Source organism: Candidatus Yanofskybacteria bacterium (assembly GCA_016181175.1).
In the GTDB taxonomy this organism is placed as follows: domain Bacteria; phylum Patescibacteriota; class Minisyncoccia; order 2-02-FULL-40-12; family IGHO2-01-FULL-4-A; genus 2-01-FULL-44-17.
In genome coordinates this window covers 1-57671 of the sequence record JACOZV010000004.1, presented here as the reverse complement: position 1 = coordinate 57671, position 57671 = coordinate 1, and the positions used below count along the sequence as shown (strand labels likewise).

The following is a 57671-nucleotide window of genomic DNA, read 5'->3' as shown; positions in this document are numbered from 1 at the left end:
TCCGGTGTGTAATGATAGAAATGTTTTACTTGTCCCTAAAGCAGTTGCGCGTTTTAGTTTGGAGTTTAGCCATCAGGAATACTATCAGCATTTCGTACTAAACTTTTTACAGGAAGAGCATTTAAGCGCGAACTCTGCCCTTGTGAGGGTGCTTAAAGATGGAACGCGTAGACCGCCTACAAAAAAGGCACTCAAAGAACTTCACCCTCATTCGAAGCAATTTCTTTACACTTTTTCGAAAGATCATCCGGAAGTTTTGCGACGATATCGCGACAGTAAACAGTACAATCTCGAAGAAATTAGTAACGAAGACATTGATGCTATAGGTGCACGCCCAGCTTTTGACTTCGATGCTCTAAAAGCAGAACTGGATCGTATAGATACTGGTGATGCTGACGCAGACAATTTCCATAACCATATTCAAGGGGCGCTCACTGCCATTTTTTATCCGTTTCTTATAAATCCGAAAAAGGAGCAGCCGCTACATGAAAGGAGAAAGAAAGTTGATATCGTTTTCGAAAACGCTGCAAAAAAAGGGTTCTTTTGGGAATTACCGCAGAACAAGCGAGTACCATCAAGCTATATTTTTGTTGAGTGTAAGAATTACTCATCTGATCCGGCTAACCCCGAACTCGACCAGTTGTCCGGTAGGTTTTCTACTAATCGTGGCAGATTCGGATTGTTAATATGCAGGAGTTTTACCAACAAGACGCGCTTCATTCAACGATGCAAAGATACAGCGTCCGACGATCGAGGTTTTATCATCGCGCTTGACGACGATGATATAAAAACACTCCTCGATTTAAGGAGAGATAATCAGATCAGAGCAATAGACACTTTTTTAGATGGGGCATATAGGAAGTTGGTAATGTAATTGTCATGACCACCAAGAAAAAAAGAAAACAGAAACCGTTACTTGTTGAGCTGCGCTATCACCAGCTTCCTTTAACTGAAGAAGGTCAGCGTAATCTTGATGACGCCTTCGCCATTCTCTTCGACGAAACACTTCGTCGAATCAAGGAAGAACCGGCGCGCAAACAAGGATCCTAAATGCAAAGTATTGTAAGCAGTAAAGTACCCGATTTTTTGGGCTGGAGTCGTCCGGTTCGAAAATTATTCAAAAAGGCAAAAAAGAGGGCAAAAGTTAGTCCACTAAAGTGAGTAAGTAGCGCATCTGCCTCAAAGAAACCAATGGATATGGGAAGATTTTAGACCAGTCCGTTGTTCGGAAAGCGGTTAGCCAAGCGAGCCAGTGTGAATGAAGGGAAGCGAGAGCTTCCTTTTGTGCTTTGTTTAAGCGGTTTTTATCCAGTTCTAACCTTTTGTAGACAAAGAACCCCGAGGGCCAGATTTTGATAGGCCAGGGAAGTAGTTTTTTAATTCACTATATTGTGGCCAGTAGCTGACATATCTGTTTAATAGCCACTTCTGGATCAGCAAAAGCCTTCTTTCAGTCATAGGCCATAAAGGCGTTTACCCACCTATCAAGTAGTTTCTGGTGTGTTGCGACCTGCCTCCGTCCTCAACTCGATCAAAAGCCCTAATGTTTAAGAAATTATCTCTAATTTTTATAATTAGTTTCTTGTTGAATTTAGTTTGGGAAAATCTGTATTCGTATCTGTATATCCATTATAAGGCAGGAGAGATAACTCAACTCATTTTATTGCGAGCTACGCTTTTTGATGCTTTTTTTATAACACTTTTAGCTGTATTATTTATAAGAATTTCATATTTTAGAGAAAGAAAATGGTATGCGTTAATATTCGGTGTTGTTGTTGCGGTTGTACTAGAACGTTTTGCTATCAGTAGCGGTCGATGGGCATATACTTCATTAATGCCGATCATACCCTTATTAGATACGGGGCTAACTCCAACTTTACAACTTGGCCTACTCTCTTACCTTATTTTTAAATGGCGGATATAATGAATACATGAAACCTAAAACCATATTCAGAATTTTGGAGTTTGTAATTTTCGGTTTAATATCCAACCTAGCCGACAACTTGTTGTCTTTATACTTCTTAACTGATCAAATAATAACCCCCCGTATTATGTTGGGCGCTATTGTTATTGTCATTCCGTTTGCTATATTGGAAGAGCTGATTGTCGATCATCCTAATTTTTGGCATAAGTTCTGCAAGATTTGTGGAATAAAGACAAATATTGAATAAATTATGTTTGAAGAAAAAATAAAAATAGTGGTTTTATTGGGAACTCTTAAGGTTGGCGATGGGCCATCTAATACAGACGAGCTTGTTGATAATCTTTTGAAGCATTTTAATGAATATGGAACAGAAATGGAGAAATTTCGTTTAGCCAATATGAATATCCCGGTTGGCCTGGGGGAAAAGATGTCTGATGACGACGACTGGCCCAAGATTGCCGATGCCTTGCGGAAAGCTGATATTGTTATTTTCGCTACCCCTATTTGGTGGGGCGGGCAATCAAGTTTGATTCAACGGGTTATGGAAAGGATGACTCATTTTGACGAGTCATATATTATGACCGGAAAATCTGATTTCTATCATAAAATTGCCGGTTTGATTATTACCGGTCACGAAGACGGGGTCCAACATATTGTTGGCAATTTATGCAATTTTTTGCAGTGGCTCGGATTTGTCATACCGCCCGAGAGTGTGGCGGAAGCATGGACCAAGATGCTGAAAAAAGGAGAATGAGCAAAGCCACCAAAGCAATGGTTGATGTGATGGCCCGTAATTTGATGAATTACGCTATGTTGGCTAAAAATCATAAAGACGAACTCAATGATTTTGAAAAAAAGCATTTTGCCGGGGTCGGTACCAGAGGCGGAACGGAAGTAACACCAAAATGAAAGAAACGCTCGGCGATAGATAAACGATGATTTTAATTTAAGCTGCCCAGGGGCAGTTTTTTGATGTTCAAGTTGTCCACAGTTGACGGCATATTTTTCAGGTAGTATACTTGAATAGTTGCTCAATTCTTCAAGTTGTGATAAGCTTATAGAATCAACCCATGGTGAGTTAATCGAATCCATGAATGACCAATACAAACAATTAGAACCAGCGGAAGTTTTTAGCCTCTTGTCCGACCCTACCAGGATCAGTATTTTTAAGGTTTTAATAGCAGAGAAAGAGCCTTGCGTAGGCAGGATATCTGAAATGACGAACTCATCTTTATCCGCCATCTCTCACCAGTTGAAAAAGTTAGAGCTTTTGGGTGTTGTTTCTAGGTGCCGTTATGGTCAGGAGATATGCTATTGCCTTAATAGAGATAACAAACTAACTAACCAGCTAATTAAACTTATAAAAACAGTTAAATGATAAAATGGGTTATAATTATTGTGTTATTGCTTGGAGTTGGCGGGTTTTATTTTTATAACCAATCGCGCCAGTTTAAACTGCCCAAAGGAGAGACCAAAGTTTTAGAAACAGCGCCGGCCAATTCTGATTTCAACATGCCAATATCAGACAGAAAAATTTTAATAACCGACGGGGTAAAACATTCCGTACCATTAAATGAAATTCTATCCGGCGGTCCGCCTAAAGACGGCATACCCTCAATTGATGACCCGAAATTTCTATCCACTAAAGAAGCGGATTCCGATTTTATCCTTATCAAATACTAGTTTGGCATGAGATTGTGAATGACACCGTTGGCAATCAACCAGTATTGGTCACGTATTGCCCCCTTTGTCTGACTGGTATTGTTTTTGAAAGAAAATTAGACGGTACGACAGTGGAATTTGGCACTTCCGGGAAGCTCTGGAAGTCCAACCTTGTTATGTATAACCGAACCGGTGACCCCCAAAAGGAATCTCTATGGTCACAGGTGCTCGGCGAAGCGATTGTCGGTGAGTTTACAGGAACGAAATTGAAAGTTATCCCATCCGATGTAGTCAGATACAGCGACTGGAAAAAACTGCATCCCGGCACAACCGTTCTTTCTAAAGACACGGGAACCATCAGAAGTTACGGCTACGATCCTTATGGCGATTATTACACCTCCAACGATGTTTCCTTCGGTGCATCCTTTAGCGATACCCGTCTGCACCCCAAAGAATTTGTTTTGGGAATTCAGATTGATGGAAAGTACAAAGCATATCATTCGGAAGCTCTGAAAGCCGGAGAGACAAAAGATACGTTCAGCGGAAAGCAGATTCTAATCCAGAAAAAAACGGAAGGAGAAGTGAGAATGTTTATCGGCGCAAACAAAAAACCGCTTCCATATATTGGAGGATTCTGGTTCAGTTGGTTAGCAGTTCATCCGGAGACGGAATTATATAAATAATTTGGCCCATCGAGCTGAGTTCAACCCATTAATAATTAAGAATGATGCTTTTTCTGAGTTGAAAATCAAAACAGAGAAACATCAGCTTAGTTTATCTAAACAGAATGGATCCATCAGTTTTTTTGAATGCCAATCTCGGTTTACTGATATTGAGATTGGCGGTAGCAATCATCTTTCTTTACCATGGCCTGCCAAAACTGATGAAAGCCGGCATGATGGGTCAGATGATGGGCATGTCCGGAGGTGAGGTATTCATGCTTGGTATGATTGAAGCCCTTTCTGGTATAGGTCTGCTCTTAGGAATTTATATACAGTTAGCATCCATCTTGCTGTCTATTGTCATGGTCGGGGCAATATATTTCAAGATGACAAAATGGAAAACGAGGTTTTCCGCGATGGATAAAACCGGTTGGGAGTTTGATTTTATATTGTTGGCATCTAACCTGGCGATATTCTTTACTGGCGGCGGATACTATAGGTTAATTCAGTAATTAAAATAACAAAACTATGGTTAAAGTAACAATATATACAACACCCACCTGCGCATATTGCAAGATGACCAAAGCTTTTTTCAAAGAGCATAATGTCGTCTACGAGGAAAAAGATGTGGCGTCAGATCACGCCGCAGCGGAGGAAGCAATGGAAAAATCAGGAGCAATGTCAGTGCCGGTTATTGATATTGACGGCACGATTGTTGTCGGCTTTGATAAGCCGCGGCTTTCGCAATTACTTGGGATAAAATAATAAGGAAGACGGTGCCCCCGCTTGCGGTTGCAAATAATGCACGAAATATGAAAAAAATTATTCCAATTATAGTCATAATTATTGCGGCGGTTTTGGCATTAGTTTTGCGCGATGGCAAAAAAGAAACATCAGTTTCAACGCCCTCAACCACGGAAGAACCGCAAGGCGAGCTAACAACGGGGACAAAGATCGGCAATCTCGCGCCCGATTTTGAATTAACAGATTATAACGGCAAGACCGTAAGGTTGTCTGATTTTCGCGGACAGAAACCGGTGTTCGTAAATTTCTGGGCGTCATGGTGTCCGTTTTGCGTTGAAGAGCTTCCGCTTATGGCCCGTGTTCAAAAACAATCCGGTGGCCAGTATGTTACTTTGGCGATTAACCGAGGCGAAGATCAGAAAACCGGCCAAAAATTCACGGACCAGCTTAGTCTAGCCGATGCCCTTGTTTTTCTTAACGATAAATCCGACTCTATCTATGGACGTTACGGAGGCTTTGCGATGCCCCACAGGCAGAGTTAATCCAAAAAATAAATAAAATAATCAAATAAACGATGATAGAATTTGGTATCGCATTAATACTTTCTTCATTTGTTGCCGGCGTATTTACTTTTTTCGCGCCCTGCACTCTACCGCTTGTGCCGGCGTTTTTGGGTGTGATTGCCGGCGTCGGGCCGGAAGAGCTGAACGATCCCGAGAAGCTAAAACGGTTACGTTGGAAAATATTCAGCAACGCTGTTTTCTATGTGCTTGGATTTTCACTGGTATTTATATTATTCGGCGTGGCTTTCTCATTCCTGGGTAAAATTTTTGTTATCCGGTTATGGCTTCAAAGAATCGGCGGTATCTTGATAATACTGTTCGGACTATTTTTGTCGGGATTATTAAAACTGCCATGGTTGAGCGCAGAGAAACAGATTCGATTGCCCAAGCTTTTTACTTCATCTAATAAGACAAACTCATTCGGTATCGGCGTGCTTTTCGCTCTCGGTTGGTCGCCCTGTGTCGGGCCGCTCTTGGGTTCTATTCTTTTCCTGGCATCCGGATCCGGTACGGTGGCGCAGGGCACATTTCTTTTGATGATGTTTTCTTTAGGGCTAGCCATACCTTTTTTGATTACTGCGCTTCTTATCGGCAAAGCGTTTACGGTTTTTGCCAAGTGGGGCCGAATGCTCAAGGTCATCAATGTTGTCGCTGGTATTTTTCTTATCGCGCTCGGCGCTCTCCTTATCAGTAACCAGTTCACGCCGGTTTTTAACCAATTCCGCGGTTGGTTGCTGCAATACCAGTTTTATGAAGAATATATAAATAGATTTTTATAAATTATGAAAAATAAATCTTTAATAACTTCGATAAGCATGATAGCAGGCGCTATCGGTCTGTCAGTGATACTGATTTTAGTTGGCGGAAAGGCCACCAATCAACCCACGGGAAATCATCTGGGCAACAGCGCGCCACGCCCGCAGCAGGCCGCGCAAATCGTTCCGGGCCCAACATCTCTTGAAGATAATGACGCCGTGCTTGGCAATCCCGATGCCCCTATAACATTGGTAGAGTTCGCCGATTATCAATGTACTTTTTGCACCAAGTTTTTTAACGAGACCGAATCAATTCTAATTGATAAATATGTTAAAACGGGAAAACTAAAGATTGTGTTTCGTGACCTTGTTATCAACGGTCGCGAGTCCCAAAATGCCGCTGAGGCGGCAGAATGCGCCGGAGAACAAGAGAAGTATTGGGATTATCACGATCGGCTTTATTCCGAACGCCGCGGTTACAATGTTGGAGTTTTTAAAAAAAATAATCTTATAAAATTTGCTTCTGATCTGGGGCTTGACACGGAACAATTCAGTTCTTGTTATGAATCAGGCAAATATCAGCAAGAAATAGCCAAAGACAGTCAAGATGCGGCTCGATTCGGCGCTCGCGGCACGCCCAACTTTTTTCTCAATGGCCGTCAACTTGTTGGCGCCCAGCCATATCAAGTTTTCGCCGGTTTAATAGATCAAATATTAACAAACGGCGGTCTGTAGGTTGAGCGTCTTAAAATAATAAAAAACCATGTTTACTAATAAAACCTTTAATAAAACCGGAGAAAAACAGGAGTCTGCCGAGACGGTATTCGCGGTCGGTAGTTTGGTAAAAGAAGCGGGAGAATATATATGCGTGCCTTGCGGAAGGAAACAATATTTTGAAAAAGGCGCGATGTTTACTAGCTGTTTTTCTTGCATGGCAAACAAAAAATACGAAGACGATAGATTTTTCCAAGATCTTGAACTATGGGAGAAGGTTAAGACTGCCTAAAAATGATGAATCTTCGCGTAATTTGTTGCGTGGAGATTCATTGTCACACATACTATGGCTTACGACCTAATTATTATCGGCGGCGGGCCGGCTGGAGTAGCGGCCGGGGTTTATGCGGCCAGGAAAAAACTAAAAACCCTTTTTATTGCCGATTCATTCGGCGGGCAATCAATCGTTTCCGATGATATTCAAAACTGGATTGGCGACCCCCATATTTCAGGATTCGACTTGGCTCAAAAACTGGAAACCCATATACGCTCATACCCAGAAATGGTTGAAATAAAATCTCCAGAGAAAGTAGTTAAAGTAAGCGCGATAGCATGCACCGATCCGGGAAGGACTTGCGATTTTGAAGTTGAGACCGATCAATCAAATAAATATCAAGGCAAGGCGTTGATTCTCGCTGCCGGTGCAAGGCGTCGAAAGCTAGGAATACCAGGAGAAGAACAGTTTAGCAGCAAGGGCGTCGCTTATTGCTCAACCTGCGATGCTCCACTTTTCCCAGGTAAAAAAGTAGCGGTAGTTGGCGGTGGCAATGCCGGACTGGAAGCGGTTCAGGACTTGATACCCTATGCCTCCGAGGTTTACCTCTTCAATAACTCTGACAAAATCAAGGGCGATGCCACCACGCTAGAAGAGATTAAAAAAAGCAATAAATTCAAGGGTTTGATATTAAACGCCGAGACTCTTGAAATAACAGGTGATAAATTTGTCTCTGGTCTAAAATACAGGGACAAACAAACAAAAGAAGAGGGGACAATGTCTCTGGATGGTGTCTTTGTAGAAATAGGTTCGGTACCAAACTCGGAAATAGTAAAGGGTTTGGTAGAACTTGATCAATGGGGGCAAGTAGTCATTAACCCGCGCCATGCTTCTACTTCCCATCCCGGTATATTTGCAGCCGGTGATATAACGAATGACCCCTATAAGCAAAATAACATCTCTGCTGGCGATGCGGTTAAGGCAGCTTTGGCAGCCTACAACTATCTGCTTCAGCGCCAGAAACAAAGCCCCGCAGCGGAGGCATTATAAATATGGTTAAAGTTTCGATACAAGAAGTCAAGCAATTATATCAATGTGAAGAATGCGGTTTTCACTACGTTGAAAAAGAACAAGCTGAAAAATGCGAAGCATGGTGTAAGGAGCATCATAGTTGTAATTTAGAGATTACCGCTCAAGCAGAGGAAAATAAGAATAATGATATAAAATAAGTTCGTGAGGGAATTTTTTAAAAAGATAGTGACGAGACTAGCCCCTATTCTAGGTGCTGGAGCAATAGGTGTCTGTCCGCTCTGCTGGATTGGTTCGGCTTCGCTTTTAACTTATTTAGGATTAGGTGCCTTAATACCAGTTTGGCGATGGATTGCTTTTGGTTTCATTACTCTTGGTGCAGTTGGCTTTATTTTGGACTACCGAGCGCATAAAAATCAAAAACCATTTATACTGCTTGTGATTGGGGCAATTCTTCTTTATGTCGGTCGCTATGTATTTGCCAGTACTTGGGGAATATGGCAGATTTGGGGAACGGGCGTTGGATTAATTATTACTGCTGTCATCTATAACAAATCGCTTTTCAGAAAACCAAAAATGCAAAACTAATTATGGTTGACGGTTTACTTTTCACTTTTCTGAACCTTACCCGAAATGTCGGGAGAGGATTACTTCGACAAGCTCAGTACAAGTCAAATCAAAGACAACAAGTATTTTGAATGCTTAATTGTTACATCCGGACACGGTAGAGCCTTGCGCCAATTATAGTTCCTGAAACTATCCACCCAAGCGAGCATTGTTTGACAATATACCACAAAAGTGGTATATTTTTTTAATGGGAGGTAACGCATGTCAAAAGAAGCGACAATCATGATTGGTAGTACCAAGTTAAATGAGGCTCAATCGATGGCAATTCGAGTAGCTGTGAGCAATATGCTCATGGAACTCCAGGAGCCAGGATATTGCCAAGAACTCGGAGAAATTGCTCCGCTTTACAAAGCCCGTCTATCTGAGGTTCAAGAAGAGATACACAGAGACATCAACAAGTAGGTTGTCCACGATGGGCTCGCTGGCCGAGAACGGTCATTTTTTATTTCGGCTTCTCTAATTTAGGCACATAATACGTCCGATAGTTTGCCCTAATCCATGTTCGAACGCAGTCAACAGTTCGGAGCCAGACAGGACAAAACGACACTTTCGTGTCGTTTTGTTTTTTTGTTCGTATAAATGATTTAAGATATAATTTAATTATGCGTTTAAATAATCTTACTAAGTTATTCATTGCAGTCGGCGTATCCGAACTTGCTGGTATTCTTGGTTCCGTGTTTACGATCTCGGCAATTCCAACCTGGTATGAGACACTCACAAAGCCGGCACTTAACCCACCGGCATGGGTATTTGGGCCGGCGTGGACAACACTTTACGCACTAATGGGTATCGCGCTTTTCCTTGTTTGGAAACAACATTCTAACATTCTGCAGAATGTTAGAATGTTGTGGATGTGGAAAATGGCCATCGCGGTGTTTTTTATCCAGTTATTCTTGAATGCTATCTGGTCAATTATTTTTTTCGGATTGCATGGTTCGACATGGCTCACCATAAATAATCTCGGTTGGGCATTTGTTGATATCGTAGCGCTCTGGTTTGCGATTGTCTGGACAATCGTTGTGTTTTACAAAATTTTCCATTCCGCGGCATATTTGCTAGTGCCATATATTCTCTGGGTGAGTTTTGCGGCCTATCTTAATTTTTCCATTTGGCAAGCCAATAAAACACCCGACACTGTTTTCTGTACGCAGGATGCTAAACTTTGTTCAGATGGATCGTATGTTGGTAGGACTGGACCAAATTGCGAGTTTGCGCTTTGTCCCAAGGAAGACTTAATCAAGGTTGAAAATGTCAAAGCTAATGATACTGTTTCAAGTCCCTTGACCGTGAAGGGCCAGGCTAGGGGTATTTGGTTTTTTGAAGCAAGTTTTCCAATTGTGCTGACGGATTGGGACGGAAGAATTATCTCCGAAGGGTATGCAATGGCGAAAAAAGATTGGATGACCGAGGACTTTGTTCCGTTTGAAGGAGTGATTGAATTTAAAAAGCCGGAATATATCGGTGACTTCAGCAGAAGGGGAGCACTTATTTTAAGAAAAGACAATCCTTCGGGTCTTCCTGAATATGATGATGCCATAGAAATACCGATATTGTTTGAGAATTAAAATGGCTAAAACGAAAGGGGGTGCATCTACATGATGGGTTATTGGGGAAACATGATGGGCTGGGGAGGCGGTTTTGGTTTGTTTGCATCACTTTTTTCAGCTGTTATTCTTATTGACTTAGTGCTTCTTGGTTTTTGGCTTTGGAAAAAGATAAAAGGCAAATAATAAATTGTTGATTAAAGTAAAGGTTTTCGTCGGCTCAAAGAAAACAGGAATCATAAAAAAGTCAGAGGATAGCTTGGAAGTTAGGGTAAAGGAAAAAGCCGAACGAGGTTTAGCCAACAAAGCGGTTGTGCCCGCTCTAATTTCGTATTTTAAAATGTCATCGGCTAAAATCAGGCTAATCAGTGGCGCAAAAAAAAGAAACAAAATTTTTGAAATAAGTTTTTAAACACTAACCAATGTTGGACAGCAAGAAACACCAGTGATACTCTTACATCAACTAATTACTCGTTCATTAAAATAAGGAAGCAAAATGCTGAGAGAGTTAATAGTTGATTTAAGTTCTCCCGTAATCATAAAGGGTTACATAAAAAACAGCCAGGTTAAGGATGGCCAAGAGGAGGAAGATCAGCCCCTAGAAATTCACTATATTCTTTTGCCTCGGGACAAACTAACAAATTCCACATTTCCGATCTGGATAGACGAGTCTGTGTATGTAGCCATTTCTTTGTTACTTGAGGGTGCTGCTACTTTAAGACCGCTAACGCACGATCTTTTTAAAAATACTCTTGTTGATTGGGGTATAAAGATAAACAAAGTCGTTATTACCAGAATTGACGAGGATGCAACATATTTTGCCGAGATTTACTGTCAACAAGGCGAGGAAGAGAAAATTATAGATAGTAGGCCCAGCGATGCGGTTGCCATGGCATTACATTTTAATTCACCGATTTTTATAGAAGATGAATTGCTCATGCAAATTTTAAGCAACGAGAATTCTACAAAAGTAACGGATTTTATAGAACAAAACAGACCAGGATTGTCAGAATAATCTGGAAAAATAGCTAAATTAAAAACCTGCTTTTGCAGGTTTTATTGTCCGGTAAATTTAGGTTTACGTTTTTCAAGAAAAGCTCTGATCCCTTCTTCGGCATCACGGCTTTGGAAAGATTCTAAAATTGCGTTTTTTTCACATAGCAGTCCTTCTTCAAGAGTTTTTCTACTGCCACGAATTATTGTTTGACACGCCGACGCAAAAGATTTAGGTGGTGTCATGCCTTTTACTTTCCAACCCAGCCATATTTTTAGTATTTCTTTGAGAGCCGCCAGTTTGTCGCTAAACATTTCGTTAAGCGGTCCGTTCTTTGATTGTTTGATTGGCTTGTAAGGTTGCGCAAACAGTAATTTTAAAAATCGCGGTTCTATTGTTGATAAAACGAAATCGACAAATGGAGGTTCGGCTTTTTCGAGTCTGCCGGAAAGTATTAGGTTAATAGCACGAACCCTTCCGGCGCGGCGAGGCAACCTTTGCGTGCCTCCTGCACCAGGCATAATACCCAAGGTTACTTCTGGCAAACCGATTTGGCTGTCTTTTGTGGCGACAATCCGGTCGCAAGCCAGAGCCAATTCGTAGCCGCCGCCCAAAGCACGCTGGCGAATGATCGCGACAACTAGAGCCGGAAAATCCTCAATGGTTTTAAGCAAATCGTTGAATTCGTTTACTGCTTTTTGTGCTTGCTCAACACTTTGCAGACACAAGGGAAACTCTTTGATGTTCGCACCGTTTACCGGTCCGTTGGCTCCAATAAAAACGGCTCGAATGTCTTTTTGGCTTCTTAACGATTCAAATGCTTCACGGAGTTGTTTTACGATTGATGACGACAAAAGGTTGCTTCGGCCATCGCCGAAGGTAATTTGCCAGTAGCCATCACCCAGGTTATCAAGCCTGACCCCTGATCTGTATTCGTAAAAACCGTTTCCGGTTTTCATTCCCAGTTTTTTTTCCGCTACCATTTTTGCAAGTAGCGGCGGAATAGACCAGTGTTTTTCCGGTTCTTGTTTTTGGAATGACTTTAATGCGTCTAAGCTGACATCATTGCCAACTAAATCGCTGAACATTACCGGCCCCATCCTGAATTTGAGTTCTTCTTTTTGTTCTTCAAGTTTATCGGTCGATAGCGACAGGAGCCGATCCAATTCCGAAGCTTTGACGGGCCAGTTTAAGCCCAATCGTAAAGCCTTGTCAATGGCATCCATGCTACAGCCGGTTTCTTTTGCGAGCTCTGAAACAGAATTAGCCATAGCCTTCATAATCCTTAATGACTTTTGATCTTTGAACCATTCCCCGCTTGTAAAAGCTCCGTCTATGTCTTGGGGAGTTGTGCTTTCAGACAAAACTTCAAAGGTGGTCATTAGCATGGGCAGTGCAACCCGATTTACGATAAAACCCGGAATATCTGGGGCGATAACGTGGGTTTTACCCAAGGCGGAAGCCAAGAAAATTGCCGAATCCGCTGTTACCTTGTTGGTGTATTTGGAAAAAACCAATTCAACCAAATGCATTTTTGGTACTGGGTTAAAAAAGTGCATCCCCAGAAATCTCTGTGGATTTTTTACGGCTTGAGCCAGAGTCTCAATTTTTATGGTTGAAGTGTTTGAAGCTATTGGAATACTGTCGTCGATTTTTTCGGTCACCGCTTCGTAGAGTTTCATTTTGGTTTCTGAATCTTCGAAAATTGCTTCTATGATAAAATCGGCCAAAGTTAGTGAGTCTAAATTGCTTGAATCAAAAAATTGGATACGGCTCAAAGCCGAGTTTACGGCTTCCTTGGAATAGTATAAGAGCCGGCTATCTGATCCTTTAGCCAAAAAAAGCGCAAGCCAGAGTCTTCTTTTAAAATCTTGAATCGTTTCCTGATACGCAATTTCAAACGGTCCGCTATTATTTTTATTTTTTGCCATTGACGAAAAAACATCATAAAGGTAAACATCAAAGCCGCTTTGCAGGGCGTTTTGGGCAATACCCAAACCCATAGTTCCAGCGCCAAAAACAGCTATTCTTTGAATATCTTTCATGGTTTTCTCCCGCTTATTTTAAAAGAACCCAAATAATTCATCTAAAAAATACGCCGAATTGCGAAACTTGTAAAGGCTAATAAAAAAATCGGGTTTTTATCCCGATTAGGTTTTGCGTTCTAAAAATAAAGCGGAAATGCCGGTCTGTTTTTCACTATAGCCGAAAATTAATCCATGAATTCTGGTGCCGGCACCTATCATGACAAAGGGATAGGTGAGAAATAAAACAAGAGCAAGAAGGTTCCAGGAACCCAGGAAGTTTTTGTAAGTCGGCACAGTCGTGTCAATAAGTGGGTTGAACCCCACAACCTCAATCCCGGAATTCCACATAAAGTGATTTCCACTCCATGCTTCGGCATGGCCGAGTAGTGGCGTCAGAAATGAAAAATTAATGTAATCAACATAAAGAGAACCGGAAATCGTCAAGAAAATCACAAGCGCCGTATAATATAGCGGTGTTTGGCGCATTGTCCACCATAGCCAAGTTTTTCCTCCAAACAATAATCCAGGAACAAATGGGCAATAGAGAATGAAGGCTAAAATCATTAAAAAGTTATTTTGCAAAAAAAATCCAGCAAACAAGAATATGAGTGAAGTTATGGTTGGGAAAATTGCCAGAGCCCTTAGACTATTTATGCGTCTTGCCAGGACTTCGACCAGTAAGCCGACAAGCGGCAGAAGAATTGGTATATCAAGTAGGAAGCTATGGCAAGTGCCGGGAGTATACGCTTGAGCGAGCCCTCGTATTACACCGCGTGTTGTTGCGTGCCGTTCAGCCGTAAGAACAATGCCGATACTGGCAAGAACCATCAATAACATAATAATCATATCAGTCCCTCCTCCCTCATCCATTCAATTGTTTCACGCAGGCCACCATCAAGTAGCGGGTCATTATATTGAAATCTAAATCCAAGGTTACGAATAGACTCAGAACTAACCAAAAAGTTATAACCACGTTCAAAGTAGCCCAAGAAATCGCGTTGAACTAATGGCGGGTGATTATATTTTCGTGCGATTCTTTCTGATTGCCATGCGAAAAACTTCATCAGCCACATCGGATAGCTAACCGGGAAAAGATCGACCCTGATTCCTACCCGTTCAAACTCCTTTTTTAGCCACAGCATCAAATCTTTAATGGTATAGCTGGAGCGGTCGCCAAGATTAAAGCATTTTCCAATTGTATCTTGGCGTTTAGCAAGGAAAAGCGCCGCCCTGCATACATCCGAGACATGTACCAAACTAATTCTATTTTTGCCACCGCACGGAAAACCCGGGAGCTGGTTTTTGGCCATCATGTCAATGATCACCATTGCTCCATAGTTACCACCCGGTCCGTAAATTGCCATCGGAAAAATTTCGGTTATAGGAAGATCTTCATATTCTTGGCAAATCATGTGTTGTAATGCCTTTGATTCTTCGTAGGCGTTTCGAGGACGCATTGGTGAGTTTTCTGAAAGAGGCTGATCAATGATTATATGTCCTTCGTTTACGTTCTTTGACTTGCGGAAACTTTCTCCATAAACGGATGCTGAAATCCAAGCCACAATATGTTGAACATCAGGATTGTATTTTCGCGTTGCTTCTAAGCAATTTCTCATGATAGCGTGATTGGTCTTTAGAATTTTTTCTCGCGGAACATCGTATCTAAAAATAGAAGCAACGAGGAATTCAACGTTTGGTCTATGTTTAGCAATCAACGAGGCCACATCTGAAAAATTTGCCAGATCGCACGGTTGATATTCCACATTATAAGGCAATGGTTTGGGTTTAGCATTTGGATGGTCTGTGGCTATGACCCCAAAGCCATTATCTATCAGCAGTTTTATCATATGCGGCCCCACAAATCCGTAGGCGCCGGTTACCAAAGCAGTTGGTTTTTTTGTTTCTGACATACTTTACCTACCTTTTTAATGTGCTATCAAGTTGTCATCATTCTTTACTATTATTGATATTTTGTAAACCCCGCCCGTCCTTTTCAAGGGCGGGGTCAAATTGTAACTTCCCCCTTGTTTTTTATATATGTTTAAAATAGACTGCGGTTAGAATTTGATCTTTAATAAAAAAGAGACAAAATGACCCATGAATCTATTGTTGTAACTAATCCTGCCACTGGCAAGGTATTTAGAGAAATTGTTTGTCATGATGAAACTATATTGGATTTTTTTGTGCGTGAAGGCAGAAAGGCTCAAATAAAATGGCAAAAAGTTTCCTTTTCCGATCGATTGAAACTTTTCAAGAAACTGAAACGCCATATTCAAAAAAAATATCATGAATTAGTCGAGCCGAATCAATCAGAAACGGGAAAAACTTGGCCGGATGCGATGGTTGACGTGATATCCGCTGTTGCCGAAATTCATGAGCTTGAGCGGAGGGGTGAAGCTTATGCCTGCGAGCATGTTTCTAATCACGTATTTTTATCAAATAAAAATGCGAAGGTCTTCTTTGAACCGCATCAGCTTGTGGGGGTAATTACTCCATGGAATTTGCCTTTGGCTATTCCGGCGGCAGATATTTTTCCGGCATTATTTCTTGGCAGCGCGGTTATCTGGAAGCCGTCTGAATATACGCCCTTGACGGCCTTAAAGCTGGAAGAAATTATGAAAAATGTCGGTTTTCCTGCGGGCTTGATGCAAGTGCTATTGGGTTACGGCGATATTGGAGCGAAACTTTGCCAAGTTGCGGATCACATTAGTTTTACCGGTTCATGTAAAACCGGCAAAAAAGTTGCTGAAATTTGCCAGTCTCGCGGCTTCATACCCAATTTAGAAATGGGCGGCAAGGCGCCGGCAATCGTCCTGCCCGATGCGGATTTACGGCGTACTGCCCAAGCACTGGTGTACGGTGCAATTGCAAATTCAGGTCAATATTGCAAATCGTTTGAAAGGATTTACGTTCACAAAGAAGTTTTACACGCCATTTTGTCTTATGTCATTCAGATTGTGCACTATGATCTTAAACCCGGCAGAGATTATGGTCCCATGATTACAAGAGCTCAATTTGATGTTGTGGAAAAACAAATTGAGGACGTCAAAAAAGCCGGAGCCCATGTTTGTTGGAGGAAAGAATTGCCAGATCGGTTGCGCGATGGTGGCAACTGGCTGACTCCGGCAATTTTATATCCCACGGATCATTCGATGTCTGTGATGAAAGAAGAGACCTTTGGTCCCGTAATGCCATTCATGGAATTTGATGACATCGGAGAAGCCATCTCTTTGGCCAATGATTCTCATTTGGGTTTGAATGCTTCCGTTTTTACCAAAAACAAGAAATTATTTTATGAAATAGCCGGATATATTCAGGCTGGCAATGTTGTCGGCAATGACGCGATGATAAACTGGTTTATAACTGACGCGCCGCAATGCGGTCGGAAGGGGAGTACGTCCCAATACGGCGGTTTGCCGCGGCACGGCCGAACCGGTATTCAGCGATTCGGAAAACCCAAGACTATTGTTTGGCACGACCACCCGTTTTTCCATTTGCCGTTTTTTAAGACAAAGGAACCGTGGTGGCTTCCGTATAACGGTTTGACCAACTTAGCATTGAGAGCATTCCTTCATGGGTTTTAACCTCCGCCCCATAACAGGCGGTTTTTTTTAATAAAAAAACCGCCTGTTATGGCGGCATTCAACTAGCTTATTTCATCAATTGCTTTTCTTAGAATTTTTACTGATGGTAGTGGGTCGTGGTAATAATCTTCTATGACAATCGGGCCAGAAAACCCGACTTCTTTTAGCGGTATCAAGATATTATTTTTAAGGTTAAGAGACCCATCACCAAGCGGCTTGTGGTCTTGATAAACCGGCTCTTTATACCCCGACGGGTAAATGGTGCTGGCAATGACGCGGATATCGTGCAGGTGCAATTGGGCGATCTTGTGTCCGTATTTCAAAATAAATCGCTTGGGATGTTCAAAGCCGTTCCTGATTACGTCATGTCCTACGTCAAAACAAATCCTGGCATCTATTTGTTTGGTAACAATATCGGCCATCATATCAAAGTCGCTGTGTTCCAGGTTTTCCAAACAAATGTTTTGAGCGGGGATTATTTTTTTTAATTCTTTCATTGTTTCCAAAACAGAGGGAACTACGATAGTGTCATTGACGTGATGCTGTGTCCACCAAACTAAGCCCTGTATAAATTTGCGCAGAGCATATTTTTTAAGAGGTGAATGGGGGAATATTTTATCAAGTTCTTGCCTTAAAACAGGATCAATGGCATGGGTATTCAAGTAGCGGAAAAATCTGTCTCCGCCAAGATGCAGGACATAATTAAGCGGTTGTAACGGTTCAAAAAGTTTTACCATTCTACCTATCGCCTGGACTGAAGCTTGTCTGATTTCCGGTATAAATGAATCAACTTGCAATCCGCCGAATTGCGATAAGTGTTCGCTGAAGGTTATGCCTTCATCTTTGAGCTGGCTCAAATAGGGTATTTTATTTTGCCACCACTGTGTAATCTCGGGTCTTAGGAAAACTATGTCGTCATCAAGTTCAAAATGTTCCGCGCCGGCATTCCTCAATTCTTCAATTTGGTTTTCAAGGTTAAACATTGAAAGCAATTTTTCCGGGGGCATTTGCGGACCGTGGTAAATGCCGCTTAAACATCGCCCGCCCAATTTGAGCAAGATATTGCCCATTCGCCGCCGCAGTAGCGGATGATGAAGGTGCGGGTCGGAAAAAAGCGTATCTTGCAAAATTTTGGGTATTAGCTTGAAGGTGTTTAAAAGAGTTCCCACGCGCATTTTATTTGCCATGACTATCTCCACTAAATATTTTAAAAGACCAAGTTATTTAAAGCATAGGCTTCATAGAAAAAAAATCAATCGTATCGTGTTAGTCGGATTAATTTGACGCATATTTTTTAGACTGCTATAATTCCAACTACATTTTTGTTCGTTAACAAAAGGAGTAGAAATGGAAAAAAATAAGGGCCTTTCGTGGCCTCGTTTATTTGGTGAAGGCGATCCATATGATTCTATAAAATGGGAAAAAAGAACGGCAGAAATTACTAATGAAAAAGGCAAGATCTTTTTTAGACAGGACGGTGTTGAAGTTCCAGATTTTTGGAGCCAGACCGCGACCAATATCGTGGCTTCAAAATATTTTCGCGGTAAACTAGAATCATCAGAAAGAGAAAATAGTGCCAGGCAGATGGTTAATCGCGTTGTAGATAGAATCACTGCTTGGGGCATATTGGACAGCTATTTCGCAACCGAACAAGATGCTGAAAATTTCAGGCAGGACCTAAAATTCTTGATGATAAATCAGTGGGCGGCGTTTAACAGCCCAGTCTGGTTCAATGTTGGAGTTTATGACAAACCGCAGTGTAGTGCCTGTTTTATTCTATCCATAGACGACAGTATGGAATCAATTTTTGAATGGTGCAGGCAGGAGGGCTGGATTTTTAAGGGTGGTTCTGGAAGTGGAGTAAATCTTTCACCACTAAGGTCTTCTCTGGAGCCATTATCTAGAGGTGGCAGATCTTCTGGTCCGGTTTCATTTATGAAAGGTGCTGACGGATTTGCCAACATGATACGTTCTGGCGGCACAACTAGACGCGCCGCCAAAATGGTAGTTTTAAATGTTGACCATCCCGATATCAAGCAGTTTATTTGTTGTAAAACAATAGCAGAAGATGAAGTGAGGGCTTTAGAGGCCAGCGGTTTTCAAAATTCAATTGACGGTGATCTTTTTAGTCCATATACCATGATACCTTATCAAAATGCTAATAACTCCGTGCGTGTAAGCAATGAATTTATGCGACGGGTTGATGCCGATGAAGATTGGGAACTCAAAGCGGTTACCACCGGAGAAACACTCAGGGTGGTAAAAGCAAGAGAGGTCATGAGGTGGATTGCGGATGCCGCCTGGCGTTCTGCTGATCCGGGTATGCAATTTGATACCATAATTAACGATTGGCATACTTGTCCGAAAACCGGCAGAATTAACGCTTCAAACCCATGCAGTGAGTATATGCATTTGGATGATAGCGCTTGTAACTTAGCTTCGCTTAACTTGGTTAAATTTCTGAATAATGACGGCAGTTTTGACATTGTTTCATTTAAAAAAGCCGTGGATACCATGATTCTTGCCCAAGAAATCATTGTCGGCAACTCTTCTTATCCAACACCAAAAATAACCGCCAATGCTCTTGCTTTCCGTGAACTTGGATTGGGCTATGCTAACCTCGGTAGTCTTTTAATGAATATGGGCTTGCCCTACGATTCTGATTTTGGCCGTGACGTGGCAGCCGCTATTACCTCTATTATGACCGGAGAGGCATACTGCATGTCTGCAAGAATTGCGGAAGTAACTGGCCCGTTTGCCGGATATGAGTTAAATCGTGAAGACATGTTGAAAGTTATAGAAAAGCACGGCATATTTGCCATAAAACTTCAAAACCAATTTGGTGAGCGGACGCATCTTATGCGCGAATCTGAATGTGTTTGGAAAGAAGCTTTTGGGCTAGGGCAAAAATTTGGCTATCGGAATTCTCAAGCTACAGTATTGGCTCCGACCGGTACTATTGCATTCCTGATGGATTGTGATACGACCGGAGTTGAACCGGAATTGGCTTTGGTTAAGTATAAGAAACTCGTGGGTGGTGGAACACTTAAGTTGATAAATAACCAAGTGCCGGCGGCTCTTAAAAAACTCGGTTACAATGAACAGCAAGTTTCTGACATCAAAAATTACATTTTGGAAAAGGAAACCATAGAAGGCGCGCCGTATCTAAAGGATGAACACCTGCCCGTTTTTGACTGTTCGTTCAAAGCACAAAACGGTGTTAGAAGTATCGGTTATGCGGGTCATATCAAAATGATGGGTGCCGTTCAGCCCTTTATTTCCGGTGCGATTTCTAAAACCGTCAATCTGCCCAGTGGTGCCACGGTGGAGAATATTCGCGATGTATTTATACAGTCGTGGAAACTTGGCCTGAAAGCAGTGGCCGTTTACCGCGATGGTTGTAAGAGCGTTCAGCCGTTGAATGTTTCAGACGAAGAAAAAACAAAAAAGACAGTAAATCCACAAACTGCTGACGGTAATCTCGTCCAGACAATCGGCAATTACACGAGAAGAAAGTTGCCTGACACAAGAGATGCGATAACCCATAAGTTTTCTCTCGGCGGCCATGAAGGATATTTGACCGTTGGTCTTTATCCCGATGGATCTCCTGGTGAAACATTTATTGTCATGGCAAAGGAAGGGAGCACGGTGTCTGGATTGGTTGATACCATTGCAACCCTTATTTCGGTAGCTCTGCAGTCGGGCGTGCCGCTAAAAGTTCTGGTTAAGAAGTTTAAAGACATGAGATTTGAGCCGGCGGGTATAACCGAAAATCAGGAAATACGTTTCGCAAGTTCAATTGTTGATTACATTTTTAAATGGCTTGGCAAGAAGTTTCTTTCAAAGGAAGACCAGGAAGAAATTTTTGGACCGCCACATGATAAAACACCTGTTAGCGTATCAGAAAAAAGCGGTATCAGTGGTGTCGATACCGATGCTCCGGTTTGTGGATGCGGTACTATCATGAAAAGAGCTGGCTCGTGTTACACATGTTCGAATTGTGCCACTTCAACCGGTTCATGTGATTAGGATTATTTAATTTTTTATTTTTTACCCACCAATTGGTGGGTTTTTAATTTGGGTTTGACCCCATTAGAAGTAGCCCTAGCGGGTTTGTATTCAATAACTATCAAATAACTTAAAAAGTTTGCTGAAAACAGTTTTAACTTATGTGTAAAGCTACGCAGTAGTTACTTCTAACGGGGTTTGAAAATAAAGAAGAATGAGTGATAGAATTGGAGTATGTCTTTGGAACAACCAAAATCAGAGATAAAGCCGGAAACGAAAATTGAAAGTGAAAAAAGACTGTCGTTTTTTGAACGGATTGGCAGGCCGGAGTTGAAAGAAAAGTTAACCCCCGAAACGCCATGGGCTTATTTTACAATGGAACTTTACGGAAGCGGTATAAGGGGCGGCGGAGGTTTGGGAATTCTAGCGGCGGACACACTTGAGGTAAAAAAGAAAGAGCAAGTTCCGGCTGTTTTTATTACCCCCTTTTATACCAAAGAAAGAGCGCAGGGATTTAAGAAATTTGAACAGAGAATCAAGCTAACGAACGTAAAACCGGAAAAACGCGGATTTAAGCCTACGGGTTGGTCAGTTACGGTAAGAGAGGTCGCGGGTGGAAGACCTGATTTTACGGAATTGGGCGTATACCAAAAACAAGAGGGTTGCGTTACATTACTCACAATCACGGAGAAAAACTTCGGTGCGCTTTATCAGGGTGAAAACAATAGCGATCACCGTCTTTATCAAGAAATATCATTGGGTTTTGGCGGTTGGCAGGCGATGAGGAAAATGGGAATGGAGCCAACGGTGCGGCAACTCAATGAGTCGGCTACGGTTTTTTCAGCTCTTGCGTGCCTTGATGAGAAGGTTCGTGTAGTTGGCGATTTTGAGCAGGCATTGCGAGCCGTAAAAGATGGCACAATTTATACTAACCATACTTTAGTACAGGCCGCTGAAGCTGAATTTACGCTTGATCAGTTTGATCGTTTTGTAATGCCAAATATACAAAGCGACACTGTTAAAAAGTGGCTTCGCGGATTATTTAGAGATGGTAGGGTCAAGTTAAGTACTCTTGCGATAGAACTTGCCGGCAAAAAGAATGGAGTCAGTTTGATTCACGCACGCGAAGCCGGCAAGACATACAAAGATATCCACGGCAATAATGTGGAATTTGAGGGTATTACTAATGGAATTGCGCTTGATCGCTGGGGAGATCGGGAACTTCTTGCATATTATCGAGAGCATGGCATTATTGACGAATTTGATCTTGTATTGGACGATTTTAAGGAAAAAATACAATCCATGGATGCTCAAAAATTGGAAGAAATAAAAGAACGCGATCGCACCATCGCGAGAGATGTTTTAAAAAAACACAAAAACCAATATGGTGAGCCCGTCGTGGTGCCGCAAGAGGCAAAAATATATGATTGGAAGCGAAGAATTGCGGAATACAAACGGCCAGGTATGGTTTTTGAACGTCCTGATGAACTTGCTGGTATTCTTGAAGAACGAGATGCCTATCTGGTAATGGCTGGAGAAGCGCATTCGGCCGACAAGCCGATGCAGGAGGAATTGAAAAGAATTTTTAAAGTTATTGATGCCAATCCGATTCTTAAAAAACGCGTGCACTTTGTTAAAAATTATAACGAGGTATTGGCAAAAGCTCTGGCGCAGGGAGCTGATGTCGCGCTCAATACGCCGCGTGTAAGAATTGAAGAAGGGGAGAGAAGGGGAGAACGTATTAGCACCGAAGCCTGCGGCACTTCATGGGAGAAGGATATTCTTGGCAATACAATCCTGATCTCTACTCCCGATGGAGGAGCGGCCGATCTGGAGGTGCTTGCCGAACAGGCCAAAACAGAAAAGGAGGAATCATTTTTAGAAATCAGCGGTCAAAATTTTAATGAAGAAGTCGAATCGCTTTATGGGCAAATGCGCCATGCCGCTGATCTACTGGACGATAAAGCTAAAAAAATCGAATACCTTAAACGCCAACTGGCGGCTTATCTGCCGATTATTTCCGGTGCTCGTATGGAAGTTGATTATTTAAATAGCGCCGCATAACGTCTATAAACTTGGTTTAATGTGATATAATAAAAAAATGATACTTTCATTTTTAACATATAAACCTGTATTGGTGGGATTACACCTTGCTTTTGCAATTGCCGGCATAGACGCTTTTTTGTGGTACTTAGGGGAGTTGGTCCAGCTCCAGTTTGGACAGTCCCAAACTGGAGCTGGACAAGCCGGCAAGTCGCAAAATCATGCCAGAATTAAATGGGCTTCCATAATCGGCGTAATCGGTTTTGCTTTAACCTGGCTACTCGGCGGTTATTACTATGTTGTTAATTACGGCAAGATGGTGAAGCCGGTAATTCTAAAGGGAACGGCGCCTTGGGCACATGCTATCGCGATGGAAGCCAAAGAGCATATTTTTTTGTTTATTTTGCCACTAGCAATAACGGCAATGATTTTGGCGTTTGTAGATAAAGAAGAATTTGAAAAATTCAAGCTACGCAAAACGGCTATGTTATTAGCCGGATTTATTGCTTTTCTGGGATTAGCCATCGGCGCGATGGGATTTATTATATCCGCCGCCGTTCGCTGGGGCTAGACACGACTTGCGATGTCCTCATATTGGGTTTTAATATTTGGACATCGCAAGTCGTTATATTATGAACAAGGTTAAACTAACTTATTCATCTTCAATAGCCGCCGCTCTTTCTATTGTTGTTATCACCGCAGTTACAATTTGGGGTGAGTTGTCGCCTTCGTTTAAGACTTGGCTTGCCGGTTTTACAGGCCACCACTGGCTGACCAAAAGTGCGCTGTCGTTAATAGTTTATTTCGGGGGATTGGCTATATTTTATTTATTGCCCAAGGGCGCAAACCCCAATACCATTCGTGGGGGACTGATATTTTTAATTATTACCGCGTTGGCCGGATTCTCGGTTGTGTTTTTATTTTTCATTTGGCATTATTTGTGGAGTTAAAAACAGTCTCAATGATATGGATATAATACAGCTTTTTATTTTAGGGATTCTGGAGGGATTTACGGAGTTTTTGCCGATCTCATCAACGGCCCATCTTATTTTAGCGTCCCGGTTGTTTCAATTGGGCGGATCGGAGTTTATGAAAAGTTTCACAATTGCTATTCAGCTGGGGGCGATATTGGCCGTTGTATTTCTTTACGCGTGGCGGTTGGTAATAAACCCGGGAATAGGCAAAAAAACATTAGTGGCCTTTTTGCCGACGGCCGTGGTAGGTTTTTTGCTGTATAAAACAATCAAAGGAGTTTTATTTGAAAGTTTGTTCGTAATTATTATTTCCTTGTTTGCGGGTGGTATTATTTTAATAATTTTTGAACTGTTGTTTAAAGAAAAAGAAACTTCAGCCGCTAGTATGAAAGACATTACTTATACCCAAGCATTCATGGTGGGTTGCGCGCAATCGTTGGCGGTTATACCCGGCGTATCGCGGGCGGCGGCAACTATAATAGGGGGGATGTTTGCCGGGATAAAACGCGTAGCTATAGTTGAATTTTCTTTTGTTTTGGCTGTTCCGACCATGGCCGCCGCAACTGGCTACGACCTTTTTAAGAATGCCGGCGGATTTTCAGCCAGCCAATTCCATTTGTTGGCGGCAGGGTTTGTTATTTCCTTTTTCGCCGCTTTACTAGGTGTAAAATTCCTGCTTAATTTGATACAGCGCCATTCATTTATCGGGTTCGGCATTTATCGTGTTATAGCGGCCTTAATATTTTTTCTTTTATTGTTTTATGAATAAATTTCAAAAAATTTGTTTATTTTTGCTTCGCATTTCAATGGGTTGGCTTATGTTTTACGCCGGGATCATAAAGGTTGTTGACCCGACATGGTCGGCGGCTGGCTATCTTGGCAATGCCAAAACTTTTACTGGGTTTTATAATTGGTTTTTACGACCCGATATTTTACCGTTTACTAATCTTGTGAACGAGTGGGGTCTTACGCTGTTGGGCCTAGCTCTTATTTTTGGAATCTTTGTTAGGTTGAGTTCGGTTCTGGGGGCAGTGCTTATGCTCCTATATTATTTTCCGATTTTGCAATTCCCGTACCCCAATGCCCATTCGTTCATAGTAGATGAGCATATAATTTATATTTCGGTGTTGCTATTTCTTGCTACAATCCGGGCGGGTCGTGTTTGGGGTCTGGAAAATTGGTGTTCAAGGTTGCCAATTTGTTCCAAATTTCCAAAATTACGTTTCTGGCTTGGCTAACTATTATGCCTAAACAAAAAGCGCGTTTCTCGCGCTTTTATTTTCCTAATTTTCTTTCTCGCTGGCCGTACTCTTCAATTATTTTTTTAAACTCTTCTTCAGAAAAATCTGGCCAGAGGGTGGGTGATATATAAATTTCCGAATCGGTGGTGTGCAACATCATAAAACCCGAACTGTTGTGAAACCAATGTTCTTTTGTTTCGCCGGTCCTGATAACAAGATCTACCGGTGGCAGTTCTCTCGTCCAAAGTGTTGCCTTAATTTTTTGAAAATCTAATTCTCCAGGTTGCCATGCGTTTTGTGGTTGCCAATTTCTCATTTTCGCTTGGATTTGAAAAGCTTCGACTAATTCTTGTTTCCCGTCGTATCCCAACAGGAGAGTAAGGTGGTGTTTGTCAAAATTTGCAGTCCGCATCTCAAGGTTCTTGATTAAATCAGCCAAAACTCTGGTGGCGGTAAGTTCTTTCCATTTGCCAAAAACCTTGAACCTGATTTGTTTTTCAAACAGGTCTTTTGTTAAGCGGCCGTTTAGACCTTTCTTTAGCAAAGAAACCAAATAATCTATTTCAGTGGCACACCTTTTTCTATAGTTGTCTTCGGACATTGCCCAAAACGTGAAATAGGGGATGCCGAGATTAAACGCAATTTTGCTGATTTCGTGAAATCGTTTTTTACCTTCCAGGTGACCCATTACTGATGGCCGTCCTTTAGATTTTGCCCAGCGCCGGTTGCCGTCCGGTATGATAGCAATATGGTTTGGAATGCCGGACTTCATTGTCTCCCCCCTTTACTTAAAATATTTTTTATTATCGAGCGAACTTCATCAACTTTTTCTTCCCAGTTTAGTTTGGATCCTATGTAAAAAAATGCAGGGTGTTTGCTCCACAATCGGAACAGCTCGCGGTGTCTTTGTGCTATTTCTTCGTAATTTTTTTCGTAGCGGGCAGGATTTTTTAAGCGGTCCTTTTCAAATATATGCTTTGGTGGCGGACCTAGATATATGACGGCGTCGTATCGGGCATATTCTTGTTCCACGCTTGTTTTGAAAAAACTCAAAAATTCTTTCAAGCCGCCATTGAGATACGCCGCGTTATCCAGTGTGCCACGATCTACTGCAATTGCTTTTTTGTTTTCTAATTTGGCGAATTGAATTGATAGCGTTTCAAAATTTTTTTGAGTTTGATATACCGTCAGCTGAAATCTGCGGTTAGCGACCCTATCGCCACTTGGTTTTATGCCAAGTTGATGGATTACCATTGAAGCCGTTTCTGGAATAAAATATATTTCAGGTCTCTTTTTTTTAAATATTTCCAAGATGCTACTTTTACCAGAACAAGGGGGACCAATTATGGCCATTCGGCAAATATCTTTTTGCAGTTCTCTCGTGTGATTCAAGGCAATTTGGCCGTTAATGCCACGCAACTCACTTGCTAGTCTGGCAAGATGTAAATTTGATAACTTGTCGGTTACCTCGGTAGCTTCCATAATCCATGGCGGCAGTTCTACTTTTTCGTCTGCGGATGCCAATTCTTTTTCCGCGATAATAATTCCTTTCAAAGGTTCATCATAAAAATCAACTTCCCAGCCGTTAACCTTATGCCTAGTTTTTGTAAGATGATGATGGCATGCCATTAGCAGGTGTTCCGCAAAAAGGCGATCTATTTTAAACTGGCCTTCCTCGCGCACCAACCCCGAGCCGGTTTTGATTGTCGCTGTTGCCAAAATTGACTTTCCTTCACTGGCCAATCTTACCCTAAATGATTTTGTCTGTTCGGGCAGTTCAAGGTATCCCTGCTGTATTTTTTTACAGCCGTCTTCGCAGGAAAGCATTAGCGGCAGGTTAATTTTTTTAACCAAAAAACGCCGTTCGATTTCTTGTTTTATCATCTAAACTCCTTTTAAATGTGCGTTATCTATCACGAAAGAATAAATTATTTTTTATTGTTGGTCAATCCTATTTTGTTTGTGCTATATTTAATATGAAATTAGCACAATTTGTTATTTTATGGATAACTTTTCTTTCCTAAATCCAGAAGAACTAAAAATTTTCAGGAAATTAAATACGCCCCAAAAAATACAAGATTTTCTGGAAGCGATTCCTATAAATTTTGATCACAAAAAAGATACCTGCATGTCGCCCCGGGTTATGCTCCGTAAAAATAAGGCGCACTGTATTGAGGGGGCTATGTTTGCGTCAGCGGTGCTTTGGTTTCATGGCGAGAGGCCGTTGCTTTTAGATTTGAGTGCGGCTGACAGGGATTTTGATCATGTAGTTACGCTTTTCAAGCGCGGTGGTTACTGGGGCGCGATCAGCAAGACCAACCACGCTGTTTTGCGTTATCGTGAGCCGGTTTATAAAAGCATTCGTGAGTTAGCGATGTCCTATTTCCACGAATACTTTGATAATGTCGGCCGGAAGAATTTGAGGGAATATTCCAGGCCGCTTGATTTGAGAAAATTCGGTAGCGACTGGATAACCGCTGAAAAAGACCCTTGGCATATTGCCGAGGCGTTATGCGACTGTCTTCACCAAAAAATTGCCGACAAAAAAACCATTGCCTCATTCCGCAGTGCCGACCCAACAGAGATTAAGGCCGGCAAAGTTGTCCAATATAAAAAATAGCCCAGACGATTTGTCTGGGCTATTTTTTAACAGCCAATAGCCAGCTGCTTTTAGCTTCATCATCCCACCAATTTTTGCGGAAGTGTCCAATAGTATAACTGTGGTTGGCGCCGAACCAGGTGTCGTGGAAATAAATTCTTTTTGAGGAAACTTTTTTTACGATTGAGTAATGATGTTCTTTGTGGTTGGGAATCCAATAAGTAACTAGAACCAAACTTTTTTTTGAGAACCTTTTCAGGGCGTCTAGGCTCGCTCCCTCTCTTACTCTAAATTTTACACCTTTCTTTTTTAGAAATTTAACTAATTGACTATTTGAAGTTCCCGACGGTGTGGTTTTAAGTTCTTTAGCCAAGTTGGTGTCCAGGCAAGTTTTGCCTGAATAATTCAGGATTATTTTGGTTACCGCTGGGCCGCAGGTCCAGCCATTTTTTTGCTTGTAGGCGCGGCCGAGGAGTTTCATCCCGTACGAGACAGGAAATGATTTGTTGTGTAAATCATTTCCGTGCCTATTAAAAATAACTTTATTATTCCCGATTAAATAGCCATTGTAACCCTTCCTTGTTGTTGGCGAAGGCTGTCTCGTTCGGGATTCATGTTGTGTGCATTTAAGCATGCCATTACTGGCTTGCCAACAGTTGACCCGGTTGCACATTTAATGTTTAATTTTTAACAAACGTGGTATACTTTTCATATGAGTAAATTATTTTTAGTTATTATGGTTGTGGCGGCAATATGGAGTTTGCCGTGGAAAGGTTGGGCCCTTTGGCGAGCGGCACAAAACCGCAACAAGCGATGGTTTGTTGTGCTGTTATTAGTTAACACTTTGGGTGTATTGGATATTTTATATCTGTATGTCTGGGGAAAGAAGGGTAACTAGACTCAATCAAAAGCCCGCGTTAGCGGGCTTTTGATTGAGTAAATTCGTCTACGAATTCCGAATATTTACACTCATTTATTTTTTTTCTTATTTTTTGCATGAGATTTAAATAAAATCTCAAGTTGTGTTCAGTGAGTAACCTGATTCCCAGTATTTCGCCGGACTTGAACAGATGATTGAGGTAGGCACGAGTGTGATTGCGGCAGCAATAACAATCACAGGCGGTATCTAGGGGCGTGAATTCGTCGCGGAACTCCGGTTTCAGTATGTTTAGCGTTTTATAGCTGTTGCCATGTGAAATGTAGGCTTTGCCATGCCTTGCTTCGCGTGTAGGAATTACGCAGTCAAAACTGTCACAACCACTTGCAACCGCTTGGACAATATTTTCCGGCGTGCCCACGCCGAGCAGATGGCGGAATTTATTCTCTTCTAAATGGGGGATAGAGGCGTCAACAGCGGCTAACATTTCTTCTTGGGTTTCGCCCCCGACAGCCACACCACCGATACAGTAACCCCCAAAACCAAGCGTTCTGATTTCTTCGGCCGATTTTTTTCTTAAATCAGTAAAGTTGGCGCCTTGTACTATGCCAAGCTGTAGTTGGTGGCTGTTAAGCAGGCGGTTAGTGTTTTTAAGTTCTTCAAATTTTTCTTTTGCCCTTTTGGCCCAGCGAGTCGTCCGTTCAACGGTTTGTTTAACTTTTTCGTAATTGTTCAGGTTACCAGTGAATTCATCAAGCACAACCGAAACATCGCTACCGAGGTTGTTTTGAATTTCAACAGATTTTTCCGGGGTTAATTGCATTCGTCGGCCGTCTGGGCCTGATTGGAAATAGACCCCTTCTTCTTTTACCTGCACATTAAAAGGATTTGGTTCTTCTGCTTTGCGGTTATATCTATGCTTTACCACGTTAGAAGTAAGCCGTCCCGAGGTGGCTGTCGCCACGCCTTCGACGTGGTGGGCTTCTAACGGGGCAAGCGAAAAAATTTGAAAACCTCCGCTATCTGTAAATATCGGTCCGTTCCAGGCCATGAATTTATGCAGGCCGCCGGCGTCAGCTATCAATTCGTCGCTTGGCTGTGTCCAGAGGTGATAAGTATTTGCCAAAATCATCTCTGTGCCCCAGTCACGCAGTTCGTCGTTTCTTGCTGATTTAATCGTTCCCTTGGTGCCGATAGGCAAAAAAACTGGAGTATGGACATCGCCATGAGCCGTCGAAAGTATGCCGGCTCTGGCTTTAGATTTGGGGTCGTTTTTGATAATTTGGAATGACATTATTTTATGATAACAACGCTGGCAATTGTTGCAACTTTATTTTTTCCGTGTTAAGTTAATAATTCTGGGCTTACGCGGTTGGCGAAGTTCAAGGCAAAACCGAGCATCGAAGCGAGTCATAGCAGAACTATGGTGAGCGAGAAGCGGAGGTTTTAACGAAGAAATTGGACAAACCCGTAGGGCTTAACTCAAGCAAAGCCCATAAGATTTCGGGCTTCTTAAGTTAAGCGTGTAAGTCCCGTCACAAATGGAAAGAGTTATACTACAAGCGGAACCGAGAAGTATTATTGGCAGGCAGGTGAAGTCGCTTAGACGACGCGGTTTTGTGCCGGCCGTAGTTTATGGTCACGGTTTTAAGCCACTATCAATTCAGGTGCCAGTTAATGAATTTGAGCGGGTTTATACTGAAGCCGGTGAATCCACTGTAATTTATCTCAATGTTGATGGACAGGATCATCCTACTATTATTCACGATGTTGTTCGTGACCCGTTAAATGATATTTTTTTGCACGCAGATTTTTATAAAGTGCGTTTGGATGAAAAAATACATGCAAAAATTCAGCTTAATTTTATAGGTGAATCCCCAGCGGTTAAGGGCTTGGGCGGAATTTTAGTGAAAAACCTGTCTGAAATAGAAGTTGAGGGTTTTCCGCAAGATTTGCCCCACCAGATCGATGTAGATATCTCTGTACTCGCGGAATTTAAAAGCCAAATTTTGGTAAAAGATTTATCAATCTCAAAAAAACTTGAGGTGAAGGTTGAACCCGAAGTTATAGTGGCTTTGGTACAGGAACCGATTTCCGAAGAAGAACTCAAGGCTCAACTTGAGACACCGGTTACGACCGCGCCGGAGGAGGTTGAGGTTATTAAGAAAGAAAAACCCGAAGAGGAAGTTGCGGAAGAAGCACCGGTGTCGTCAGAGAAAAAAGAGTAATCAAAACCCGCCATAAGGCGGGTTTTGATTTAATAAAACTTCACCTTTTTGGCGTAGTCCTCCCATTTTTGGAGCTGGGAAGGAGTGAGTAAGCGTGACTGCTCTATAAGGGTCTCAACGCTTTTAAAATCAAAATCTATTTGAGCGCCAGGTTTCAATTCGTCAGTTATTGTTTGGCTCAATACTGTTTCAATGAAAACTCTCTGGCCGTTTGTAACGGTCGTGTCGGTGAATTTGTTAAGATAACCCGTAAGGGCGCGGCGGGCCATTTTGATTTTACTGTCGCCGGATTGAGCCGTTTCGGTTATTCTCGTTTCACTTATTAGGGCTTGCTGTTTTTTGCTGTCCAGCAGCGACTTCAATTGTGGTCCGCCAAATACCAGAAGTACCAGACCAAAAAGAAGAACATAACGCGTTGCCCGACAGAGCGTGCAGTGACCGCCGAGAATATATTTTTTAAACCACTTTTTTATTTTGCTTCCCCAACCGGGGCCAAACTCAAAAACCGGCCCAGATGATTTACCGCCCGGCGCATTTAACCCGCTTGTGCCAGATTTTAAAAATAAAGCACGATGGTCTAATTGCATTTTTGTAATTTTTAATTTCCAATTTTTAATTTTTAAATAAATCTTAATGTTTTTAATTTTTAAACATTAGAAATTATTTACAAAATTATAAAATTAAAAATTATAAAATTAACCAGTCTTTTATTTTTAATTTTTAATATTCAGCAACGCATTAACTATTACATCAAGATTGCCGTCCAGTATTTTGCTTATGTTTCCCCAGCTTTTCTTGATGCGATGATCTGTAATGCGGTCTTGGGGGAAATTATAAGTGCGTATTTTTTCGGCGCGTTCAGCAGAGCCAATCTGTTTGCGGCGTTCCTCGGTAACGGCTCCGACTTCTTCGCGTTTTTTGATATCCAACAATTTGGATCGCAGGACTTCCAGCGCGCTTTCCTTGTTGCGCGCTTGGGAGCGTTCCTTTTGCGAGCTGACGACTAAACCGGATGGTTTGTGAAGTAATCTTACTGCGGTTGAAACTTTATTTACATTTTGCCCTCCCGGTCCGCCGGCGCGGTAAAATGATATTTCAAGGTCTTCAGGTTTAATTTCCAAGTCTGTTTCCTTTGCTTTGGGGAGTACGGCCACTGTGGCTGTTGAAGTGTGAACGCGTCCGCTTTTTTCGGTTTCGGGAATTCGTTGAACTCTATGAACGCCTGACTCATACCGCATTTTATTATAAACCTCCTTTCCTGACAGTTCAAAGACCATGTTTTTATAACCGCCAAGCGTTGTTTGACTGTAATCCAGGACGCTTGTTTGCCAACCCTGTGTTTCGGCATATTTTTTGTACATTTCAAAAAGTCTGGAAGAAAACAAGGCCGCTTCCTCGCCACCGGTACCGGCGCGTATTTCAATAATAGTTTCTTGTCGGCCCTGCCCGGAGTTAGTTGACTGGCCGCCGGAAAGCAATCGTTCAATCTCGGCATATCTCTTAGATGCTTCAGCTACTCGCTTGTAATCTAAAACAAACTCGGGATCAGCGAGTTGTTTTTGAATTTGATCAAGTTCTTTTTTGAGTTCTTCAGCTGTTGGCATTGAGGAGAGCCAGGTGGCAAGCTATTTTTTGATGCGAGGTTTTTTAACGGTTTTGCTTTTGATTGCAACATCCGATTTTCCCATTCTTTTTTTGAACCTATCAACTCGTCCTCGCGTATCAAGCATTTTTTCTTTGCCCGTATAGAAAGGATGGCATTGACTGCAAATTTCCACGCTAATCTCCGGCATTGTTGAGCCGGTTTTCCATTTATTTCCGCAGGCGCAGTGGACTGTGGCGTCAAAATATTGTGGGTGAATGTCTGGTTTCATCATTATTAGATTATCACAATTTATTTTATAAAGCAACCGGATTCTTATAAAATGTCTTCGTTCATGTCATAAAATAACTTGTGGATAAAAGTCGAGCAGGAAGCTTGTTTTAATGTTAAAATTATTACTAGAGAAAATATAATTCATTGGAATATATATTTATTCTCTAATAAGTGAAACAAGGAGGGAAAATTTTAATTTTAAAAAGATTTTTCACGCTGTTTTTGATTACTGCGGTTTTTTCGTTTACTTTTTTTGCGTGGCATTCTTCGGCTGCTGTTCCTCAAATTTTAAGTTTTCAAGGACGGCTGGCTGATGCTTCTGGAAATCTTCTTGGCGGAAACGGAACTAACTTTTATTTCAAGTTCGAAATCCATTCTACGGCAACGGGTGATAATGAGTTGTGGTCATCCGGTGGAACTGCGATAACGATAAAAGTTACTCAAGGTGTTTTTAATACTTTACTTGGTGATACGTCTGCCAGTTATAGCGCGTTAAATTTGGATTTTGATTCTCAGACCTATTATTTGGAAGTTCAGGTGTCTGATGACAATGTTGACTTTGAAACATTGTCACCCAGGCAAAGGATCGTTGCTTCCGGATTTGCGGTTAACGCCGAGACGGTTCACGGGGGGAGATTTTTGAACGCGACTGGTGTTGGTCAGTTCGGCGGACTAACTACGGCTTCATACTCAAGATTCGGGACAGCGACAACGACTCATTCCGATGCAATTTATTCCGCTAACGATCTTCTAATCTCCGGTGGTCTTGAGGTGGACGGTTCAGTTTCATTTGACGGATTTGTGAGTTTTGGAAGTAGCGCTTCAATTTCCGGAAGTTTAGAGTTAACATCAACACTTTCAAAACTGGGTATTAATGCGGGTGCTCTTACCAATACCGCTTTTGAAGTTGGCGGTACGGCCTCAATATCCGGCGCCACCACATTCAATGGCGTTACATATACCTGGCCTTCCGCCGAATACCGGCGGCGGTTCAGGCGGCAACGTTTCCGACGGCTTAGACATCGCCGTAACCGCCGGCACATATTTCGCCATCGCTTCCTTACAATTCGATGCTAACATGTTCAATTTCAGCAATACCGCTTCCAACGGCACCATCACATTAGACTGGACTACCGGTCCTGCAAGTCGTGCCGCCAATGAAACTATCACCGGAAGCTGGACATTCAGTAACGCTTCCAATCAATTCAGTAATACTCTTGAGATAAAAACCGCCAGCGTTTCCGCCCTTACAATAGGCGGATCCAACGTCTACACAGTCGGCGGCACAGATGTTTCTTTAGCCGACGGCGGCACTGGAGCCACTCTTACCGACCCCAACGCCGACAGATTCTTCATGTGGGATGATTCAGCCGGCGCCACTGTATTAGCCGGTCTGGGCGGAGCCTTAACTTTCACCGCCTTTCCAACCCTAACCATAGCTTCCCAAGGCATAGACATATCAAATCACACCAATCTTACCGCCGGCACCGATCTCACCTTGACCGGCGATGACCTGACCCTGGATTCAACTTTGACTCAAGCCTTTACATTTTCGACATATCCAAAGGACTTCACGCTCTGGCCGCCCTTACTTCAGTCGGTTCAGCTTCCTTTAACGGGGGAGTCAGAGGTTCGGGGTTAGTTGATTGCGATGGTGATACCCAAACATTGGGTTGGGATATAACAACAGGAAAATTTTCGTGTGGTGATGATGATACCTCTGCTGGTAGCGGTGATGCGGGATTTGGTATTGAAGCTATAAACGCCTTCACTGCTAATGGCAATTGGGTTAAACAGGCGTATGTTAATCAGGTTTATGTGGAAGTATGGGGCGGCGGTGCTGGTGGAAATAATGCTGCGGCGATAAACGGTGGTGGTGGTGGTGGTGGTGGTGGGTATAGTGCGGGAATAACGGCTGTCAACGGAAATGTGTCTATCGTTGTTGGTACCGGTGGCACCGTCGGAGTTGTTGGAAATTTAAGCAGATTTACAGGCGCACTTAATGGTGGGGCTAATATTCAAGGTAATGGCGGGGGATTAGGACTTGCCAATGGTGTTGGTGGTGTGGGGGGGAGTGCAATTGGCGGTACCTTAAATCTAAGCGGAAGCAATGGCGGTTCAGGTTTTGCCGCAGTTGCCGGCGCCGGTGGCGGCGATGGTGGAGGAAGTCCGATGGGTGGTGCGGGTGGCGGCGGGGGTTCGGGGGCTGGCTCAGCTCATAATGGCAATGGAACAATCGGAGCAGCTCCAGGTGGCGCTGGAGGCGGTGGTTCTGCAAACCTTGGAAAAGGTGCCGCCGGAGCAGCCGGTGCAGTTATCGTCTGGGCTCTTTCGGGTACCAATGGTTCCGACTTGGCAGAATATTTCGTGGTTGAAGATGGTGTAGAGCCCGGTGATGTGGTGGCTGTAGGCCCCAATGACACCTCATATGACTCAAAACAAGGTCTCCAGAAAACAGCAGTTCTTAAAAAAGCAACCCCTGAAGACCGTGTAGTTGGGGTTATCTCTACTGATCCATTTCAAATAATGAATAAAGACCTGAACGACCAAAGGCCGTCGGATACCCAACCCGTAGCTTTGTCGGGAACGGCGCTTGTTAAGGTTTCAACTGCAAATGGTGAAATTAAAAAAGGCGATTTGCTTACCGCATCCGATGTTCCGGGTGTCGCAGTAAGGACTGATAAAGCGGGATTAATAATTGGTTCGGCATTGGAAGATTTTGACGTCAGTGTTGCTAGCCAATCTGATGGTTTTCCTGAAGACCAAGGTAAAATCTTAATGTTCATTTCCACAACATATTCTACCGGAGCCAGGACAAAGTCGGTTCTTGGCAAATATGGGGTCAATATGGATGAGATACCAGAAGATATTGATATCGGGCGCCTGGTACTGGCCCAGATGTTAAGTCACAAGCAGGAAATAACAGCCAGCACATCTTTGTCGGAAATATATACTGATAGAATAATAGCCGGATTGGAAATTATTTCACCGCGGGTCTTAACTGATACGCTGGTCGTGAACATCATTGAGCCGGTGGATGATGATGTCGGGTTTAAATTGGCCAATGGCGGCGTATTTAGTATTTTCAATGTTGCTTCAGATTCATTCTCTACTTCATTTGGTCCTTCAAGCTTGGGGCGAGGCACTGGTCCGCCGGTAATTACCTTTGACAGTTTAGGTAATGCGTTTTTCTCAGGGGCGCTTAAAGCCGACTCGCTAACCATAGGGAGTCGAGACCGGCCAAACGGCATTACGTTTTATGATACCGAAACAGGGGAGCCGTATTGCGTAAGAATGACAAGGGGACAACTGGTTCACATACCGGGTGAGTGTTCGGTTATTCCGAGTATCCTCAATAATTCACAGCCAGAACCGACGCCAATTCCTTCAAAAGATTACGAATCTTTGGCAACTCCGGAGTCGAGCATAGAACCGACTTCAGAATCAGAACCATCCGTATCCGAAGAGTCCACGGCGGAGCCAATAATAGAAGAATCGCCACCTCCGGAACCTACGCCATCCGCCGAGGTTGAACCTCAAGTAGAGGTTCAACCTCCAGTGGAAGAGCCAACTCCTGAACCGGATTCAACAAGCTTACCGCAAGCAACGCCAGAGCCGCCTCCGTCAGAAGAATCTCCGCTTTCGGAAACTTCACCGGACACTTAAATTTGAAAAACTCTTATTTTAGTTTAAACTGAAAAGATGCTTTTTGGGTTTAGGTTTTCAAATACCCTTCTTATTATTTTCATTCTTTTTGGAGGAGGATTTTTGGCAAACAAATTTAATATTATTGATATTAATCTTTTTTGTAATCAATCTAGGTTTAAATTTATTAATAAAGAACTGGCTTGCGATAACTCTTTTGTTATAAAAAAACATGCTTATGCTGACTTAAAGAGCAGGATTGAAGAATTCATTGATTCTAAAATAAAAGAGAAAGAAATTACTAATGTGTCCATTTATTTTAGAGACCTTGTGAGCGGTCCGACACTGGGTATTGATGACCATGCCGTTTTTGCCCCGGCCAGCTTACTTAAGGTGCCCCTGCTTATAACCTATTTAAATTTTGCCGAGGACAAACCAGAGTTGCTCGAAAAAAAATTAACATACCATACGACAAAAGAAGTGATTTTTGAGCAATTAATTTCTCCAAAAGAATCAATTCAAGAAAATGAATCTTATTCTGTAAACGATTTGCTTAAGCGTCTGATTAAATATTCTGACAATAAGGCATACATTGTTTTGACTAAATATTTAATTCAGGCCTATCCAAATACAGATGTTTTTACTGAAACGATTCAAGATTTGGGCATTGTCAGTCCAAGAGGAGAGCGTGACGAAGTAATAAGCGTAAAATCATACTCCTCAATATTTATTCAGCTTTACCACGCATCATTTTTTAGGAATAAAGAAACTTCAGAAAAGACATTAGAATTTCTGGCAAATACAGATTTTAATATTGGTATTGTAGCTGGGGTTCCCCCCGAAATTTCGGTAGCGCATAAATTCGGGGAGCGAACCGGGTTTGAGGGTGGCATAAAACAACTCCATGATTGCGGTATCGTATATTACCCTAAAAATCCGTACCTTCTTTGCGTAATGACGCGCGGTCATGACATTGAAAAACTTTCCAATGTCATTGGCGCTATCTCTAAAATGTTTTATGAAGAATTTGATTCCCGCCGATTATAAGAAAATTCTGATTTTTATTATCATTCTGGCTTTTTATGCCTCTTTTTTGCTTATTAAGATAAGTTTGCCGCACATGGATAACGACACCGGTCTGTATATTATGGACGGCAAAACGATTTGGGAAACTCAAAATGTATTTAGAAATAACATCTATTCTTTTACGGTGCCGGACCATCCTGTATACGACCATCACTGGATGAGTAGCGTTGTTTTTTATCTCGTGTCCGAAATCTTCGGCTTTGGGGCATTGACTATTTTAAAAACCGCGATTCTTCTTTCCGCTTTCGCTATTCTTTTTATTGCAGCAATGAAAAAAGCTAACTTTTGGTTGGTGGCGGTTTTTTCTTTGCCGACTATTTTGATCTTGGCGGGCCGCAACAGAATACGGCCGGAAATGTTCAGTTATCTTTTTCTCGCCCTGTTTCTTTATTTGCTGTTTGACCTGGAAAAACATCCGGAAAGAAAAAGGATTTTTTGGCTTATTCCGCTTCAGCTTTTGTGGGTTAATTTTCATCTTTTCTTTTTTCTCGGCATCGTTCTGGTTGCCGGATTTTTGTTTGAGAAAGTTGTTTTATATATGCCCAAAATCCGCCTCCGCCAATTCGGGCGGCTGGCGGATTGGAGAATAAATTTAAAAAATTTGCGAAATGATCCGGTGGTTAAAAAATTACTTTCGGTCCTGTTTATACTGTTCGCTGTAATATTTATCAACCCCAACGGCTTAGAAGGAGCGCTTGCTCCGCTTAAAATTAAATTTCACTATGCCTCATTTTCGGTAAGCGAAAACCAGCCATTTTTTAATTTGAAAGCCAGTATTTTTTCGTGGGATATTTTCAATTCGCCATTTGCGCCCATGGTATTTATTTTTCTTTTTAGTTCCATTTTTGGTTTTCGCTACAAAAACAAACCGATATTCTTTTTATTGGCCGGACTTGCTAGCGCCGTCGCGGGACTTAACCAAATTAGATTAATTACTCTTTTTGCGTTTATATTTTTACCCGCGGTTTCGTCTAATTTTAATGGTGTTTTTCTTGCGATAAAAAATTGGTTAAGGCAAAAAAGGCCAAAATTGGCAGTCGTGTTAGGGTATAGTTTAGTTGTCATTATCTCTGCTGTTTATCCTTATAAGGCTTATGATTTGAATGCGGATGCGGCTTCGCGGGGATATAAGAATGACTGGGGCATTGGATTAGGTCGCCACTCAAATGATGCCGGAGAATTTTTCAAGAATAATAACTTAAAAGGTCCTATTTTTAATGATTATGATATCGGAGGTTATATTATTTATCACTTATTTCCTAAAGAGCGTGTTTTTGTTGACAACAATGGAGCCGATTCTTATCCTGTTTCTTTTTTTGATGATGTTTTCATACCGGCGCTATCAAGTGAAGAAAAATGGATTGAAGCGCGGGATAAATATAACCTGAACGCGATATTTATAAGTTTGCGGGACGGAAGTCCGGTTGTGGGAAGTTTTTTATTGAGGCGCTTGCGCGATCCATTATGGTCATTAGTTTATATTGATTCTTATGCAGTAATTCTTTTGAGAAACATTCCTCAGAACAGTGAAGTTATTAATAAATTTAGTACTCCTGGAAATCTCAACGAGAGAATTAACCACATGCTGACGTCCGATGATGTGTTAGATAGAATTATTGCCGGCCGGTTTATTTATTTAATGGGCAGTGAAAATTTGTCCACTTCTGTCTTGAAAAAAGTAGTGGCCGAATATCCTAAAAACAGCTGGGTTTGGTTGTATATGGGTTCTATTAAAGTGTGGAAGAATGATCCCCAGAGTTTAATTTCGGCGATTATTTTTCTGGAGAACGCGATTGATATGGGCGAGAAAACCCCAGAGAGTTATATGTGGCTTGGTCTAGCTTATTTCAGGACTGGTCAGTTTGAAAAAGCGGAAGACTCGTTTCAAAAATCTTTATATCTTGATCCGGACCGCTATGACACCACAAACTATTTAAACCAGCTTCAGGGCTATCTAAATCCTAAAACGAATCAGTAAAAGCAGAAGTTATCCACAGTCGTCTTGAAAGTTAAAAATTAGTTAAGTAGTATATTGATATGAGTAAACATATAAATAATGAAGTTGTAGTAGAGGAAGAAATGAATAACGAAGGCTTAGGTACAGATTTAGCCGTTCAAACACCACCCAAGCGTAAAAAACATTTGATTCCCATTTTGGTTTTTCTTGCGCTTACGACAAGCGGTTTAGCGTTTTATTTTTACAATGAAGCAGCCGTGCTAAAAGAAGATCCAAACAAGATCGTCAGGGAAGAAACAGCCAAGTTGGTTGCTCAAATTTCCAAACTTATCATATTGCCCGAAGGAGAAACGCCGACTGTTGCCACTGTTTCAGATCCGGAAAAATTAAAAGACCAGCAATTCTTCGTGAAAGCAAAAAAGGGCGACAAGCTTTTGCTGTATGCCAATGCTAAAAAAGCCATCCTCTATGACCCGGATAACAATAAAATTGTAGAAGTAGCCCCTATAAGCATAGGAAATAAGTAAAATTTTAAATTTGTTGATAAAACCGCCGCTTTTGCGGCGGTTTTGTGTTAAAATTAGCAAGTGAGCCATTACAAGGGTTTATTGGTGTTAATAATATTGTTTTTGGTATTTCTAATCCCTGATTTTGTCTCGGCCGAAATTTCTATTGGCGCGAGTTTATCTTCCGATAATTTTAGGATTTTGGACTCACAACATTCGATTTTCGGCGGTACAGCTTCGTCAAGCTCGTCAAGTTTTATTTTGAGAGCAACGGTCGGCGACTTAGCCATCGGCAGTTCTTCAATTACTAACTTTGGTTTGAGAAGTGGGTTTTTGTATTTTCCGAAAGTAACAGCTCCAATATTGCATACTGCTTTAAAGGGGAATGCCGAAGCTTTTCTTTCTTGGACACCGGCTTCGGCATCCCAGGGTTTTTCTGTTGGTGGATATAATGTTTGCACAAAATTAACTTCAGGCGGAACTTATTCGTGCCAAAACGTAGGGAATGTTATTTTCTATCAAAAATCAAGTTTAACTAATAACTCCGATTATACTTTTAAAATTGAAACAAAAGACGGGGTGGGCAATGTTGTCGCTACCTCTAATGAAAAAAGTGTTACTCCCGTCTCAAGTAGCATAGCAGAAGCGGCCAATGCCTCTACTTTTAATGTGGCCACCAGAAATGCTCTTACTTTAACCAACAGCGGCGGTACGACCGCTGTTCTTGATTTTCCTCAGAACTTCTACACACAGACGGTTCAACTCGTCGCAAATTCTTTTCCAAATAGTTATTTTGCTTCCAGCAAACCGGCGCCTTCCCAAAAAAACTTTGTCGGCAAAACATACGACTTTAACATTTTTCATCCAAGTACCGGAGACCAGATAAGCGCCATTTCTATTCCGGCTACCATTACTCTTAGTTATTCCAGTTCGGATGTAAGCGGTATTACAGAAAGCTCCCTTGCGCCTTATCGTTGGGGATCCAGCGACTCCTCATGGCAACTGGTTAGCGGAGCGACAATTAATACAACCAATAAAACAATTACTTTTTCTACTGCTAATTTTAGTTCATTTGCCATTTTTGGAACCACGGCGGCTACACCGACGCCCACACCGGCTTCGAGTGGCGGAGGCGGAGGTGGCGGCGGCGGGTCTATACTTGCAACAGCGGCTGTGGAGTTTGGGGGTTTTGCTTACCCGTCGGCAGTTATTAATTTTTTGAAAGACGGATCTAATGCCGGTGCGACTACGGCTGACAGTAGCGGCAAATTCAGCTTTATTTTATCGGGGTTATCAGCGGGTGGTTATAACTTTGGATTTTGGGCGCAAGACAAAACCGGCCGGCGTTCGGTAACCTTTACTAAGCGGGAAATTTTGACAAGCGGTTCTATCGCAAAAGTGTCCAATATTGTTTTGCCGCCGACAATCAGTTTAAATAAAACCTCCGTTAACCTAGGAGAGCAATTGACCGTTAGCGGGTCTTCCGTGCCCGATTCCCAAGTCAGAGTGAGCGTCGTATCAGAACCAAAAGATTATATTACCAAATCGTTGTTGAACGGAGATTATTCACAGGTTTTTTCTACTATCGGTCTGGAGAAGGGTATTCATACTGTTAAAACCAAAACCGAAGTTTTAAAAACCGGTGATGAATCCATTTTTTCCCAGCTGGTGACTTTTGGAATCGGCGTTGCGGTTCCGCAAAAAGAATGTTCCCGCGACGCCGATATTAATAGTGACGGAAAAATTAATCTAATAGACTTTTCTATTATGGCTTACTGGTGGAAAAGAACAGTTCCCGAAGGTTCTAATGTTGACTTGAACTGTGACGGACTTTTGAACTTAGCCGACTTTAGCATATTAGCATTCCATTGGTCCGGATAGAGTCAGATAGATTACTTCTGAACAAAAATGTTTAAAAAATATTTAATTTTTTTACTACTTTCTACTTTCTACTTACTATTCTCTAATTTTGCCTCGGCGGCCAAATTATATTTTTCTATCCCGGGCGAAATTGAGGCCGGTCAGATTTTTTCAGTTAAGGTTCTGATAAATCCGGAAGAATTTATAAATGCCATAGAAAGTAAAATCAAATTTGACCCAAACCTGCTTGAATATAAAGATTTTTCTGATGCCAATTCGCTGATAAATTTATGGGTTGATAGGCCAGCCTTAATCGGAAAAGATACAATTAAATTTTCAGGTATTATACCCGGAGGAGAGGGACCAACCACTGATAAGGAAGATAAAATTATTGATTTATCATTTTTGGCCAAGAAAACAGGAGAAGCTCGGATATTTTTCGAAGATTTTAAGGTTTATTTGCACCAAGATGGAGGCCAGGAGGCGCCGGTTACCACGGGGATAGCGGCTGTTAATATTCTTGAAGCTGGCGACCAAGAGATAATCAAAACACGAATTGTGGATTTTTATGCGCCCGAAAAGTTTGAGATACTCATAACCAAAAACGAGAATTTATTTGATGGCGCCAGAGTTGCCGTTTTTTCAGCCCAAGACAAGGGAAGTGGCATTAGCCACTATGAAGTTAAGGAAAAAACTCTTGGTTTGTTTGGTCAGTGGCGTGAAGCAGACAGTCCTTATGTTTTGCGGCATTTGTATCCGTTTAGTATAATAGAGATAAAAGCCGTGGATAAAGTAGGGCTTGCAAGAATTGAGAAATTCGTCCCCCACGGATTTGCATATTTGGCAATTGGCACGCCGACTTTTTTGGTTATTTTATTTTTTTCATTTTTAACACGGTTAATACGAAGAGCAAAAAAATTAATAAAAAATAACAAAAGATTCAGATAGTAGGCTATCAATTTTAACTTTGGAGGGGTTAAAAATAAAATTTAAAAAGCAGTGGGCAATTCCAGCAATTTCTTTGCTTTTGTTTCTGTTTCCCTTTTCTTTAGCGCGAGCCGCGACGCTTTTTATATCTCCAGGTTCGGGAACTTATAATAATGGGAGCAACTTTAGTGTTTCTATCAGGATTAATAGCGCCGGTGTTTCAATTAACGCCGCTGTAGGCATACTAAAATTTAATCCTGCTGAACTCGCGGTTACGTCTCTTACGAGGACTGGTTCTATTTTCAGTCTCTGGGTGCAAGAACCCGATTTTTCCAATGCGCTGGGAACGATAAATTTCGGCGGCATTGTTTTTAATCCTGGATATACGGGAACATCAGGCAATATTCTTACTATAAACTTCAAGGCAAAGGCGGTGGCAACTACTCAAGTTTCTTTTTCATCCGGCGCGGTTTTAGCCAATGATGGGCAGGGTACGAATGTTTTATCATCGTTAGCGGGCGGAGCTTATGTTTTAAGGGCAATATCGGTATTACCAAAGGTAACACCGGTATCGCCGCAGGCATCGTCTCAAGCAACGCCCAAAATAGTCACAACTCCCGCTCCTGTTTCAGCGGAGCAGTTGATTATTACATCGTCTACCCATCCAGACCAGTTAAAGTGGTATTCAAATAATAACCCAATTTTCAAATGGGATTTGCCGGTAGATACCGGCGAGGTCATTTTGGTTTTGAGCCGAAGAAACAATTCCCCGCCGATAATAAGCTATGATCCTCCGATTTCAGAAAAAGTTCTGGATGATGTAGGAGAGGGCGAATTTTATTTTAACGCCCGTGCGAAAACACCAGCGGGATTAGGTCCCGTAACTTCGTTTAAGTTTAACGTTGATACCCAAAAACCCGCAGATTTTAAAATAACCAGATTGGATGTGGCGGACTTAACCAACCCGCAACCCAGACTCGCTTTTGATACTTCAGACGGTACATCTGGTATTGATAGATATGAAATGAAAATCGGTGAGAGTGACTGGTTAAAAATAGAACCGGGGTTGGCCGGATTATATAAAATGCCTTTGCAATTGCCAGGGGTGCGCAAGATTATCATAAGAGCTTTTGATAAAGCAGGGAATTATTCAGAATCTGACTATCAAATGGAGATTCAATCAATAGAGCCGGTGATTTTAAATCAAATAGAAAAGCCGCAAGTTAAAATAGGCGAAACCATTACTATAAATGGAAAAGCCAAGCCCAACCAAAAAGTTCGGGTTGCCATCAGGGTCAACCCGGAATACATACTGGAAACGCACGCCGATGCCAATGGATATTGGCAGGTTGAGTTTAAGCCGGAACGAGGAGGTCGCCACGAGGTGACGGCGCAGGCGGTTGATGACAGGAGTGCCATTTCTATTGATTCTAACCGAGTATCATTTAGGGTAAAATCCGGGTCTTTTACCGAACTAATTTTTGACTTTTTGACAAAGATATTCGGCGGCTTCATTAACTTTATTAAAAATGAATGGCTTTTGGTTTCCTCTATTTTGATTATTGCGCTCATTTTTGTCGCGACAAAAAAGGAGATTCTAGCTACTGGGCATGAAGTTAAGAGTTATTTAATTAAAAAATATCGTAAAAAAAAGAAATTAAATAAAAAAAGCAAAACCGACTGGATACACAAAAAAGAGATGATTGAAATATTGCTAAGCATTCTGGTGTTTGTAATCATTATGCTATTTTCTAACTGGCTCTTGGGCTTGTGGTATTCTTATTCAACTGATAAACAAATTATTCAACTAAAGACTGTTTTTTCCGAGGAACTCAAATACATTTCTGACCAAAGAGAGGAGATTGTCTCTTCAGGAGTTCTTAACGATGCCCTGAAGGCAGGCGATACGCTGGAGCTTCTCTCCATCGTGCAAGCTGAAGCAAAAGAAAGGGAACTTAGTTTTATTGCCGTAACTGACAAGGACGGATTTGTGCTTGTTCGTTCACATTTGCCGGATCAACGCGGAGATAATGTTTTTCAAACCACTATCCAAGGAAGGCGGGTGGCTAAAGGTGAAACGGTTACTGAAATCGTCCGTGGGGTCAAAAATCCCCTGGCCGCAATAAGCAACTCCCTTATTTTAGAAGATGACAAAGTTATCGGCGCTATTGTTCTGGGAAACTTATTTAACAATTCTTATGCCGTACGGTTTCAGGACAAGTATTTGAAGAATGGTTCGCATGTTATTTTTTATACTCCAGAGGAGGGTTTAATCAGCACAAGCTTAAAGGATAAGGATACTATTTTTATACTGAATAGCTTTTTCTCGGTTGGTTCCGACCTAATTGCCAAACAAGTTCCTAAATTTGCCAAAGAACTTAAAATAAGCGAGGAATATTACATTGTCAGCAATATCGTATTTCCGGGAATTGAGGGAAGCCCCGGCGGAACGATTATTCTTTTTCCGACCAGCCACAATTTCTATAGCATTGTTTTGGCCGGTTTTATGGCGCTTGCTTTTCTTGCGATTTTCATATATTTATCTTTTTTCCTGAGTGTTTTCCATCATAGGCATCGGATTCCAACTATTTTAATTATAACCCTGACTTTATTTTCCGTGATGTATTTTATCAGTTACAACAAACTGGACCGCATTTCTATAAAATTAGAAAGAGCGCCGTATTCTATCTATAATTCTACGATTAAATTTGAACCTGAAGCGGATATCATTAACCAATTTGTTGAAAAAAACATTGCCATAAAGGTGCTTACCGGTGGAGAAATTATCAATGTCGTGAGCGCGGTAATAAAATATGACCCGAGCGTGTTTGAAATAGTTGATATTTTGACGGCCAATTCCTTGTGCGATCCCGGACTTTTTTTGGAAAAAGATATTGATAATGCGGCGGGAACGGTAACAATTGTTTGCGGCGTTCCTAATCCCGGATTTTCCGAACCGTCCGGTACGGTAGCCGAGCTTGTAGTGCAGCCGTTAACTGTGGGCGGGGCTTCGCTTAAATTCGCCGAAGGGACGCAAGTTCTTGCCAATGACGGCTTGGGGACCGATGTGCTTAGGGCGGCAAGTGACGCTTTTTACAGTATTACCCGACAAGGATTAACCAACGCGAGCATTAATGAAATAATACCCATATTTTCACCAAGCCATCCCAACAGCAATCGCTGGTATCATAAAAAAGATATTCAGCTGGCTTGGCCGTTGCTTGAAGGCGGCGTTTATCACTATGCGTTGAATCAAACCCCGGACTTTATACCGGGCAAAGCCGTTTCAACTTCGGACAATTTTCTTAACATCTCCATTGATGAAGACAGCATATACTATTTTCGTCTCCAGGCAGAAGACACCGATGGCCGTCTCGGGCCGGTTTCCCAATTCAAAATTATGATTGATTCAACGCCGCCGGCACCGCCAGTAATAAAGGCGAGTTCTTTGTCGGTGAAAATCGGCGAGACTGTGAGATTTAAATTCAGTGTGGGTTTCGAGGAAATTGTTCAGCCGGTTGTTTATTTTAAGATTGATGATGGAATATTTTTTCCTGTTGCTTTGGAGTTGCTTGTCCCGTTTTTTGAGTCGGGAAAGCATAAAATAACTGCCAGAGTTTTTGATCTGGCCGGTAATTTCAGCGATTCCAGTTTGGAAATACAAGTTACGGGGGGGGGGGGGTTAAAAGACAAAGCGTTAGATATTTTTGGAAATTTCTGGAATTTTTATAAATAAGTCATAGGGGCAACTGTCAATTTTTGCCGAGACACCTCGGCTTTTGTTTTTCATCAAAGATTACAAACCCCAAGCCGATACCAATCGGCAGTTTTTATCGGTCGTAAATTTCTAAGACAAAGTGCTAGTCCGACGGGTTTTCCGGTGAAGGCGCGTGGGTTTTGTGCCTGTTCGCGTAGCGGCCAGCAAAACGCGCGCGCGGAGCCGGTAGATAAATCCTATTGCTAATTAAGTTTGTAATTTTTGTGGGTGGCGAGTGCTGTGTTGCATATCCCCAATTTTTTTGTTATTATTTTCAGCATGCCTGAAGTAAACAATACAATCAGTTTTTTGCCGGCCTATGAGGATATGGTAAGGGCGGGGATGCATTTTGGGCGCAAGAAGACGATTTTCCACCCAAACATGAAACCGTACATCTATACCCTGAAAGATAATATCTATATATTAGATTTGATCAAAACAACAGATTCGCTCGTTAAGGCGGTGGATTTTTTAAAGAAAGCCATGGCAGAAAGCAAGATGATTTTATTTGTTGGTTTGACCAAACAATCTGCCGACTCGATTAAAACAACAGCCGAGACATTGGGTATGCCGTATGTAATCAACCGCTGGCTTGGGGGCACTTTGACAAATTTCAAAACAATTACCGGTAGGATTAAATATTTGGAAGAACTTGAAAAAAAACAAGCCGAAGGCGGTTTTGACAAGTTTACTAAAAAAGAAAAGGTGTTAAAAGAAAAAGAAATCGCAGGCCTGAAGTTGAAATTCGGCGGTATCCGCAAACTGTCACGTATTCCCGACATAATTTTTATTACCTCGCTTAAGGAGAGCCAATTGCCAGTTCATGAAGCCAAAAGAGCAGGTGTTAAAGTCGTTGGCATAGTTAATACCGATAGTGACCCCAAACTGATCGATTATCCTATCGGGGCCAACGACAATTCCAAGAAATCAGTAGAACTCATATTGGAAGCAATATGCAAGGGCGTCACTAATCCTTAATTAACCCAATTATGTATGTCCCATGTAGAACTATTAAAAGAACTTCGTGATTCAACAGGCCTGTCTTTTAACGAGATAAAAAAAGCTCTGGATGAATCCGGCGGGGATAAGGCGCGAGCTTTGGAGGTATTAAAGGCACATGGCGTTAAGGTGGCTGAAAAAAAGGCATTGCGTACTACCGGACAAGGATTAGTTGAGGCCTATATTCATTCCAACAAAAAAGTGGGTGTATTGTTGGAACTTTTGTGCGAAACGGATTTTGTGGCGCGAAATCCCATGTTCAGTGAACTGGCCCACGAGGTGGCGATGCAGGTTGCGGCAATGGATCCGCAAGACGGCCCCGAGCTTTTAAGCCAGCCATATATTCGCGATCAAGATGTTACCGTTGAAGAATTGATAACTCAATATATAGCTAAACTCGGGGAGAACATAAAGATAGGTAAGTTTTGCCGACTGCAACTCTAAACATGTTTTTTTTCATTCCATTTGGTATTTTTATTTTCTCTATAGTCTCTATCGGCTGGATTATAAGCCGAAAGTTCGTTTATCTTAAAAAACTTACCCCCGAAGTGGTTGAGAGTGTTGTGCCGGAACAGTCTGGTTTTTGGGCTGAATTTTTTCCGGTGCCCACTGCCTATATTCAGAAAGTAGATTTAAGGCAATATCGTCTTAATTTTCTTGCTGAATTTGAAAAATTTTTGAGGAAATTAAGACTATTTTCGCTAAAACTTGACGCGGTCACCAATCGGTTAATCAATAGGGTTCGCAAATCAGTGATGCATCACGAGAGCGTGATAAGTAGCGAAGCGGCCGCCCAGGCCGAACAAGAAGTCAGGATTAGTAGCGACAGTGGCAGGGGAGTAGATTTAGAAGAGCAAGAACATAAGTTGATTCTTGAAATAGCAACAAATCCAAAGGACGCTGGGCTTTATAAAAAATTAGGCAATATATATATGAAAATGGAGGAGTGGCACGATGCAGTTGAGTCTTTTAAAAAAGCCGCAGAACTTGATCCGGAGGACGAAACAACTCGGAACAAACTCACACGACTCTTAAAAAAATTGGAAAAGTTGCCGATCTAGCTCAACGGCAGAGCAACGCTTTTGTAAAGCGTAGGTTCCGAGTTCGAATCTCGGGGTCGGCTCCATCGGTTGGCCAAAATAGGGGGTGTACTCAAGCAGTCAACGAGGGCAGACTGTAAATCTGCTGGCCTTGTGCCTACGTAGGTGCAAATCCTACCGCCCCCACAGATAGAGTCCAGAAACATAACTACCTACGGCGATTATGTTTCTGGACTTGCTGCGAAGCAGCAGATTTGCATCAAGTTCGCTTTTAGCGAATACGGTGCATGGGAATTTTTATAACGCTTTGCCGTGCTATTCGCACAAGGCAAAGCTAAAATTCCCGTTGAAAACCAAGCAGTTGGTTTTCAACGCTACCGCCCCCACAGAATAAAAATAAAGTTAAAAAATGTTGATAAAAAAGGCCGTTGGCCTCACACCTACTTAGCTTTATGTATTATTTTTATGTTTTGAAAAGTAAAAAAGATGGCCAATTATACTTTGGCTATACCCACGATCTTACGTTAAGATTCCAACAACACAATTTTGGTTTGGTTAAAGCCACAAAGTTGAATATTCCTTGGTGGCTGATATACTATGAAAGTTATTATTCGCAAGGAGATGCCAAGCATAGAGAATATAGTATAAAATTGAGAGGAAACGCATACCTGCAACTTAAAAGGCGAATTAAGAATTGTGTTGTTGAAGCTAAGTAGGTGTGAGGCCGTTGTAGCTCAGTGGAAGAGCAACTCCATGGTATTATGCCAGCGTAGCTTAGTGGTAAAGCACTCCCATGGTAAGGGAAAGAGCGTCGGTCCGATTCCGACCGCTGGCTCCAAAGTTAATAATAAACAATATGTCCCAAGATAACCTAATAAAATTAAAGTGCAGCATCTGCAAGCAAGTCAATTATTTTTCTACGAAAAATAAGAAACTGGTTACGCGGACAATCGAAATGAAGAAATTCTGCAAGTTTTGCAGAAAGCACGTGATGCACAAAGAAACAAAAAAATAGTGCCTTAAGCACTATTTTGGGGGCGTCGTTCAATGGCAGGACTACGGTCTCCAAAACCGTCAATTCCCGTTCGAGTCGGGACGCCCCCGCCTTCGCCCACCTAAGCGGGCTACGGCGGGTAAAACCCGCTTCTAGACCGCGAAGGAAGGACCCAACCAAAAACCCCGTTATCGGGGTTTTTGGTTGGGGATTGCTAGAGCTAGTTTTTTAATTTAATATTAGCCGACAATGTTGTTTTAAAATTTGAGAGGTACAAAATGCCGAAACTTTTTATTTTTGATTTGGACGATACTCTGATGTGGAATGAATATACCTATAGTTTGGCGACCATTGAATTTCTGCAATATATTTTGGAAATTTTTCAACATAGAGCGCCTTTTGCCGGCGATATTGCGCAAATGATCGCGGAAACCAGCCATCGTTTATTAAAAGAAAAAAATCCAACCACTGGTTTGCCGTATGGGTTTTCCATTAACAGATTTCCGGACACATTGGTTCAAAGTTATAGGACACTTTGTGAAAATGGCTGGGGCGAGTACCAAGACCGTCATGCTAATCATATACACAATATAGGCATGCGATCTTTTGATGAGGAACTATATCTAAAACAAGGCATGGTGCCTGGCGCCATTGAAGTTATTAATTTTTTGCAAGACAAAGGCGATATCCTGGTTTTGCTAACTAAGGGCGATCCACGTGTACAGGAAAGGAAAATCAAAGCGCTTGATCTTGGCCATTGGTTCAAAGAAATTAAAGTTGTTGACGGTAAAACAAAGGAAATGTTTAAGCAATTTACGAATGGCCATTCCGCGGAGACCGTATATAGCGTCGGTAATTCATTCTCTTCAGACATACGTCCGGCGCTGGATGCTGGATGTTCTGCTATTTTTATTCCATGTTTTACATGGCGAGCCGAAAGCATTGATGTGGATCAACTAACCGAATCAGAGAAAAAACGTTTGTTTGAGATTAAAAATATTTCAGAGATTGTAGAAATTTATAATAATTTAAGGGGGTGAATAATGCCAGTAGTTAATCTAGAACAGGTAAAAAAAGTTTCAAAGCTACTCAAAAACTTGCCGGATAATGGAAATGGCCTGAACTTCTATAGTTTCCAAAAAGATGGCGAAGAAATTATTGCTTCTGATATGTACCCGCCGCTTAATCATCCGCAGGCAATAAATTTTTTCTTTTTTGTCTGTGTGCATCAATTCGGATTTTGGTATGGAGATGAATGTGGTTATCTTGAACCTCTTTTCGGGACGATAAACGGCAAAAATGCTAAGGGTTCAGATTTGTTATGGAAAGCGTCAATGCGTGCGATTGAGCAAGATCCTGAATGTTTTGAACCGAAAAAACTGGCTGTTATTAGCCCGCAGGATTTGGCCCGCAAAATTTTGGCTGACGACAACGGACCTATTTTGTTTCCAGATTTTGAGACTAGATTCCAATTAACCCGAGCTTATGGGCGTTGGTTTCAAAAAAGAAGCTCTAAAAATCCGCTGGGATTAGTTCAGTTCAGTAATTGCAGCAAAAACTCATTGGGTAAATTTCTTGAAATAATGCGGGAAGTGCCTGGTTACAATGAAGATAACCTTCAAAAGAAAAACCTACTTCTTGCTATGACTTTGGCAAATCGGCCCGAAAAATGGTTAGAAGTTAAAGATACACATAATTGGCGGCCGATTGTTGATTATCACCTCATGAGATTGGCTTTGCGGCAAGGATTGGTTGAGCTTGACGGTCACGAAAGAAAACAAAATGAAGCTAGAAAGTGGACCAATTGGACAACCGAGGGATCCATTCGGCAATTAGTTTACGAGGCCATGGAATTGATTATAAAAGAATCAGGCAAACCAATGTCTTTTGTGGATGAAAATTATTGGAATGGCCGACGTTATTGTCCAGAGATGGAAGTTCCAGAATGCCGGAAATGTTTGTTTGACCCTGCTTGCAAGAAGCGGATTAAACTTTTCCAGCCGATACAAAGAACCACCTCGTATTAAAAAAATTTGAAATAGCCCCCGTTAGTGGGGCTTTTAAATTTTAAATTTTTATATTTTTCTACAGGGTCTTGCCGAAATCTTAACGTTTGCTAGTATAATTTAATCGGTACATTAAAAATTTATATGGAGTGTAAATGACCACGAAAGCTGTTGTACAAAAGGGTGCAAAGATAGGCTTGATATCAAGAATCGATTACGGTTCCAAGGGGTTTAGGCAGTCATTGCTGGACATGGCGTTTAACATTTTTAGAAAAGAAGGAACGCATTTTAATATCCTTGGCGCGGGTCTGATTTCCCAGAAAGATATTACCCAAGAGATGAAAGCATACGTAAAGCAGGAACTTAATGGACATAAAAAAACCGGTGCAGAACGTTTTGCCGCAAAACAAGACTTAGAAGATAAGTTCTTAATTAAAATTGCCCAGCAACTGGCTAAGATAATTCCTATTACTACCGTGCCAGACCCCGAAAATATTAACAAAGAAAAGAAAATTGACCTGTTCATAATTACGAGTCCTGCATTTGATGGAGTATTGGGTGAAAGAGTTGCCCAGTTTTTGTCTGAAATACGAGACGACATACGAGTTTGGAATGCCGGTGGAGATCGTTTTCCGGTTAAGTTTGTTAATAAGTTGGTTTGGGCTTTGACTCCGCAAAAAGCGGTATGGATGCGTGGCGATTACTACAGCACGGCTGTCGAGAGAGTAATCAAGGACAAAAGAAAACAAACCTCACAAAGCTCCCCGGATCTTTTTATCGTTTTCGGATTTGGGTCTAGCATTCATAAGCCCAAAGGAGAACTTGAATATCAGTATTTATCAGTGCCGGTTTGTCACAGGCTGGAAGAAACAAGGGTTTCAGAAAATCAAATAGGTGTCGGAGTCCTTGAGTTTCCACCGGATGCGAGCGAGCATCTTTACAGAGTATATAATTTTAAAGATTTGGTCAGTAAAGAGCTAAGTTTTGTTGTTGCCCCTGAACATGCCACTACTATTGAGAAAAAAATAATTGATGTTATTAAATCTCGCGGTTGGGCTACGCGCGGTATTTTGCAGAATGATCTTAGATTGCCACTGGAAGATATCAATGAAGCTCTGAAGAGCTTAACTAAAAAGAAAACATTTCGCAGAAAAGGTGAAAACTGGCCCGGTATTTATTATCAAGAAGCCGGTAAAAAACATTATTTTGATTTAACATATATTCAAGAAAAATTAAAATATGCCGTTCCTGTCGGCCCCTGGCAAGAAGACAGGATTGTGAATTTTGCTTGTATGCATGCTGGTTCGGTTGAAACCGATTACCACTTTTTTGTAAATAGGGTTCCGGAAATTATTCTTAGCTCCGGAGCGACCACTCTAATTGATGCCGGGGACACAAAAGAAGGAACGCGGCACAATTTAATGTCCAAGGGCGAAATTATTGCCGGAATGAACAATACACAACAAGAAAAATTCGCAGCTCATATGGTAGGTATGGTCATAGCAAAAGTATTTAAAGAAAGATTTTCCGTGGCAGTTAAGGACCAAGAAAAAATAAGCGACGCATTAATTGCAGACTTGGTTAATCGTTGCCTGATTCGTTTTGTCTATATTCTTGGTAATCACGACACGTGGGAAGCTGAAGACGGTCATGACCCACTTGAACTTTTCCACATTACACTGGCTAAATTTCTGACCAAAGAAATTTATAACTATCTTTTGTCTCAAAAGTTGCCGCCATGCACAAGTTTAGATGTATTGGTTGAGAATAAGATTGAGAGAAAAGAGTATTTTAGTTTGCCGTCTGGACTGAAAGTTTCAATCCAGCATCCATATATGGCAAGAGCTAAGACAACCTCTTTGAGGCCGCAGGAGATGTTAGTTTTTGCCAAATCCAGCAGTTGTCAGATTGTTATTGGGGCCAACTTCCATGTTAGCGAGATGGTGTGTGAGTGGGACATGGATTTAGGACAAAGAGTGTGCCAACAAATCGGCACTATAAAACACGGTTCTCATTTTGAGAGACATAAAATGAAACAGGTAGATCAGGGAATCGGATTTTTGAGAATAATTTCGAAAGATGGCAAGGTTTTTATGACAGAGAGCGCATTTTATGGTGGCGCGAAATCTCAGCCGGTAGATAATCTAGATCTCGTGAACTCTTTTATTCAAAGTTTGGGTATTGTGCCAATCGTAAACTTAAAGAAATAAAATAACCGAGCATAGCTCGGTTTTATATTTGGTAAATTTGATTAACTTTTTGATCGCGGGTCGTTGGTATAGTTAATGCCAAGATGTTGTGGGATAAATGGCATGGGATAAGCATCGCCGATTGTAGTTCGATAGATTATTTTTTTATTTTCACTGTAGCCCAGCAGTTTAACGCCAGGATTGTATTGGCCATTTCTATCAAAACAATTTTCGGCAATGATCTGGAGGCAGTGACCACAAGCGGGACAGAAATCGGCAGGGGATAGATTGGCTGGTAATTTTTTCAAATCGTTCAGTAGTAACGGCCAGGGTACTTCTTTTCCTTCTGGCGCTCCTACGACCGCCATGCCCATGATGCTGTGAGGACCCAAGGCAGCGACCATGCCATCCACGGCATTTTGTTCTGCATGACTGGTTTGTGTCCAGCTAACTCTTTCAACATTGCATCCATCAAAAAACTTTCCTTCAAGAGTCATAAGAGAACAGCCAACCCAATAATGAGAGTATGGGGCTTGGGCATGAAGCCTTACTCTGCGGGCGCGACTTATTAGCATTTGTTCGCCGGCAGTTAGTTCTCCAAAATCCAATAATTCTATTTTGATTTCGGCGCTGATTATTTTCATCTCATCCTCTTTTTAAATGTTCTAATGTTTTTTTGTTAGTTTAATATAGACTCACTTAAAAATCAAATGCCGCATTTAGCGGCATTTGATTTTAGTAAGTAAAAATTTTTATAAAACTTCTATTTTTAGTTTACGTGGTTCATCGGGACGAAGTTTGGCAACTGCCGTGCGAGGAGACTTATTGTCTTCTATGCCTTTCATCAAAAACTCAACGTCCTCAATCTTGTAAACGCGGTAGTTATTTACGGGATTGCGATGAGCGACAAGAGCTCCTTTTTTGTCCCAGTTGCGAACCGTCAAGGGGGTAACACCAAAAATTTTAGCGACCTCATTTACCGTCAAATATTTTTTTGGCATAAGTCTCAATGACCAGCGACTAGTGACTAGCGACTTGGATTTTGAGTCGGTAATCAATGATTGCCAGCAATTTTTTTTAGGACTTTTTATAAAACTTTTAGTAGTAAGGTTTAGATGACTTTAGAAACTTAATTATAGCTTTTACTTAAAGTAGCGGTCAATGTGGATAACTTTAATATAAATTTTAAATTTTAAACTTTAAATTTTAAGTAATTAAGAATTATAGAGCCATTTGGGCAATTCTTAATTGCATAGTTATCAACAAAATAATAAAGCAGGGCTTTATAATTTATATGTCAGCTATCTATCCGATAACATATCGGATAGTGAAAAAACTTTTGATATGTTCAAACGGTAAAATAAACAAGAAAATAGCCGGGCCCCGATGTAATCGGGGCCCGGCGGAACGTGTCCTTCACCCAAAGAAAACTTTGGGCTTCAGACTTTTTAATTATATCATTTTTCAACTCAATTTTCTATGACAGAAAATCAGTTCACAACCAAACCGCCAAAACAATTCGTTACACTTGCGGAAGCGGCCAAGGGCTCACCTTATTCGCAGGAGTATTTGAGTTTGCTTGCACGTAGAGGAAAACTTTTTTCACAAAAAGTTGGGCGCAACTGGTATACGACCAGAGAAGCTGTGCGCGAGTATTTAAACAAGCAAGGATTAACGGTGATTATTTCAAAGGATCAAATTGGCGCCTCCCATCAAGGAAAAATTTCACGTCCGATAATTATCGGTGCCGAAGCGCTTTTTCATACAAAAAAAGACGAAGAGCTAGAACTCGGTGAACAGCATGAAACCAAAAGCAAAATACTTGAAGAATTTGAGAAACTAAACGTTGTTGTGAAAACTCCGGCACCGGAACAAACACAGAAAAAGATTTTTCAAGTATCCACACCAGCGCGTATCAGCCCGATGCAACTTGGTGTGACCGCGGAAACACCCCCGCATCTTCGCCCCGAATCACAACCCATAGTGCCAGCGCTTTCTCTAGAAATTGAAAAGTCACTTAACAGAATATCCCAAAATTTGAATGTGATTTCGCAATTGCAAAAAGCTCAACTGGAAAAACCTTTGTTACCGCAGGTAGTCCGTGGACTGTCTCAAGAACAGAATGAGTTTTATGAAATTGAGTCGCAGTCGTTGTTACATAAAATGCACCGGCTTAATCACTTGGGTAGCGCAACTTTTAGCAGTTCTAAGAAAGCAATAAGCATTACGATTGCCGCGCTTGTTTTACTTTTCCTGATTGGCGGGGGTTTTAGCTTTGGGAATGTTGACGTAGTGGCTTTGCGCGTCAAAGATTTTTTTAAAAACGCCGATACCATTCAGGGACATTTTGCCGGTACTCATGCTAATGAGGTTTTACTTTTGGATAAAGAGGGAAAAGTTTCAATCTACGGCCATATTGAAACACAGGGACAACTGCGCTCATTCGTGCCGGACGGGGTGGCGCCAATCATTGTTGATTCAACTACACTCGTCGAGAATCTAAACGCCGAGTATCTTGATGGTCTAGCTTCCAAAGATTTCACCCTCGCCTTTGTTACAAAAAACGGAAACATTACTTACGACAACGTTTTTCTTGAAGGAAATGTAGAAGTTGGCAAAACTCTTACCGTGAAGGGTGCGACCAAACTTTTGGACTCACTTTCCGTTTATGGCAAATTGGGCGTTTTTTCAGAAGCGGTTTTTAGCAAAGACGTCCAACTAACCGGCGGTAACTTAAAAATTGATAAAGGTAATCTTCAACTTGCTTCCGGTACGATTGAAATTAACAACAGGACAATGGTGCGCAATCTTAACGCAGAATTGTTGCAGGGTTTTCGTCCGTCAGATTTTACGCTTGATTTTGCGGTTGAAAACGGCAACGAGACGAATAACATCGCTTTTTTCAACGGCGGTCTTTACGGCGGCGATGGCGCTTTTTCATCGCTTGGTGTGGCTGGCGATGTTTCCATTGGTAATGAAAACGAAAAAGATAATTTTGTAGCCATATTTTCAAAAAAGTTTTCCCTGGATAGGTCAGGTAATTTAACGGCAAGCGGTACAATTGCAGGTAGCAGATTGTCGGCCGGAAGAGTGGTTTCAGACCTGATTCCTTCCGGTTCTTTTGATCTTGGTTCAAGCGCCAGGCCATGGGATGAGCTGGTTGTAACCAGCGCAAGCTTCGGCAACACGATATTTACCGGAAATATTGATTTGGCCGGTACCACAAGTTCTTCCTTTGTTATTAACACAGACAATACCAGTTCCGATTCCGAAAATTCGTATCTTGCTTTTGAGCGAGGTCTTGTCACGCCAAATGCTAGATTATTTTGGAATGCGGCCAGCAACCAGTTTGAGTTTAATGAACCCCTCAAAATTGCCAGTAGCAATTTTGAGGTAGTGGGTTTTGCCTCTGTTTCCAGCGACTTGTATGTATTGGGAAATGTCGGCATCGGTAATATCTCTCCTGACGCTAAACTTGATGTAACAGGCAACATCTTGGCTTCCGCATCTGGCAATGTTGACTTGACTTTACTCTCCGTTACCGAAGATGATGCCAAATTCACATTGAGGACAACAGCAGTTGCCAATAACACGGCACGCTTGGACATACTCGGTTCCGCTTCCCAGGTGTTTATGTCTATCGCCTCATCGGGCAACGTGGGAATAGGGACGACGGCGCCTACCGCAAAATTACACGTGGTTGGAAGTACGATTGATACAACCCCGAATGTAGAGGGAGTACAAATAGGTGAAGAT

Annotated in this window: 60 protein-coding genes and 4 tRNA genes (1 of these 64 running past the window's edge); 51 read left to right on the top strand and 13 right to left on the bottom strand. The window is 41.8% G+C overall.

Going from position 1 to position 57671, the window contains the following annotated elements; translation table 11 throughout:
• From HYT61_03615 to HYT61_03520, 20 genes are all read left to right on the top strand, one after another.
• Positions 1-874, top strand: partial view of a hypothetical protein gene (locus tag HYT61_03615; protein MBI2063293.1) — the 3' portion only. The gene continues 605 nt to the left of window position 1, outside the view; 874 of the gene's 1479 nt are visible here — the last part of the coding sequence; its start codon lies beyond the left edge, outside the window; the stop codon is at positions 872-874.
• Between the two features lie 5 nt (positions 875-879).
• Positions 880-1050 (top strand): hypothetical protein, encoded by a 171-nt coding sequence (locus tag HYT61_03610; GenBank protein MBI2063292.1) that lies wholly within the window; start codon positions 880-882, stop codon positions 1048-1050.
• A gap of 1124 nt (positions 1051-2174) precedes the next feature.
• Positions 2175-2678, top strand: coding sequence for an NAD(P)H-dependent oxidoreductase (locus HYT61_03605; protein ID MBI2063291.1), 504 nt, complete (start codon positions 2175-2177; stop codon positions 2676-2678).
• Complete coding sequence (locus HYT61_03600; protein MBI2063290.1) at positions 2675-2833, top strand: hypothetical protein; 159 nt, start codon at positions 2675-2677, stop codon at positions 2831-2833. Before HYT61_03605 ends, HYT61_03600 begins: the two co-directional genes overlap by 4 nt.
• A gap of 181 nt (positions 2834-3014) precedes the next feature.
• Positions 3015-3302 carry a winged helix-turn-helix transcriptional regulator gene (locus HYT61_03595; protein MBI2063289.1) on the top strand — a complete coding sequence of 96 codons (288 nt, stop codon included), beginning with the start codon at positions 3015-3017 and terminating at the stop codon, positions 3300-3302.
• The gene (locus HYT61_03590; GenBank protein ID MBI2063288.1) at positions 3299-3607 is read left to right on the top strand and encodes a hypothetical protein; all 309 of its coding nucleotides are present in this window, start codon (positions 3299-3301) and stop codon (positions 3605-3607) included. Before HYT61_03595 ends, HYT61_03590 begins: the two co-directional genes overlap by 4 nt.
• 14 nt (positions 3608-3621) lie before the next feature.
• The gene (locus HYT61_03585) at positions 3622-4269 is read left to right on the top strand and encodes a DUF3179 domain-containing protein (protein MBI2063287.1); all 648 of its coding nucleotides are present in this window, start codon (positions 3622-3624) and stop codon (positions 4267-4269) included.
• Between the two features lie 104 nt (positions 4270-4373).
• Positions 4374-4760: a DoxX family protein gene (locus HYT61_03580; GenBank protein MBI2063286.1), complete on the top strand. Its 387-nt coding sequence runs from the start codon at positions 4374-4376 to the stop codon at positions 4758-4760.
• Between the two features lie 16 nt (positions 4761-4776).
• Positions 4777-5013 (top strand): thioredoxin family protein, encoded by a 237-nt coding sequence (locus HYT61_03575; protein ID MBI2063285.1) that lies wholly within the window; start codon positions 4777-4779, stop codon positions 5011-5013.
• A 47-nt stretch (positions 5014-5060) separates the two neighbouring features.
• Positions 5061-5534, top strand: a complete 474-nt coding sequence (locus HYT61_03570) for a TlpA family protein disulfide reductase (GenBank protein ID MBI2063284.1) — start codon at positions 5061-5063, stop codon at positions 5532-5534.
• Positions 5535-5566: 32 nt separating this feature from the next.
• A complete protein-coding gene (locus HYT61_03565) occupies positions 5567-6334 on the top strand; it encodes a cytochrome c biogenesis protein CcdA (protein ID MBI2063283.1) in 768 nt (255 codons plus the stop codon).
• Positions 6335-6337: 3 nt separating this feature from the next.
• Positions 6338-7045 (top strand): DsbA family protein, encoded by a 708-nt coding sequence (locus tag HYT61_03560; GenBank protein ID MBI2063282.1) that lies wholly within the window; start codon positions 6338-6340, stop codon positions 7043-7045.
• A 28-nt stretch (positions 7046-7073) separates the two neighbouring features.
• Entirely contained in the window at positions 7074-7316 is a 243-nt protein-coding gene (locus HYT61_03555; GenBank protein MBI2063281.1) for a hypothetical protein, read from the top strand.
• Positions 7317-7370: 54 nt separating this feature from the next.
• The gene (locus HYT61_03550; protein MBI2063280.1) at positions 7371-8348 is read left to right on the top strand and encodes an FAD-dependent oxidoreductase; all 978 of its coding nucleotides are present in this window, start codon (positions 7371-7373) and stop codon (positions 8346-8348) included.
• A 2-nt stretch (positions 8349-8350) separates the two neighbouring features.
• Positions 8351-8527, top strand: coding sequence for a hypothetical protein (locus HYT61_03545; protein MBI2063279.1), 177 nt, complete (start codon positions 8351-8353; stop codon positions 8525-8527).
• 28 nt (positions 8528-8555) lie between these two features.
• Positions 8556-8915: a hypothetical protein gene (locus tag HYT61_03540; protein ID MBI2063278.1), complete on the top strand. Its 360-nt coding sequence runs from the start codon at positions 8556-8558 to the stop codon at positions 8913-8915.
• Between the two features lie 240 nt (positions 8916-9155).
• Positions 9156-9356, top strand: a complete 201-nt coding sequence (locus HYT61_03535; protein ID MBI2063277.1) for a hypothetical protein — start codon at positions 9156-9158, stop codon at positions 9354-9356.
• 200 nt (positions 9357-9556) lie between these two features.
• Complete coding sequence (locus HYT61_03530) at positions 9557-10519, top strand: tryptophan-rich sensory protein (GenBank protein ID MBI2063276.1); 963 nt, start codon at positions 9557-9559, stop codon at positions 10517-10519.
• Between the two features lie 172 nt (positions 10520-10691).
• The gene (locus HYT61_03525) at positions 10692-10910 is read left to right on the top strand and encodes a DUF167 domain-containing protein (GenBank protein ID MBI2063275.1); all 219 of its coding nucleotides are present in this window, start codon (positions 10692-10694) and stop codon (positions 10908-10910) included.
• Between the two features lie 84 nt (positions 10911-10994).
• The gene (locus tag HYT61_03520) at positions 10995-11513 is read left to right on the top strand and encodes a bifunctional nuclease family protein (protein MBI2063274.1); all 519 of its coding nucleotides are present in this window, start codon (positions 10995-10997) and stop codon (positions 11511-11513) included.
• Positions 11514-11554: 41 nt separating this feature from the next.
• On the opposite strand, the gene HYT61_03515 is transcribed toward HYT61_03520, so the two are convergent.
• The 3 genes from HYT61_03515 to HYT61_03505 form a co-directional block, all read right to left on the bottom strand.
• Complete coding sequence (locus HYT61_03515) at positions 11555-13537, bottom strand: enoyl-CoA hydratase/isomerase family protein (GenBank protein MBI2063273.1); 1983 nt, start codon at positions 13535-13537, stop codon at positions 11555-11557.
• 105 nt (positions 13538-13642) lie between these two features.
• The gene (locus HYT61_03510) at positions 13643-14365 is read right to left on the bottom strand and encodes a hypothetical protein (protein MBI2063272.1); all 723 of its coding nucleotides are present in this window, start codon (positions 14363-14365) and stop codon (positions 13643-13645) included.
• The gene (locus HYT61_03505) at positions 14362-15429 is read right to left on the bottom strand and encodes an NAD(P)-dependent oxidoreductase (protein ID MBI2063271.1); all 1068 of its coding nucleotides are present in this window, start codon (positions 15427-15429) and stop codon (positions 14362-14364) included. The genes HYT61_03510 and HYT61_03505 overlap by 4 nt, the downstream gene beginning before the upstream one ends.
• Positions 15430-15609: 180 nt before the next feature.
• On the opposite strand from HYT61_03505, the gene HYT61_03500 reads away from it, so the two are divergent.
• Positions 15610-17103 (top strand): aldehyde dehydrogenase family protein, encoded by a 1494-nt coding sequence (locus HYT61_03500; GenBank protein ID MBI2063270.1) that lies wholly within the window; start codon positions 15610-15612, stop codon positions 17101-17103.
• Positions 17104-17165: 62 nt separating this feature from the next.
• Here the strand turns inward: HYT61_03500 and HYT61_03495 are convergent, their stop codons facing one another.
• Positions 17166-18290 carry a sugar phosphate isomerase/epimerase gene (locus HYT61_03495; GenBank protein ID MBI2063269.1) on the bottom strand — a complete coding sequence of 375 codons (1125 nt, stop codon included), beginning with the start codon at positions 18288-18290 and terminating at the stop codon, positions 17166-17168.
• 160 nt (positions 18291-18450) lie between these two features.
• Here HYT61_03495 and HYT61_03490 point away from each other — a divergent pair, with 160 nt between their 5' ends.
• The 6 genes from HYT61_03490 (at position 18451) to HYT61_03465 (ending at position 25366) form a co-directional block, all read left to right on the top strand.
• Entirely contained in the window at positions 18451-21132 is a 2682-nt protein-coding gene (locus HYT61_03490; protein ID MBI2063268.1) for a vitamin B12-dependent ribonucleotide reductase, read from the top strand.
• A 213-nt stretch (positions 21133-21345) separates the two neighbouring features.
• Complete coding sequence (locus HYT61_03485; GenBank protein MBI2063267.1) at positions 21346-23175, top strand: glycogen/starch/alpha-glucan phosphorylase; 1830 nt, start codon at positions 21346-21348, stop codon at positions 23173-23175.
• 37 nt (positions 23176-23212) lie between these two features.
• Positions 23213-23725: a hypothetical protein gene (locus HYT61_03480; protein ID MBI2063266.1), complete on the top strand. Its 513-nt coding sequence runs from the start codon at positions 23213-23215 to the stop codon at positions 23723-23725.
• A 61-nt stretch (positions 23726-23786) separates the two neighbouring features.
• On the top strand, positions 23787-24104 hold the full coding sequence (locus HYT61_03475) for a hypothetical protein (GenBank protein ID MBI2063265.1): 318 nt from the start codon (positions 23787-23789) through the stop codon (positions 24102-24104).
• A 16-nt stretch (positions 24105-24120) separates the two neighbouring features.
• Positions 24121-24897 (top strand): undecaprenyl-diphosphate phosphatase, encoded by a 777-nt coding sequence (locus HYT61_03470; GenBank protein ID MBI2063264.1) that lies wholly within the window; start codon positions 24121-24123, stop codon positions 24895-24897.
• Positions 24890-25366, top strand: a complete 477-nt coding sequence (locus tag HYT61_03465; protein MBI2063263.1) for a DoxX family protein — start codon at positions 24890-24892, stop codon at positions 25364-25366. Before HYT61_03470 ends, HYT61_03465 begins: the two co-directional genes overlap by 8 nt.
• Before the next feature lie 37 nt (positions 25367-25403).
• Here HYT61_03465 and uppS read toward each other — a convergent pair whose 3' ends face one another.
• Together uppS and HYT61_03455 are read right to left on the bottom strand one after the other, a co-directional pair.
• Positions 25404-26141 (bottom strand): di-trans,poly-cis-decaprenylcistransferase, encoded by a 738-nt coding sequence (uppS, locus tag HYT61_03460; GenBank protein ID MBI2063262.1) that lies wholly within the window; start codon positions 26139-26141, stop codon positions 25404-25406.
• On the bottom strand, positions 26138-27253 hold the full coding sequence (locus HYT61_03455; protein ID MBI2063261.1) for an AAA family ATPase: 1116 nt from the start codon (positions 27251-27253) through the stop codon (positions 26138-26140). Before HYT61_03455 ends, uppS begins: the two co-directional genes overlap by 4 nt.
• Positions 27254-27371: 118 nt before the next feature.
• On the opposite strand from HYT61_03455, the gene HYT61_03450 reads away from it, so the two are divergent.
• Positions 27372-27989, top strand: coding sequence for a hypothetical protein (locus HYT61_03450; protein MBI2063260.1), 618 nt, complete (start codon positions 27372-27374; stop codon positions 27987-27989).
• Between the two features lie 19 nt (positions 27990-28008).
• Here HYT61_03450 and HYT61_03445 read toward each other — a convergent pair whose 3' ends face one another.
• Positions 28009-28449 (bottom strand): C39 family peptidase, encoded by a 441-nt coding sequence (locus HYT61_03445; GenBank protein MBI2063259.1) that lies wholly within the window; start codon positions 28447-28449, stop codon positions 28009-28011.
• Positions 28450-28680: 231 nt separating this feature from the next.
• Here HYT61_03445 and HYT61_03440 point away from each other — a divergent pair, with 231 nt between their 5' ends.
• Positions 28681-28866 (top strand): hypothetical protein, encoded by a 186-nt coding sequence (locus HYT61_03440; GenBank protein MBI2063258.1) that lies wholly within the window; start codon positions 28681-28683, stop codon positions 28864-28866.
• A gap of 19 nt (positions 28867-28885) precedes the next feature.
• Here the strand turns inward: HYT61_03440 and tgt are convergent, their stop codons facing one another.
• Positions 28886-30139, bottom strand: coding sequence for a tRNA guanosine(34) transglycosylase Tgt (tgt, locus tag HYT61_03435; protein MBI2063257.1), 1254 nt, complete (start codon positions 30137-30139; stop codon positions 28886-28888).
• 247 nt (positions 30140-30386) lie between these two features.
• Between tgt and HYT61_03430 the strand changes: the two genes are divergently transcribed.
• Positions 30387-31073, top strand: coding sequence for a 50S ribosomal protein L25 (locus tag HYT61_03430; protein MBI2063256.1), 687 nt, complete (start codon positions 30387-30389; stop codon positions 31071-31073).
• Positions 31074-31102: 29 nt separating this feature from the next.
• Here the strand turns inward: HYT61_03430 and HYT61_03425 are convergent, their stop codons facing one another.
• The 3 genes from HYT61_03425 to rpmE form a co-directional block, all read right to left on the bottom strand.
• The gene (locus HYT61_03425) at positions 31103-31660 is read right to left on the bottom strand and encodes a hypothetical protein (protein MBI2063255.1); all 558 of its coding nucleotides are present in this window, start codon (positions 31658-31660) and stop codon (positions 31103-31105) included.
• Positions 31661-31786: 126 nt separating this feature from the next.
• A complete protein-coding gene (locus tag HYT61_03420; GenBank protein ID MBI2063254.1) occupies positions 31787-32677 on the bottom strand; it encodes a PCRF domain-containing protein in 891 nt (296 codons plus the stop codon).
• A 21-nt stretch (positions 32678-32698) separates the two neighbouring features.
• Positions 32699-32947: a 50S ribosomal protein L31 gene (rpmE, locus tag HYT61_03415; GenBank protein ID MBI2063253.1), complete on the bottom strand. Its 249-nt coding sequence runs from the start codon at positions 32945-32947 to the stop codon at positions 32699-32701.
• A gap of 173 nt (positions 32948-33120) precedes the next feature.
• Between rpmE and HYT61_03410 the strand changes: the two genes are divergently transcribed.
• From HYT61_03410 to HYT61_03315, 20 genes are all read left to right on the top strand, one after another.
• Positions 33121-34026 carry a hypothetical protein gene (locus HYT61_03410; GenBank protein ID MBI2063252.1) on the top strand — a complete coding sequence of 302 codons (906 nt, stop codon included), beginning with the start codon at positions 33121-33123 and terminating at the stop codon, positions 34024-34026.
• Between the two features lie 591 nt (positions 34027-34617).
• Positions 34618-36615, top strand: coding sequence for a hypothetical protein (locus tag HYT61_03405; protein ID MBI2063251.1), 1998 nt, complete (start codon positions 34618-34620; stop codon positions 36613-36615).
• Positions 36616-36717: 102 nt separating this feature from the next.
• The gene (locus HYT61_03400; protein MBI2063250.1) at positions 36718-37641 is read left to right on the top strand and encodes a serine hydrolase; all 924 of its coding nucleotides are present in this window, start codon (positions 36718-36720) and stop codon (positions 37639-37641) included.
• Complete coding sequence (locus HYT61_03395; GenBank protein MBI2063249.1) at positions 37613-39658, top strand: tetratricopeptide repeat protein; 2046 nt, start codon at positions 37613-37615, stop codon at positions 39656-39658. Before HYT61_03400 ends, HYT61_03395 begins: the two co-directional genes overlap by 29 nt.
• Before the next feature lie 59 nt (positions 39659-39717).
• Positions 39718-40164: a hypothetical protein gene (locus HYT61_03390; GenBank protein ID MBI2063248.1), complete on the top strand. Its 447-nt coding sequence runs from the start codon at positions 39718-39720 to the stop codon at positions 40162-40164.
• 102 nt (positions 40165-40266) lie between these two features.
• The gene (locus tag HYT61_03385; GenBank protein MBI2063247.1) at positions 40267-42024 is read left to right on the top strand and encodes a hypothetical protein; all 1758 of its coding nucleotides are present in this window, start codon (positions 40267-40269) and stop codon (positions 42022-42024) included.
• Positions 42025-42051: 27 nt separating this feature from the next.
• The gene (locus tag HYT61_03380) at positions 42052-42951 is read left to right on the top strand and encodes a hypothetical protein (GenBank protein MBI2063246.1); all 900 of its coding nucleotides are present in this window, start codon (positions 42052-42054) and stop codon (positions 42949-42951) included.
• A 19-nt stretch (positions 42952-42970) separates the two neighbouring features.
• Complete coding sequence (locus HYT61_03375; GenBank protein MBI2063245.1) at positions 42971-46666, top strand: hypothetical protein; 3696 nt, start codon at positions 42971-42973, stop codon at positions 46664-46666.
• A gap of 300 nt (positions 46667-46966) precedes the next feature.
• The gene (rpsB, locus tag HYT61_03370; GenBank protein ID MBI2063244.1) at positions 46967-47665 is read left to right on the top strand and encodes a 30S ribosomal protein S2; all 699 of its coding nucleotides are present in this window, start codon (positions 46967-46969) and stop codon (positions 47663-47665) included.
• A gap of 15 nt (positions 47666-47680) precedes the next feature.
• The gene (locus tag HYT61_03365) at positions 47681-48130 is read left to right on the top strand and encodes an elongation factor Ts (protein ID MBI2063243.1); all 450 of its coding nucleotides are present in this window, start codon (positions 47681-47683) and stop codon (positions 48128-48130) included.
• Positions 48131-48132: 2 nt separating this feature from the next.
• Positions 48133-48747 (top strand): tetratricopeptide repeat protein, encoded by a 615-nt coding sequence (locus HYT61_03360; GenBank protein MBI2063242.1) that lies wholly within the window; start codon positions 48133-48135, stop codon positions 48745-48747.
• A tRNA-Thr gene (locus HYT61_03355) sits at positions 48738-48812 on the top strand. Before HYT61_03360 ends, HYT61_03355 begins: the two co-directional genes overlap by 10 nt.
• 16 nt (positions 48813-48828) lie before the next feature.
• Positions 48829-48912 (top strand) — tRNA-Tyr (locus tag HYT61_03350).
• A 266-nt stretch (positions 48913-49178) separates the two neighbouring features.
• The gene (locus HYT61_03345) at positions 49179-49442 is read left to right on the top strand and encodes a GIY-YIG nuclease family protein (protein ID MBI2063241.1); all 264 of its coding nucleotides are present in this window, start codon (positions 49179-49181) and stop codon (positions 49440-49442) included.
• A 47-nt stretch (positions 49443-49489) separates the two neighbouring features.
• Positions 49490-49564 (top strand) — tRNA-Thr (locus HYT61_03340).
• An 18-nt stretch (positions 49565-49582) separates the two neighbouring features.
• Positions 49583-49741: a 50S ribosomal protein L33 gene (gene rpmG, locus HYT61_03335; GenBank protein ID MBI2063240.1), complete on the top strand. Its 159-nt coding sequence runs from the start codon at positions 49583-49585 to the stop codon at positions 49739-49741.
• A gap of 18 nt (positions 49742-49759) precedes the next feature.
• Positions 49760-49830: transfer RNA gene (locus HYT61_03330), tRNA-Trp, on the top strand.
• A 168-nt stretch (positions 49831-49998) separates the two neighbouring features.
• Positions 49999-50760 (top strand): HAD family hydrolase, encoded by a 762-nt coding sequence (locus tag HYT61_03325; GenBank protein MBI2063239.1) that lies wholly within the window; start codon positions 49999-50001, stop codon positions 50758-50760.
• A gap of 3 nt (positions 50761-50763) precedes the next feature.
• Positions 50764-51747, top strand: coding sequence for a hypothetical protein (locus HYT61_03320; protein ID MBI2063238.1), 984 nt, complete (start codon positions 50764-50766; stop codon positions 51745-51747).
• 134 nt (positions 51748-51881) lie between these two features.
• Positions 51882-53936 (top strand): hypothetical protein, encoded by a 2055-nt coding sequence (locus tag HYT61_03315; protein ID MBI2063237.1) that lies wholly within the window; start codon positions 51882-51884, stop codon positions 53934-53936.
• Between the two features lie 41 nt (positions 53937-53977).
• Here the strand turns inward: HYT61_03315 and HYT61_03310 are convergent, their stop codons facing one another.
• Complete coding sequence (locus tag HYT61_03310; protein MBI2063236.1) at positions 53978-54559, bottom strand: hypothetical protein; 582 nt, start codon at positions 54557-54559, stop codon at positions 53978-53980.
• A 108-nt stretch (positions 54560-54667) separates the two neighbouring features.
• Positions 54668-54916, bottom strand: coding sequence for a MerR family DNA-binding transcriptional regulator (locus HYT61_03305; protein MBI2063235.1), 249 nt, complete (start codon positions 54914-54916; stop codon positions 54668-54670).
• A 478-nt stretch (positions 54917-55394) separates the two neighbouring features.
• Here HYT61_03305 and HYT61_03300 point away from each other — a divergent pair.
• On the top strand, positions 55395-57671 hold a 2277-nt coding region (locus HYT61_03300; protein MBI2063234.1), incomplete at its 3' end, for a helix-turn-helix domain-containing protein.

Coding starts and splice junctions, on each gene's coding strand:
- HYT61_03610 (MBI2063292.1), top strand. CDS start 880: ATGACCACCAAGAAAAAAAGAAAACAGAAACCGTTACTTGTTGAGCTG.
- HYT61_03605 (MBI2063291.1), top strand. CDS start 2,175: ATGTTTGAAGAAAAAATAAAAATAGTGGTTTTATTGGGAACTCTTAAG.
- HYT61_03600 (MBI2063290.1), top strand. CDS start 2,675: ATGAGCAAAGCCACCAAAGCAATGGTTGATGTGATGGCCCGTAATTTG.
- HYT61_03595 (MBI2063289.1), top strand. CDS start 3,015: ATGAATGACCAATACAAACAATTAGAACCAGCGGAAGTTTTTAGCCTC.
- HYT61_03590 (MBI2063288.1), top strand. CDS start 3,299: ATGATAAAATGGGTTATAATTATTGTGTTATTGCTTGGAGTTGGCGGG.
- HYT61_03580 (MBI2063286.1), top strand. CDS start 4,374: ATGGATCCATCAGTTTTTTTGAATGCCAATCTCGGTTTACTGATATTG.
- HYT61_03575 (MBI2063285.1), top strand. CDS start 4,777: ATGGTTAAAGTAACAATATATACAACACCCACCTGCGCATATTGCAAG.
- HYT61_03570 (MBI2063284.1), top strand. CDS start 5,061: ATGAAAAAAATTATTCCAATTATAGTCATAATTATTGCGGCGGTTTTG.
- HYT61_03565 (MBI2063283.1), top strand. CDS start 5,567: ATGATAGAATTTGGTATCGCATTAATACTTTCTTCATTTGTTGCCGGC.
- HYT61_03560 (MBI2063282.1), top strand. CDS start 6,338: ATGAAAAATAAATCTTTAATAACTTCGATAAGCATGATAGCAGGCGCT.
- HYT61_03555 (MBI2063281.1), top strand. CDS start 7,074: ATGTTTACTAATAAAACCTTTAATAAAACCGGAGAAAAACAGGAGTCT.
- HYT61_03550 (MBI2063280.1), top strand. CDS start 7,371: ATGGCTTACGACCTAATTATTATCGGCGGCGGGCCGGCTGGAGTAGCG.
- HYT61_03545 (MBI2063279.1), top strand. CDS start 8,351: ATGGTTAAAGTTTCGATACAAGAAGTCAAGCAATTATATCAATGTGAA.
- HYT61_03535 (MBI2063277.1), top strand. CDS start 9,156: ATGTCAAAAGAAGCGACAATCATGATTGGTAGTACCAAGTTAAATGAG.
- HYT61_03530 (MBI2063276.1), top strand. CDS start 9,557: ATGCGTTTAAATAATCTTACTAAGTTATTCATTGCAGTCGGCGTATCC.
- HYT61_03520 (MBI2063274.1), top strand. CDS start 10,995: ATGCTGAGAGAGTTAATAGTTGATTTAAGTTCTCCCGTAATCATAAAG.
- HYT61_03515 (MBI2063273.1), bottom strand. CDS start 13,537: ATGAAAGATATTCAAAGAATAGCTGTTTTTGGCGCTGGAACTATGGGT.
- HYT61_03510 (MBI2063272.1), bottom strand. CDS start 14,365: ATGATTATTATGTTATTGATGGTTCTTGCCAGTATCGGCATTGTTCTT.
- HYT61_03505 (MBI2063271.1), bottom strand. CDS start 15,429: ATGTCAGAAACAAAAAAACCAACTGCTTTGGTAACCGGCGCCTACGGA.
- HYT61_03500 (MBI2063270.1), top strand. CDS start 15,610: ATGACCCATGAATCTATTGTTGTAACTAATCCTGCCACTGGCAAGGTA.
- HYT61_03495 (MBI2063269.1), bottom strand. CDS start 18,290: ATGGCAAATAAAATGCGCGTGGGAACTCTTTTAAACACCTTCAAGCTA.
- HYT61_03490 (MBI2063268.1), top strand. CDS start 18,451: ATGGAAAAAAATAAGGGCCTTTCGTGGCCTCGTTTATTTGGTGAAGGC.
- HYT61_03485 (MBI2063267.1), top strand. CDS start 21,346: ATGTCTTTGGAACAACCAAAATCAGAGATAAAGCCGGAAACGAAAATT.
- HYT61_03480 (MBI2063266.1), top strand. CDS start 23,213: ATGATACTTTCATTTTTAACATATAAACCTGTATTGGTGGGATTACAC.
- HYT61_03475 (MBI2063265.1), top strand. CDS start 23,787: ATGAACAAGGTTAAACTAACTTATTCATCTTCAATAGCCGCCGCTCTT.
- HYT61_03470 (MBI2063264.1), top strand. CDS start 24,121: ATGGATATAATACAGCTTTTTATTTTAGGGATTCTGGAGGGATTTACG.
- HYT61_03465 (MBI2063263.1), top strand. CDS start 24,890: ATGAATAAATTTCAAAAAATTTGTTTATTTTTGCTTCGCATTTCAATG.
- uppS (MBI2063262.1), bottom strand. CDS start 26,141: ATGAAGTCCGGCATTCCAAACCATATTGCTATCATACCGGACGGCAAC.
- HYT61_03455 (MBI2063261.1), bottom strand. CDS start 27,253: ATGATAAAACAAGAAATCGAACGGCGTTTTTTGGTTAAAAAAATTAAC.
- HYT61_03450 (MBI2063260.1), top strand. CDS start 27,372: ATGGATAACTTTTCTTTCCTAAATCCAGAAGAACTAAAAATTTTCAGG.
- HYT61_03445 (MBI2063259.1), bottom strand. CDS start 28,449: ATGAAACTCCTCGGCCGCGCCTACAAGCAAAAAAATGGCTGGACCTGC.
- HYT61_03440 (MBI2063258.1), top strand. CDS start 28,681: ATGAGTAAATTATTTTTAGTTATTATGGTTGTGGCGGCAATATGGAGT.
- tgt (MBI2063257.1), bottom strand. CDS start 30,139: ATGTCATTCCAAATTATCAAAAACGACCCCAAATCTAAAGCCAGAGCC.
- HYT61_03430 (MBI2063256.1), top strand. CDS start 30,387: ATGGAAAGAGTTATACTACAAGCGGAACCGAGAAGTATTATTGGCAGG.
- HYT61_03425 (MBI2063255.1), bottom strand. CDS start 31,660: ATGCAATTAGACCATCGTGCTTTATTTTTAAAATCTGGCACAAGCGGG.
- HYT61_03420 (MBI2063254.1), bottom strand. CDS start 32,677: ATGCCAACAGCTGAAGAACTCAAAAAAGAACTTGATCAAATTCAAAAA.
- rpmE (MBI2063253.1), bottom strand. CDS start 32,947: ATGAAACCAGACATTCACCCACAATATTTTGACGCCACAGTCCACTGC.
- HYT61_03395 (MBI2063249.1), top strand. CDS start 37,613: ATGAAGAATTTGATTCCCGCCGATTATAAGAAAATTCTGATTTTTATT.
- HYT61_03390 (MBI2063248.1), top strand. CDS start 39,718: ATGAGTAAACATATAAATAATGAAGTTGTAGTAGAGGAAGAAATGAAT.
- HYT61_03380 (MBI2063246.1), top strand. CDS start 42,052: ATGTTTAAAAAATATTTAATTTTTTTACTACTTTCTACTTTCTACTTA.
- rpsB (MBI2063244.1), top strand. CDS start 46,967: ATGCCTGAAGTAAACAATACAATCAGTTTTTTGCCGGCCTATGAGGAT.
- HYT61_03365 (MBI2063243.1), top strand. CDS start 47,681: ATGTCCCATGTAGAACTATTAAAAGAACTTCGTGATTCAACAGGCCTG.
- HYT61_03360 (MBI2063242.1), top strand. CDS start 48,133: ATGTTTTTTTTCATTCCATTTGGTATTTTTATTTTCTCTATAGTCTCT.
- HYT61_03345 (MBI2063241.1), top strand. CDS start 49,179: ATGTATTATTTTTATGTTTTGAAAAGTAAAAAAGATGGCCAATTATAC.
- rpmG (MBI2063240.1), top strand. CDS start 49,583: ATGTCCCAAGATAACCTAATAAAATTAAAGTGCAGCATCTGCAAGCAA.
- HYT61_03325 (MBI2063239.1), top strand. CDS start 49,999: ATGCCGAAACTTTTTATTTTTGATTTGGACGATACTCTGATGTGGAAT.
- HYT61_03320 (MBI2063238.1), top strand. CDS start 50,764: ATGCCAGTAGTTAATCTAGAACAGGTAAAAAAAGTTTCAAAGCTACTC.
- HYT61_03315 (MBI2063237.1), top strand. CDS start 51,882: ATGACCACGAAAGCTGTTGTACAAAAGGGTGCAAAGATAGGCTTGATA.
- HYT61_03310 (MBI2063236.1), bottom strand. CDS start 54,559: ATGAAAATAATCAGCGCCGAAATCAAAATAGAATTATTGGATTTTGGA.
- HYT61_03305 (MBI2063235.1), bottom strand. CDS start 54,916: ATGCCAAAAAAATATTTGACGGTAAATGAGGTCGCTAAAATTTTTGGT.